Annotated in this window: 61 protein-coding genes, 2 tRNA genes and 2 rRNA genes (1 of these 65 running past the window's edge); 30 read left to right on the forward strand and 35 right to left on the reverse strand. The window is 40.2% G+C overall.

Features of this window, described 5'->3' with window-relative positions:
• The 10 genes from ND6B_RS0119280 to ND6B_RS0119285 all read left to right on the forward strand — a co-directional run.
• Positions 1–265: ribosomal RNA gene (locus ND6B_RS0119280) — 23S ribosomal RNA — on the forward strand; the annotation flags it as partial.
• Positions 266–398: 133 nt separating this feature from the next.
• Positions 399–513: ribosomal RNA gene (gene rrf / locus ND6B_RS08155) — 5S ribosomal RNA — on the forward strand.
• Between the two features lie 558 nt (positions 514–1,071).
• Complete coding sequence (locus ND6B_RS08150; RefSeq protein WP_010392530.1) at positions 1,072–2,004, forward strand: hypothetical protein; 933 nt, start codon at positions 1,072–1,074, stop codon at positions 2,002–2,004.
• 25 nt (positions 2,005–2,029) lie between these two features.
• Positions 2,030–2,929 (forward strand): DUF350 domain-containing protein, encoded by a 900-nt coding sequence (locus ND6B_RS08145; RefSeq protein WP_013463678.1) that lies wholly within the window; start codon positions 2,030–2,032, stop codon positions 2,927–2,929.
• A 4-nt stretch (positions 2,930–2,933) separates the two neighbouring features.
• On the forward strand, positions 2,934–4,655 hold the full coding sequence (locus ND6B_RS08140; protein ID WP_016900245.1) for a polyamine aminopropyltransferase: 1,722 nt from the start codon (positions 2,934–2,936) through the stop codon (positions 4,653–4,655).
• A gap of 80 nt (positions 4,656–4,735) precedes the next feature.
• Positions 4,736–5,149, forward strand: coding sequence for a YjfI family protein (locus ND6B_RS08135; RefSeq protein WP_004335098.1), 414 nt, complete (start codon positions 4,736–4,738; stop codon positions 5,147–5,149).
• A 24-nt stretch (positions 5,150–5,173) separates the two neighbouring features.
• On the forward strand, positions 5,174–5,866 hold the full coding sequence (locus ND6B_RS08130) for a PspA/IM30 family protein (RefSeq protein WP_016900244.1): 693 nt from the start codon (positions 5,174–5,176) through the stop codon (positions 5,864–5,866).
• A 71-nt stretch (positions 5,867–5,937) separates the two neighbouring features.
• Positions 5,938–6,576, forward strand: a complete 639-nt coding sequence (locus tag ND6B_RS08125) for a hypothetical protein (protein ID WP_016900243.1) — start codon at positions 5,938–5,940, stop codon at positions 6,574–6,576.
• A complete protein-coding gene (locus tag ND6B_RS08120) occupies positions 6,573–6,893 on the forward strand; it encodes a hypothetical protein (protein ID WP_008113280.1) in 321 nt (106 codons plus the stop codon). Before ND6B_RS08125 ends, ND6B_RS08120 begins: the two co-directional genes overlap by 4 nt.
• 64 nt (positions 6,894–6,957) lie before the next feature.
• On the forward strand, positions 6,958–7,143 hold the full coding sequence (locus ND6B_RS0119285) for a hypothetical protein (RefSeq protein WP_008113278.1): 186 nt from the start codon (positions 6,958–6,960) through the stop codon (positions 7,141–7,143).
• Positions 7,144–7,158: 15 nt separating this feature from the next.
• Here the strand turns inward: ND6B_RS0119285 and ND6B_RS08115 are convergent, their stop codons facing one another.
• From ND6B_RS08115 to ND6B_RS08100, 4 genes are all read right to left on the reverse strand, one after another.
• A complete protein-coding gene (locus ND6B_RS08115) occupies positions 7,159–7,560 on the reverse strand; it encodes a hypothetical protein (protein ID WP_008113277.1) in 402 nt (133 codons plus the stop codon).
• A 10-nt stretch (positions 7,561–7,570) separates the two neighbouring features.
• On the reverse strand, positions 7,571–8,128 hold the full coding sequence (locus tag ND6B_RS08110) for a hypothetical protein (protein ID WP_016900242.1): 558 nt from the start codon (positions 8,126–8,128) through the stop codon (positions 7,571–7,573).
• A gap of 68 nt (positions 8,129–8,196) precedes the next feature.
• On the reverse strand, positions 8,197–9,576 hold the full coding sequence (locus ND6B_RS08105; RefSeq protein ID WP_016900241.1) for a class II fumarate hydratase: 1,380 nt from the start codon (positions 9,574–9,576) through the stop codon (positions 8,197–8,199).
• A gap of 216 nt (positions 9,577–9,792) precedes the next feature.
• Positions 9,793–9,978, reverse strand: coding sequence for a hypothetical protein (locus tag ND6B_RS08100; protein ID WP_013463685.1), 186 nt, complete (start codon positions 9,976–9,978; stop codon positions 9,793–9,795).
• 193 nt (positions 9,979–10,171) lie between these two features.
• On the opposite strand from ND6B_RS08100, the gene ND6B_RS08095 reads away from it, so the two are divergent.
• Positions 10,172–10,762: a DUF938 domain-containing protein gene (locus ND6B_RS08095; RefSeq protein WP_033103649.1), complete on the forward strand. Its 591-nt coding sequence runs from the start codon at positions 10,172–10,174 to the stop codon at positions 10,760–10,762.
• Here the strand turns inward: ND6B_RS08095 and ND6B_RS08090 are convergent.
• The 3 genes from ND6B_RS08090 to ND6B_RS08080 all read right to left on the reverse strand — a co-directional run bounded on the left by ND6B_RS08090 (position 10,739) and on the right by ND6B_RS08080 (position 15,225).
• Positions 10,739–11,878, reverse strand: coding sequence for a GNAT family N-acetyltransferase (locus ND6B_RS08090; RefSeq protein WP_033103650.1), 1,140 nt, complete (start codon positions 11,876–11,878; stop codon positions 10,739–10,741). The two genes, ND6B_RS08095 and ND6B_RS08090, sit on opposite strands and share 24 nt — an antisense overlap.
• Positions 11,879–11,969: 91 nt before the next feature.
• Positions 11,970–14,696: a CHASE domain-containing protein gene (locus ND6B_RS08085; protein ID WP_033103651.1), complete on the reverse strand. Its 2,727-nt coding sequence runs from the start codon at positions 14,694–14,696 to the stop codon at positions 11,970–11,972.
• Between the two features lie 73 nt (positions 14,697–14,769).
• A complete protein-coding gene (locus tag ND6B_RS08080; protein WP_033103652.1) occupies positions 14,770–15,225 on the reverse strand; it encodes an Lrp/AsnC family transcriptional regulator in 456 nt (151 codons plus the stop codon).
• A gap of 136 nt (positions 15,226–15,361) precedes the next feature.
• Between ND6B_RS08080 and ND6B_RS08075 the strand changes: the two genes are divergently transcribed.
• Positions 15,362–16,531 carry a PrnB family protein gene (locus ND6B_RS08075; protein WP_033103653.1) on the forward strand — a complete coding sequence of 390 codons (1,170 nt, stop codon included), beginning with the start codon at positions 15,362–15,364 and terminating at the stop codon, positions 16,529–16,531.
• Position 16,532: 1 nt separating this feature from the next.
• The gene (locus ND6B_RS08070) at positions 16,533–17,657 is read left to right on the forward strand and encodes an aminotransferase class V-fold PLP-dependent enzyme (RefSeq protein ID WP_033103654.1); all 1,125 of its coding nucleotides are present in this window, start codon (positions 16,533–16,535) and stop codon (positions 17,655–17,657) included.
• Here ND6B_RS08070 and ND6B_RS08065 read toward each other — a convergent pair.
• The 5 genes from ND6B_RS08065 to ND6B_RS08050 form a co-directional block, all read right to left on the reverse strand.
• Positions 17,641–18,129 carry a DUF4124 domain-containing protein gene (locus ND6B_RS08065; RefSeq protein ID WP_013463692.1) on the reverse strand — a complete coding sequence of 163 codons (489 nt, stop codon included), beginning with the start codon at positions 18,127–18,129 and terminating at the stop codon, positions 17,641–17,643. The two genes, ND6B_RS08070 and ND6B_RS08065, sit on opposite strands and share 17 nt — an antisense overlap.
• A 360-nt stretch (positions 18,130–18,489) precedes the next feature.
• Positions 18,490–18,582: transfer RNA gene (locus ND6B_RS08060), tRNA-Ser, on the reverse strand.
• A gap of 53 nt (positions 18,583–18,635) precedes the next feature.
• Positions 18,636–18,726, reverse strand: a tRNA-Ser gene (locus ND6B_RS08055).
• A gap of 226 nt (positions 18,727–18,952) precedes the next feature.
• Positions 18,953–19,093 (reverse strand): hypothetical protein, encoded by a 141-nt coding sequence (locus ND6B_RS20305; RefSeq protein ID WP_008113257.1) that lies wholly within the window; start codon positions 19,091–19,093, stop codon positions 18,953–18,955.
• Between the two features lie 757 nt (positions 19,094–19,850).
• Entirely contained in the window at positions 19,851–20,645 is a 795-nt protein-coding gene (locus ND6B_RS08050; RefSeq protein WP_033103681.1) for a YggN family protein, read from the reverse strand.
• Between the two features lie 387 nt (positions 20,646–21,032).
• Between ND6B_RS08050 and ND6B_RS0119290 the strand changes: the two genes are divergently transcribed.
• Positions 21,033–21,218, forward strand: coding sequence for a PA3496 family putative envelope integrity protein (locus ND6B_RS0119290; protein WP_008108975.1), 186 nt, complete (start codon positions 21,033–21,035; stop codon positions 21,216–21,218).
• 118 nt (positions 21,219–21,336) lie between these two features.
• On the opposite strand, the gene ND6B_RS08045 is transcribed toward ND6B_RS0119290, so the two are convergent.
• The 3 genes from ND6B_RS08045 to ND6B_RS08035 all read right to left on the reverse strand — a co-directional run bounded on the left by ND6B_RS08045 (position 21,337) and on the right by ND6B_RS08035 (position 22,922).
• Positions 21,337–21,828, reverse strand: coding sequence for a glutathione peroxidase (locus ND6B_RS08045; protein ID WP_033103655.1), 492 nt, complete (start codon positions 21,826–21,828; stop codon positions 21,337–21,339).
• Positions 21,829–21,921: 93 nt separating this feature from the next.
• Positions 21,922–22,221, reverse strand: coding sequence for an AzlD domain-containing protein (locus ND6B_RS08040; protein ID WP_016900234.1), 300 nt, complete (start codon positions 22,219–22,221; stop codon positions 21,922–21,924).
• On the reverse strand, positions 22,218–22,922 hold the full coding sequence (locus tag ND6B_RS08035; protein ID WP_028834880.1) for an AzlC family ABC transporter permease: 705 nt from the start codon (positions 22,920–22,922) through the stop codon (positions 22,218–22,220). Before ND6B_RS08035 ends, ND6B_RS08040 begins: the two co-directional genes overlap by 4 nt.
• Positions 22,923–23,027: 105 nt before the next feature.
• On the opposite strand from ND6B_RS08035, the gene ND6B_RS08030 reads away from it, so the two are divergent.
• The gene (locus ND6B_RS08030; RefSeq protein WP_033103656.1) at positions 23,028–23,684 is read left to right on the forward strand and encodes a cytochrome b/b6 domain-containing protein; all 657 of its coding nucleotides are present in this window, start codon (positions 23,028–23,030) and stop codon (positions 23,682–23,684) included.
• A 51-nt stretch (positions 23,685–23,735) separates the two neighbouring features.
• Here ND6B_RS08030 and ND6B_RS08025 read toward each other — a convergent pair whose 3' ends face one another.
• Positions 23,736–24,188: a c-type cytochrome gene (locus tag ND6B_RS08025; protein WP_013463699.1), complete on the reverse strand. Its 453-nt coding sequence runs from the start codon at positions 24,186–24,188 to the stop codon at positions 23,736–23,738.
• Between the two features lie 221 nt (positions 24,189–24,409).
• On the opposite strand from ND6B_RS08025, the gene ND6B_RS08020 reads away from it, so the two are divergent.
• Both ND6B_RS08020 and ND6B_RS08015 read left to right on the forward strand, forming a co-directional pair.
• On the forward strand, positions 24,410–26,743 hold the full coding sequence (locus ND6B_RS08020; protein ID WP_033103657.1) for a S8 family serine peptidase: 2,334 nt from the start codon (positions 24,410–24,412) through the stop codon (positions 26,741–26,743).
• Positions 26,744–26,754: 11 nt separating this feature from the next.
• Entirely contained in the window at positions 26,755–27,288 is a 534-nt protein-coding gene (locus ND6B_RS08015; protein ID WP_013463701.1) for a hypothetical protein, read from the forward strand.
• Between the two features lie 53 nt (positions 27,289–27,341).
• Here ND6B_RS08015 and ND6B_RS08010 read toward each other — a convergent pair whose 3' ends face one another.
• Positions 27,342–27,812: a DUF2721 domain-containing protein gene (locus ND6B_RS08010; RefSeq protein ID WP_013463702.1), complete on the reverse strand. Its 471-nt coding sequence runs from the start codon at positions 27,810–27,812 to the stop codon at positions 27,342–27,344.
• A gap of 190 nt (positions 27,813–28,002) precedes the next feature.
• Here ND6B_RS08010 and ND6B_RS08005 point away from each other — a divergent pair, with 190 nt between their 5' ends.
• The 3 genes from ND6B_RS08005 to ND6B_RS07995 all read left to right on the forward strand — a co-directional run bounded on the left by ND6B_RS08005 (position 28,003) and on the right by ND6B_RS07995 (position 31,231).
• Positions 28,003–30,174 carry a S9 family peptidase gene (locus tag ND6B_RS08005; protein WP_033103658.1) on the forward strand — a complete coding sequence of 724 codons (2,172 nt, stop codon included), beginning with the start codon at positions 28,003–28,005 and terminating at the stop codon, positions 30,172–30,174.
• A gap of 159 nt (positions 30,175–30,333) precedes the next feature.
• Entirely contained in the window at positions 30,334–30,699 is a 366-nt protein-coding gene (locus ND6B_RS08000) for a DUF4870 domain-containing protein (protein ID WP_010392586.1), read from the forward strand.
• Positions 30,700–30,790: 91 nt separating this feature from the next.
• Positions 30,791–31,231 carry a YqaA family protein gene (locus ND6B_RS07995; RefSeq protein ID WP_028834877.1) on the forward strand — a complete coding sequence of 147 codons (441 nt, stop codon included), beginning with the start codon at positions 30,791–30,793 and terminating at the stop codon, positions 31,229–31,231.
• Here ND6B_RS07995 and folX read toward each other — a convergent pair.
• The 7 genes from folX to ycaO form a co-directional block, all read right to left on the reverse strand.
• Positions 31,208–31,564, reverse strand: a complete 357-nt coding sequence (gene folX / locus ND6B_RS07990) for a dihydroneopterin triphosphate 2'-epimerase (protein ID WP_013463705.1) — start codon at positions 31,562–31,564, stop codon at positions 31,208–31,210. The two genes, ND6B_RS07995 and folX, sit on opposite strands and share 24 nt — an antisense overlap.
• Before the next feature lie 3 nt (positions 31,565–31,567).
• Positions 31,568–32,122, reverse strand: coding sequence for a GTP cyclohydrolase I FolE (folE, locus tag ND6B_RS07985; protein WP_008108996.1), 555 nt, complete (start codon positions 32,120–32,122; stop codon positions 31,568–31,570).
• A 23-nt stretch (positions 32,123–32,145) separates the two neighbouring features.
• Positions 32,146–32,865 carry a dihydromonapterin reductase gene (folM, locus tag ND6B_RS07980; RefSeq protein WP_013463706.1) on the reverse strand — a complete coding sequence of 240 codons (720 nt, stop codon included), beginning with the start codon at positions 32,863–32,865 and terminating at the stop codon, positions 32,146–32,148.
• Positions 32,866–32,992: 127 nt separating this feature from the next.
• Positions 32,993–33,829: an ammonia-dependent NAD(+) synthetase gene (nadE, locus tag ND6B_RS07975; RefSeq protein ID WP_013463707.1), complete on the reverse strand. Its 837-nt coding sequence runs from the start codon at positions 33,827–33,829 to the stop codon at positions 32,993–32,995.
• A gap of 72 nt (positions 33,830–33,901) precedes the next feature.
• Entirely contained in the window at positions 33,902–34,534 is a 633-nt protein-coding gene (locus tag ND6B_RS07970; protein WP_200882085.1) for a YceH family protein, read from the reverse strand.
• 47 nt (positions 34,535–34,581) lie between these two features.
• Positions 34,582–37,932 (reverse strand): ATP-binding protein, encoded by a 3,351-nt coding sequence (locus tag ND6B_RS07965; protein WP_033103660.1) that lies wholly within the window; start codon positions 37,930–37,932, stop codon positions 34,582–34,584.
• 118 nt (positions 37,933–38,050) lie between these two features.
• Positions 38,051–39,811, reverse strand: a complete 1,761-nt coding sequence (gene ycaO / locus ND6B_RS07960) for a 30S ribosomal protein S12 methylthiotransferase accessory factor YcaO (RefSeq protein ID WP_013463710.1) — start codon at positions 39,809–39,811, stop codon at positions 38,051–38,053.
• Between the two features lie 156 nt (positions 39,812–39,967).
• On the opposite strand from ycaO, the gene ND6B_RS07955 reads away from it, so the two are divergent.
• From ND6B_RS07955 to ND6B_RS07940, 4 genes are all read left to right on the forward strand, one after another.
• On the forward strand, positions 39,968–42,256 hold the full coding sequence (locus ND6B_RS07955) for a penicillin acylase family protein (RefSeq protein WP_033103661.1): 2,289 nt from the start codon (positions 39,968–39,970) through the stop codon (positions 42,254–42,256).
• Between the two features lie 76 nt (positions 42,257–42,332).
• Positions 42,333–43,181, forward strand: coding sequence for an MBL fold metallo-hydrolase (locus tag ND6B_RS07950; protein ID WP_033103662.1), 849 nt, complete (start codon positions 42,333–42,335; stop codon positions 43,179–43,181).
• A gap of 88 nt (positions 43,182–43,269) precedes the next feature.
• Positions 43,270–44,802 carry a carbon-nitrogen hydrolase family protein gene (locus ND6B_RS07945; RefSeq protein WP_028834873.1) on the forward strand — a complete coding sequence of 511 codons (1,533 nt, stop codon included), beginning with the start codon at positions 43,270–43,272 and terminating at the stop codon, positions 44,800–44,802.
• A complete protein-coding gene (locus tag ND6B_RS07940; protein WP_016900225.1) occupies positions 44,802–45,119 on the forward strand; it encodes a DMT family transporter in 318 nt (105 codons plus the stop codon). The genes ND6B_RS07945 and ND6B_RS07940 overlap by 1 nt, the downstream gene beginning before the upstream one ends.
• A 41-nt stretch (positions 45,120–45,160) precedes the next feature.
• On the opposite strand, the gene ND6B_RS07935 is transcribed toward ND6B_RS07940, so the two are convergent.
• The gene (locus ND6B_RS07935) at positions 45,161–46,042 is read right to left on the reverse strand and encodes a DMT family transporter (RefSeq protein ID WP_013463714.1); all 882 of its coding nucleotides are present in this window, start codon (positions 46,040–46,042) and stop codon (positions 45,161–45,163) included.
• 243 nt (positions 46,043–46,285) lie between these two features.
• Here ND6B_RS07935 and ND6B_RS07930 point away from each other — a divergent pair, with 243 nt between their 5' ends.
• A complete protein-coding gene (locus ND6B_RS07930) occupies positions 46,286–46,669 on the forward strand; it encodes an MAPEG family protein (protein WP_033103663.1) in 384 nt (127 codons plus the stop codon).
• Between the two features lie 74 nt (positions 46,670–46,743).
• Here ND6B_RS07930 and ND6B_RS07925 read toward each other — a convergent pair whose 3' ends face one another.
• The 3 genes from ND6B_RS07925 to ND6B_RS07915 form a co-directional block, all read right to left on the reverse strand.
• Entirely contained in the window at positions 46,744–47,952 is a 1,209-nt protein-coding gene (locus tag ND6B_RS07925; protein ID WP_033103664.1) for a M56 family metallopeptidase, read from the reverse strand.
• 9 nt (positions 47,953–47,961) lie between these two features.
• A complete protein-coding gene (locus ND6B_RS07920) occupies positions 47,962–48,336 on the reverse strand; it encodes a BlaI/MecI/CopY family transcriptional regulator (protein WP_013463718.1) in 375 nt (124 codons plus the stop codon).
• A gap of 109 nt (positions 48,337–48,445) precedes the next feature.
• Positions 48,446–49,138 (reverse strand): pseudouridine synthase, encoded by a 693-nt coding sequence (locus tag ND6B_RS07915; RefSeq protein WP_013463719.1) that lies wholly within the window; start codon positions 49,136–49,138, stop codon positions 48,446–48,448.
• A 91-nt stretch (positions 49,139–49,229) separates the two neighbouring features.
• Between ND6B_RS07915 and ND6B_RS07910 the strand changes: the two genes are divergently transcribed.
• Complete coding sequence (locus ND6B_RS07910; protein WP_013463720.1) at positions 49,230–49,535, forward strand: DUF6482 family protein; 306 nt, start codon at positions 49,230–49,232, stop codon at positions 49,533–49,535.
• A 41-nt stretch (positions 49,536–49,576) separates the two neighbouring features.
• On the forward strand, positions 49,577–49,996 hold the full coding sequence (locus tag ND6B_RS07905) for a GNAT family N-acetyltransferase (RefSeq protein ID WP_033103665.1): 420 nt from the start codon (positions 49,577–49,579) through the stop codon (positions 49,994–49,996).
• Positions 49,997–50,010: 14 nt separating this feature from the next.
• Here ND6B_RS07905 and ND6B_RS07900 read toward each other — a convergent pair whose 3' ends face one another.
• From ND6B_RS07900 to lptM, 7 genes are all read right to left on the reverse strand, one after another.
• Complete coding sequence (locus ND6B_RS07900; protein WP_033103666.1) at positions 50,011–50,370, reverse strand: HopJ type III effector protein; 360 nt, start codon at positions 50,368–50,370, stop codon at positions 50,011–50,013.
• A gap of 97 nt (positions 50,371–50,467) precedes the next feature.
• Positions 50,468–51,178: an HAD-IA family hydrolase gene (locus ND6B_RS07895; RefSeq protein ID WP_013463723.1), complete on the reverse strand. Its 711-nt coding sequence runs from the start codon at positions 51,176–51,178 to the stop codon at positions 50,468–50,470.
• 10 nt (positions 51,179–51,188) lie between these two features.
• Positions 51,189–52,133 carry a tyrosine recombinase XerC gene (locus ND6B_RS07890; protein WP_013463724.1) on the reverse strand — a complete coding sequence of 315 codons (945 nt, stop codon included), beginning with the start codon at positions 52,131–52,133 and terminating at the stop codon, positions 51,189–51,191.
• Complete coding sequence (locus ND6B_RS07885) at positions 52,130–52,741, reverse strand: DUF484 family protein (RefSeq protein WP_033103667.1); 612 nt, start codon at positions 52,739–52,741, stop codon at positions 52,130–52,132. The genes ND6B_RS07890 and ND6B_RS07885 overlap by 4 nt, the downstream gene beginning before the upstream one ends.
• The gene (gene dapF, locus ND6B_RS07880) at positions 52,738–53,568 is read right to left on the reverse strand and encodes a diaminopimelate epimerase (protein ID WP_013463726.1); all 831 of its coding nucleotides are present in this window, start codon (positions 53,566–53,568) and stop codon (positions 52,738–52,740) included. Before dapF ends, ND6B_RS07885 begins: the two co-directional genes overlap by 4 nt.
• A 64-nt stretch (positions 53,569–53,632) precedes the next feature.
• On the reverse strand, positions 53,633–54,886 hold the full coding sequence (gene lysA, locus ND6B_RS07875; protein ID WP_024601982.1) for a diaminopimelate decarboxylase: 1,254 nt from the start codon (positions 54,884–54,886) through the stop codon (positions 53,633–53,635).
• A complete protein-coding gene (lptM, locus tag ND6B_RS07870) occupies positions 54,887–55,066 on the reverse strand; it encodes an LPS translocon maturation chaperone LptM (RefSeq protein ID WP_013463728.1) in 180 nt (59 codons plus the stop codon). It lies immediately after the preceding gene.
• A gap of 148 nt (positions 55,067–55,214) precedes the next feature.
• On the opposite strand from lptM, the gene cyaY reads away from it, so the two are divergent.
• The 3 genes in view from cyaY to ND6B_RS07855 are tightly spaced (at most 23 nt apart) and all read left to right on the forward strand, a layout consistent with a single transcriptional unit that may run on beyond the window.
• Entirely contained in the window at positions 55,215–55,538 is a 324-nt protein-coding gene (gene cyaY / locus ND6B_RS07865; RefSeq protein WP_013463729.1) for an iron donor protein CyaY, read from the forward strand.
• Positions 55,535–56,191, forward strand: a complete 657-nt coding sequence (locus tag ND6B_RS07860; protein ID WP_024601983.1) for an alpha/beta hydrolase — start codon at positions 55,535–55,537, stop codon at positions 56,189–56,191. The genes cyaY and ND6B_RS07860 overlap by 4 nt, the downstream gene beginning before the upstream one ends.
• A gap of 23 nt (positions 56,192–56,214) precedes the next feature.
• On the forward strand, positions 56,215–56,870 hold the 5' portion of the coding sequence (locus ND6B_RS07855; protein WP_033103668.1) for a DUF2914 domain-containing protein. Its footprint extends 250 nt past the window's final position; the window shows 656 of its 906 coding nt (coding positions 1–656); it begins with the start codon at positions 56,215–56,217; the stop codon falls past the right edge of the window.

Raw genomic sequence — 56,870 nt, forward strand, 5'->3', positions numbered from 1 at the left:
GAGGGGTTGCTCCTAGTACGAGAGGACCGGAGTGAACGAACCGCTGGTGTTCGGGTTGTCATGCCAATGGCATTGCCCGGTAGCTACGTTCGGAACTGATAAGCGCTGAAAGCATCTAAGCGCGAAGCAGGCCTCGAGATGAGTTCTCACTAGACTTTTAAAGTCTCTGAAGGGCCGTTGAAGACTACAACGTTGATAGGCAAGATGTGGAAGTGGTGTGAGCCATTAAGCTAACTTGTACTAATTACCCGTGAGGCTTAACCATACAACGCCAAACGCGTTTTATGCGACAGTTTAAGCAAGAAGTTAATAGACTAAAGTAGATTACTTGATTACTCTTTATTATCAGAATTCCAAATTTTAGTAAGCTCGATTAAATCGAACTTGCACCAAATTTGCTTGGTGACAATAGCGTTTTGGACCCACCTGACCCCATGCCGAACTCAGTAGTGAAACGAAACAGCGCCGATGATAGTGTAGCATTTGCTATGTGAAAGTAGGACATTACCAGGCTCCAAATAAGAGAAACCCGTTACAGCGATGTGACGGGTTTTTTTACGTCTGTAGGAAAGTGAAAACGCAGGTGAAAGGTAAAAGGCATCAGGTAAAAGGAATAAATAATACCAATTCGCTTAATTAAGCGGTCTATTTTGAGGCAGGAAAAACGGGTTGATAGCTAGGCAAAAAATTCGCTATTTAGTTGTTCTAAATGAGAATTTTTTAACACAGATAGCGACACGTTTACCCCCGCAAAATGATTGAGTATTATTGCGGATTGGTATAATAGCCAAAAGCCACCTTCATTATGACTCTCCACGCTGTTCTGCCACTACATGCTAATGCGCTGTCGCTGCAAAGTAGTATACGTACTCCAAATCCAAGTCAGTGTTAAGCCTAAAGCCCTCAGTTTTGAAGTATTACCATCAGCATTCTCTCTTTACTGATCTTAGTTATTTTCCTTGCATCTTTAAACTAGTCCCTAAATTATCATCTTGTTGCAATTTCATTGTTGGTTTAATAACTGTCCTGTGTAAAACTATCTAGGATAATTTAGTAAATCAGGTGACATGAATGTCGAATATAAAAGCTTGGAAACTTCTCAGCCTGTTTTGTTTGTTTACAGCACTGATTGGTTGTCAATCTAAAGAAGAACAGCTACAACAAACAATTCAAGAGTCCATTAAAAAGGCCGATGTCGAGCTTACTCAGCTTGGTAAAGCACTTGATAATGGTAGTATACGTAATGCGATTATTCTTAAAGAATACAGTCGTATCCTTAAACAACAGCAACCTGAACTCAGTAAGGTTGTTGATGTAGTTAGCCTTGATGCCACACGCCAGGGAGCCCTTTATAGTGGCTTAACCCAACGCCTTGATGATATTAAGGGTAATTACTTAATTCCTCCTTACGAAGACACTTTATACAATATTGATTTATTGCGTGAGGCAGCAAAGCCAACGTTATTTTCTGATGCCTTAACCGATCCTATTAATATGCTTGCGGATATGTCGAATGGTTCTTTAGCACGAGTTGGTGCTATAAGCCAAAAAGCTGAAGGCGAAGGGGTCGGTAACCAAATGGTAGGTAATCCTAACTATGGTAATTGGCAAACGAATAGTAGTGGTATTAGCTTTTGGCAGTGGTACGGCATGTACCGTATTTTGGGTGATGTATTTGACCGAGTTGAATACGGAAGTTGGAGTAAACGCCGTAAGTATAGTTACTACAATGACTATGGTCGTACTCGTTACTCAAGCCCTAAACAAATAAAAACCCAAAGTGCATTAGAAACACGTACACGACAATCTTACCAACGCCAAGGCAAGCAGTTCACTAGTCCTTATGCGAGTAAAAAAACAGGTGCATCAGGTTTGAGTCGCAGCAGTTATACGCCGCCTAAAAGTCGCAGCAGTTACTCAAGAGCGAGTAGTTATAGCAATAATTCAGGATCGGTTCGTAATAGCAGTAGCAGAACCTCGCGCGGCGTAAGTCGTGGTAAGTAAAGAATAACGTTGGAGTTAGAATAATATGTATGAATTTAATGGAATAACTATGTGGTCTTTGCAAGCACTGTCTGTGGACTTTGCAATTATCATCTTACTGTTTGTGAGCTTAAAGTATATTAAAGGTTGGGTATCTAATTTACACGCCAATGATGAAATTACCGAGCGCGATAACTTTGCATTTGGAATAAGCTTTGCCGCTGGTTTGGTAGCACTTGCGATTGTGTTAACGGGCGTGAGTAGTGGTGCGTTTGCTGCTACGTTACAAAAAGAAGCTCTGTTAATGCTTGGCTATGGTGCATTAGCAATTCTGCTTATAAAGCTGGGTCACTTTTTTCAAGATAAAGTGGCGCTGCGTAAAGTGAGCTTACATAACGAAATAGTCAAAGGTAACGTTACTGCGTCAATTATTGATTTTGGCCATGTAGTAAGTGTTGCCGTGGTTATCCGCTCAGCCCTATTGTGGGTTGCTACTGAAGGTTGGCATGGCATTCCTATTGTTATTGCTGCGTTTGTAATTGGTAGTGTGGTATTGCTGTTAGTAAGCCAATATCGCGTGCAGTTATTTAAGCGCACCAATAAAAGTGGCGACTGCCTACAACAGGCTATTATTGATGGTAATTTAGCAGTAGGTGTTCGTTATGCAGGCTTTTTAATTGGTAGTGCATTAGCCATTACTGCTGCAACAGGCATTGCTCCTTATGCTGCTGACAATATTAATGCGAGTTTACTTTACTGGGCGCTAAGCGCCGTTGTTTGTTTGGTTGCTTTCATTTTACTGCACTTACTGACGATTAAAATCATTCTTGCTGGCTGTAATATTTCAGATGAAGTGAATCGTCAAAAGAATGTGGGTGTTGCCGCTATTTCTGCAGCTGTGTCATTTGCTGTCGGGATCACTATGGCCACACTACTGGGTGCATAATCACGTGTCATCAACTCAAGCTTCCCCAAGTAAATTTAATTTACTTGGGCATGATATTTTACTGATCACTGTTATGGCCGTACTCGCTGGGTGCGGCCTTATTTATGAATACTTACTTTCTCATTATGCTGGCCGAGTACTCGGCTCAGTTGAGAGTGCAATTTACGCCATGATAGGCACTATGATTGTAGCTATGGGGATGGGTGCATTTTTAGCGCGTTGGTTTAAAGATGCCTTTACCGCATTTGCTTGGCTAGAGAGTATTATTGCGCTCATAGGTATGGGCTGTATATTAGCCATTGCCAGCATTATTGCCGTGAGTTATTCACTCCCTCATTTATTCTCAAGTATTTTTAATATTCCACCTGACGTTATTCTTAATGGTTACGTGTTTCAAAAGCTGCAAGAGTGGTCTCGCTTTTTACCTTATGTATTTGGCTTAATATTAGGGCTATTTATTGGTATGGAAATACCGCTTATTGCGCGCATTCGCCAGCATGTTTATGGACGTTTTTTAGAAAATAACGCCGGCACTATATATGGGGCTGACTATATTGGCGCTGGTATTGGCGCGGCAATTTGGGTGAGTATTATGCTCGCAATGCCAATAATGCAAGCCGCCGCTTGGACAGCGCTATTTAACATTATTGCCGGGCTGGCTTTTTTATGGCGTTACCATAGCTATGTACGCTTTGCTAAGTTGCTATTGGTTTGCCATATATTACTGCTGGTATTATTCGCTTTTATTTTGCAGTTTGGTAGTAGCTGGATGGATAACCTAAGTAACGTACTATACAAAGATAAAGTTATTTACTCTCAGGCGACTAAGTATCAACATGTGGTGCTAACAGAGCGTTTAAGTAAAAATCAGCCTCAGCCAATTACTGATCTATATTTAAATGGTCGTTTGCAGTTCTCTAGTGTAGATGAGCAAATATATCACTCAATGCTTGTTTATCCTGCAATGCTCGCATCTAATCGTCATGACCGTGTTTTGATTATTGGTGGCGGTGACGGATTAGCCATGCGTGATGTATTAAAGTGGCCAGTCAAAGAAGTCACACTAATTGATTTAGATGGCCAGCTACTGAATTTATTTGGCCATGAAGACGATAAATTCACACCGCCAGAAGAGATTAAACAGCGGTTGGTAGCACTCAATAATGAATCGATGCATGACCCGCGAGCAAATATTATTGTGGGCGATGCATTTTTAGAAGTTGAAAAGCTACTGGATCAGTCAAAGCAATTCGATACTATTTTAATTGATTTGCCAGACCCTAATCACCCTGATCTTAATAAGATGTACAGCGATTACTTTTATAATCATGTACGCCAATTATTAGCGCCTGATGGTGCTATGGCGGTACAGTCAACATCGCCTTATCATGCGAAAAAGGCATTTTTAAGTATTGCTAAAACGGTGAAAGCCGCAGGTTTTGATTATGTAGAGCAATATCAGCAAAACATTCCTTCGTTTGGTCAATGGGGATGGACTATTGCGACTAAAATGGGGCAATCACCTAGTGCCCGTATTAGCAATATAACTGATATGCCAGTGCCATCTCGGTGGATTAGTAAAAAATATTTATTAGCGAGTTTTGCATTTCCTAATAACTATTTTGAACAAGTGAACGATATTGAAGTCAATAGGTTAGGTTCTGGTCGCTTATATGATTACTACCGAGCAGCTTGGCAAATAGAAAGTGAATTGTATAAAAATTAATAAAACATGGTTGACATAATATGTCGGCCGTGCGAATCTTAACTCAGACATAATATGTCAAACGACGAAAAGGCAGAGACATGGAATTAAATGAACTTTCAATAAAATTAGCGTCTTTTGAAACCGAGGGTGCTAACTTTGAGTCTTTCTTGATTGCCAATCCAGGTGAGCAAGATGTTTTACAAGTCATTGTTGATGGAAATGACGAGCTTCCAATTTTTGTTACTCAAACACAAGAGCAATTACTATGTATTAGCTACTTGTTTGACGAAGATGAAGTAAAAAGTGAATTACGCAACGAGTTAAACGAAACATTACTGCGTTTAAACGTGCCAATTCCACTGAGTGCATTTGCTAAGATCGATAATAAATACGCGATTTTTGGTGCACTGTCGGTAAATTCATCTCTAGATGATGTTACCCACGAACTAGTGACATTAGCTGATAACGCTATAGATGCACTAGAAGCCGTGACCTTATATTTAAACGATTAGTAGCTAGTTAGTGGAGTTAAGATTATGAGTATTTTAAAAAAATTATTTACAGCAGTACGTGGCGGCGCACGTGAAGCAGGCGAAGCAATTGTTGATGCCAATGGTATTCGTATTTTTGAGCAAGAAATTGCTGATGCACAAAATGCGTTACACCGTGCTAAAAAAAGCCTAACAGAAGTAATGGCTAAAGAAATGCAAACTAAGCGTAAAATTAGCGCAGTAGATGCATCAATTGCTGAGCATGAAGCTTATGCAGGTCAAGCCCTTGAAAAAGGTAATGAAGCATTAGCATTAGAAATTGCAGAAAAAATTGGTGACTTTGAAGCTGAGAAAGCTGAGCACGAGCAAGTGTTAGCGGGCTTTAGTAGTCACATAGTGACTTTGAAGCAGCAAGTAAAAGATGCTGAAAAATCAATTAAGGAAAATCAGCGTCAGCTTACTATGGTTAAAACCACAGAAAGCGTTCAGCAAGCGACAATGGCTGTAAACAGCACGCTTAATACTAATAATTCATCAATGACATCGGCGCGTCAGTCGCTTGAGCGTATTAAGCAACGCCAACAAGACCGTACTGATCAATTAGGTGCTGCAAAGTCTCTAGAAGCAGATGTTAATGGCGACGATTTAAAAGCTAAAATGGCTGAAGCAGGTATTGGTGATACGAATCCAAAAAGTGCTGATATTTTAGCGCGCATTAAAGCGAAGCAAAATAGCTAACATTTAGAACCATATCAAAAAGGTAACCGAGTTTCGCTCCGTTACCTTTTTTGCTTACAGAGGCACCTTATATGTTTAATTTTTTCAAATCTAAAAAAAAGCCAGAACGTCAGCTTAATCATGCGAGTGACCTTAAAAAAGGCGACATGTTTACTGTCATTGATTCGTTTGCTTATCCTTCATGGCTTAAAGGTCAAACGTTGCGCGTTATTGATGTGCAAACGTATCAGTACCAACACAGCAGTGATACTGAATTTGTACTTGAAACTAACACTGGCCAAGTGGTGTTTTTACAAATAGAGCAAAATGATGGTGAACAGTGGGCAAACTTCTCTATAAAAATTCAGCGTGATGAAGTTGAAGAGATCTTTGGTCTTGATGAATTTGCGCGTATTTTTGATGAAGAGTCATTAACACATATCACGGTACAAAATACCCCTGAGCGTTTTATGCAATTTTTAGCGAAAAGCTATCAACAAAGTGAATCGCCTTATGTATGTTATTTTCATAATAAAGACTTTCGTGGCCAAACGCTGCCTCGCTATGAGCAAGACGGTGGTGAACCCTGTGAAATGATTTGTTTAGCGTCACCCGATGAAGGGCATAGCGTTAATATAGAGATTTGGGAGGGAGGTGAAACAGAAGTCTCACTGACGTTAACTCGCCCAATTAGCGATATTGTTGATTTGTTTCCTGGAGATGCCCAGTGAGTGATGCTAAAGACAAGTGGTTGCGCCAAGAGCAAGCTGTGCGCGCCACGCAAATGGCATTTGATTTGAGTAGTGAGGTACAAAAGTCGATAAAAAAACAAGCTATCGATCAAGAGCTCACTCCCTCAGATATGATCCGTAAAATTTTAGGTCTTGATGTAAAGTCTAAAAAAACACGGCAACGACTATCGTTTAATTTAAATGATGACGAAATAGCGCAATTGGCTAGCCGGTTTGAAGTGGCAGTAGATGATAAAAGAGCGGTAAAGCAACAGGTAGCAGAGTTACTCATTGAGCATACAAAAAAGACTAAGTAACCCTTTTGCCTTCTTTATGTAAAATACTTACACTGGGGCTATTATTTTCTAAAAAAGTGCCGCTGTGAATATCTTATTGATTGCCTACTTACTTATGTTTGCTTTATTTGGCACGGCGGCAAGCTACTTCGTGCGTTTTATATATGCTTACTGGGTACAGAAAAAAATGCCACTGGAATACATTTTTAAGGCAGGTGTGTGTATTTTCATGGTGGTGGTTATTTCGGTGTTAATACCACTATTAGATTAACACCGAAACGAACTGCTACTGGTAGTTAACTGTTTTACATTGATTATCAATACATAAAGAGTGGACTTCTAGCACTGGTGAACAGTCTTTGAACTCAAGCATTGCATTATCTAGTTGTTCTTGCTCAGTGATTTTTTGCGCTAATTGCTCTGCTTGTTCTTGAGAGTGATTTAATGTTGAGTACACAACATACTTACTCGGCCCCCCACAGACACGCGAGCCAACACCTAACACCTTACATTGATAGCTGGCTGTGCAGCTTTTATTACTTGTAAGCTCATTAAGTTGAGTATTTAAAACAGATTCACTCGCGTTTTGAGCTTTGCTTGATGTTAGTGCACTACTGCAACCGCTAAGTAGCATAGTCATAACAACACAGGTAGCTGATAGCTTAATTACGGATGACAAACAACTCATAATCTAATCCTTAAAATACACTTACCGCAGAGCCTTCAAGTTTAACACATTTATTTTCAACACACTGAGTGCTTGGCGCAGTTAAATGTTGGCAAATACTCATCATGCCTTTTTGCGCATTATAGGTACTTTCCAATTGAGTGATAGTATCGCTTAGGGCTGAAACCTGCTCTTGGGGTGCGCTTTGTGTAGAGTACACAATGTAATCACTTGGTCCACCACAGGCACGGCTACCAACAGCACTGACTTTACACTGTGAACTAGTTGAACATTGTTTATCTGCTATGAGGTTATTTAATTTATTTTTTGCTGTTTTAATATCATCAAGCGACACTTCTTTTGCAGCATCAACCGGTAGTTGCTGTGCTATTTTATTTTGGTTATTCGCTTGTGGTAGTTTTTGTTGTGGTATCGGCGTAGACGTGTTTTCTACCGCATTGGTTTTAGTTTGCTCAGTTTCATTTGAGGTGGTTTCTAAGCAAGCTGTTAAGCAAAGCGGTAGCAGTAGAGCGAGTAATGGAGTACGCATAATCGTTCCTGATAGTGATGAATTATTCATCACTATCATACACGGTGCATCCATTACGGCAATAAAAACTCTACTATCAATATATTAAAGCGCCATTAATGGCGCTTTTACATTAACCCACCTTGGGTTAATTTAGCTGGATTGAGTAATGCCTCTAATTCTGAGCGAGATAGGTCAGTCTCTTGCTCGGCGATATCAATAATTGGCTTTGCTTGCTGGTAAGCTTGTTTGGCAATTTTTGCTGCTTTTTCATAGCCAATAACTGGGTTGAGTGCAGTAACTAAAATAGGATTTTTAGTCAGCGCTTTATCAATCTGTGCTTGATTAACTTTAAAGCTAGTTATGGCTTTATCCGCTAGTGCTTGCGCACTGTTAGCAAGTATCTCTGTACTTTGCAGGATATTATAAGCAATCACGGGTAGCATTACGTTAAGCTCAAAGTTGCCAGTTTGGCCTGCTACGGTAATTGTGGCGTCGTTACCGATTACTTGCGCACTAGCCATTGCAGCGGCTTCTGGGATCACCGGGTTCACTTTGCCAGGCATAATGGATGAACCAGGCTGCAATGCTTCAAGCTCTATTTCACCAAGTCCCGCAAGCGGCCCTGAATTCATCCAACGTAGATCGTTGGCTATTTTCATTTGCGCAACGGCATAGACTTTCAGCTGCCCTGATAAAGCCACAATGGCATCTTGCGAGCCAATATTATAAAAAAAGTTATCACTGGGGATAAAGTTAATCCCTACTTTTTCACTTAGCTGTTTGGCAAATAGCGTAGCAAATTGTGGATCGGCATTAATACCTGTACCTACTGCTGTCCCCCCCTGAGCCAGCTCACAAACACGTATTAGTGCATGCTCAATACCGCTGGCTGCGTGCTTTACCTGCGATTGCCATGCGCTGAGTGTTTGCTCAAAGGTCACTGGCATTGCATCCATTAAATGAGTGCGCCCAGTTTTAACTATATGACCGATGTCTGCTTTTTTCTGCTCTAAGGCGTCGGCTAAGTTTGCTAGTGCTGGCAGTAATTTTTTATCAACACTGATAGCACTGCTTAAGGCGATTGCAGTGGGAATAACGTCATTCGAGCTTTGTCCCATATTCACATCGTCGTTAGGGTGAATAGGTTGATTAGCATGTTTTGAAGCCAAACTTGCAATAACTTCGTTGGCATTCATATTTGAGCTGGTACCTGATCCCGTTTGAAAAATATCAACAGGGAAATGCTCATAATGTTTACCATCAATAATTTCTTGGCAGGCATGCTCGATTGCATTTGCTTTTGTTTTATCTAAATGGCCCAGCTTTAAATTGGTTAATGCTGCGGCTTGTTTTATATACGCTAAAGCAATAATAAATTGCTGTGGCATGGTGAGGTTGCTAATCGTAAAGTTATTAATGGCGCGTTGGGTTTGTGCTTTATAAAGTGCGTCAGCGGGCACGTCGAGTGTCCCCATGCTATCTGATTCTGTTCTAAAGTTACTCATTAGTACTCCTAAAAAAGAGAATATATGACATTAAACTACGCTATATAAAAAGATATGGTGCTGTTATTGCTATTTACAACGGTATAGCTAAAAAGTAGGGGGCGTCAAGGCAAGTTAACAAGTGGGATTAAAACTAAAAAGTCGACTTAAACGGATTTTAAGTCGACTTAAATAATGTATTTATATAAACAGCCAGTTATAAGGCTAAACAGAATTTTAATTGTAGCCAAGAATAAATATTTGGTCTGTTTCATGTTTGTTTTGTGCCTTTTGAGTGTGTTTTACATGAGAAAGTAAGTCGATAACCGTTGCTCTACAATCTGTTTCATGACTCGTTTTATCTAGGCTTTTATCGGTAATTGCCATTACAGCGTCTACGGCGGTATAGGGTGAAATATACATAATGTTATCCTTTTGTCGTTTAGTACTCATTAAGTGAGTAATTTAATAAAAGCATATAGCGTACCAGCTCGGTAAATATAATTTAACGTATTGAAATTAAAGTTATTTTATTATTTTGGTTAATTTACTCACGACAAAATAGCTGAAATTTGTTTTACTATTGTGCATTCATTTGCAATTTAGGTGCATCAGTATGACCAAACCGTTTTCACAAGCCTGCGAAAATAATAAAAATCATATACTTAAGGCTTTGCAGCCTGCATTGCAAAATGCAGGGTCGGTACTTGAGATAGGCTCGGGGACGGGTCAGCATAGCGTTTTCTTTGCCAAAAAATTGCCACATTTACAATGGTATACCAGTGATCGAGAGGTTAATCATCAAGGAATAAAGTTATGGCATGATGAGGTGCAACTGGCAAACTTGCATCCGCCTTTATTACTTGACCTAAACGATCCTTGGCCAGTAAATAAAGTGGATGCGATATATACTGCTAACACTTTTCACATAGTGAGCTGGGAGTTAATTACGCGTTTTTTTGCTGGAGTAAATCAGCACTTAAACCAGCAAGGGGTGGTGTGTGTATATGGCCCTTTCAAATATAAAGGGGAGTTTACCAGCCCCAGTAATGATGAATTTAATAGTTTATTGCAAAGTCGCGACTCGCTTAGTGGTATTCGTGATTTCGAAGCGGTTGAGCAACTTGCAGTGCAATCTGGGCTTAAGTTACTTAGCGATACGGCGATGCCTGCAAATAATCAGTTACTCATTTTTAAACGGCAATAAAGAGCTGCATTGTTGTTTGTAAATGTCGATATGTTGGCATTCGCGTTCTAAGTAATCTGCAATAGCATGATTAAAATCGGGGTGAATAATATGATGAGCAGAATAAGTAGTGATGGGTTGAAAGCCGCGTGCTATTTTATGCTCACCCTGAGCACCGGCATTAAAACAGTGAATATTATGCTTAATCGCATATTCAATGCCTTGGTAGTAACACAGCTCAAAGTGAAGAGAATCAATCTCTTCGCTTGCTCCCCAATAACGCCCATAAAGGGTATTGTCACCAATTAAACTTAATGTGGCGGCAATCACTTTATGGTCTTTTTTGGCTAGCATAATGAGCAATTTTTCAGCCATTAAGGCGTGTAGCAAGCTAAAAAAATCGCTGTTTAAGTAGCCTAAATGGCCTGAACGTTTTAAATAAGTACGTTGATAAAACTCACAAAAAAGCTGCATCACTGTTGTGGTGATTTGCTCACCTTGCAGCCATTCAATGGTGATATTTTGCTGTGTTATTTTAGCGCGTTCTTTTTTTACTGCTTTGCGCTTACGGGCATTAAAGGTTTTTAAAAAATCATCAAAGTCTTTAAATTCATTATTAAACCACTGAAACTGTACCCCGGTTCTCAGCATGGCACCTGCATCATTTAGCTGTGAGGCTTGTGCTTTATCGCAAAAGTTTACATGCCAGCCTGACCAGGCTTGTTTTGCGCAGTGGGTATTAAGTTGCTCTGTTATATACTCATAAACTAACTTTGGGTTACTATGCATAATACGTATTCTTTGGCCCTCAATCGGGCTAAAGGGAATACAGCACAGCCATTTAGGGTAATAATCTAAGCCATTTTTTTCATAAGCTTCAGCCCATGCCCAGTCAAATACATATTCACCGTAGGAGTGCGCTTTTAAGTAGCCAGGGGCAAGGGCAACTAGTTTATCGCCTTCATAAACGGCTAAGTGGTGAGGCTGCCAACCTGTTTTTGCGCTTACACATTGGCTTTGCTCAAGTGCATATAAAAAAGCGTGTTGAGTAAAAGGGTCACTACCAAAAAAATAATGCCATTGTGTTGCGTCAATTTGGTTGATGCTATTAAACCATTGATGTGAAAAGTGGCTCATAATGCTTTGCCTACTATTTTTTAAGTGGGTTGCTGATTAATTTTGGTAATAGTGCGACAGCCATATTTGGTTTTCTGTTTTCGATAAATCTTTATGGTTTATCTGGCGCAATATATTGAGATAGGCACTGTATAAGCTTATCGAGTTCGAGAGGTTTTGCAAGATGTTCGTTAAAACCAATTGCTAAGGCATTGGCTTTATCTTCAGGCATTACATCAGCAGTTAAGGCAATAATTGGTAATTGCTCAGTACTTTTAATTTGACGTATCAAGGCGGTGGCTTGGTAACCGTCCATAATCGGCATTTGGCAATCCATTAATACTAAATCGAAGTCATTTATTTTAACTTGTTCTACTGCTAATTCGCCATTTTCAACCAGTGTTGGGGTAATTCCTAAAGAGCTAAGCATTGCTTTTATGACTAATTGATTGACGCTGTTATCTTCTGCAACCAGTATTTTTAGTTTACTTAAGTCAACATGCTGGTGTATGTGCTTTGCCGTTACTTGTTGCGCTGCACATGTATTTAACTCGACAGACAGAGTAAAAGTAGAGCCCTTACCTGGCTCGCTTTGTACGCTGATATCTCCAGACATTAATAAGCTAAGTTCTTTTGCGATTGCTAAACCAAGCCCTGTGCCACCAAATTTACGTGATGTTGAGCTATCGGCTTGGGTGAACGCATCAAATAACTTACTTTGCTCTGATGGCGCAATACCGATGCCCGAGTCCTTAATAGTCAAGGTGATTTGACGACGTCTATCGGTAATCTCCTTGCTGTATGCGCTAACACTTACTTCACCTTCATAGGTAAACTTAATGGCGTTACTACATAGGTTTAATAAAATTTGCTCAATTCGCATAACATCACCTTCAAACCAAATATCGGTTGGTAATTGGTTATCAACTTTCCAGTGAATGCCTTTTTGTTCTGCGCTTTGCTCGAACATACTACTGATCCGAGCAAGAAGCGCATTCAAATCAAAAGGAGCGACTTCTAAGGTGAGCTTTTGTGATTCAATTTTAGAGATATCGAGTACATCATTGATTAAACTTAACAATGATTTAGACGCTAAATTAATTTTATTTAAATAATTAGAAAGAATTTCAGGGCTATCTTCATTTTTAGCTAGGGTTGAAAAGCCAATCACAGCGTTAAGTGGGGTGCGAATTTCATGGCTCATATTTGCTAAAAATCGGCTTTTAGCCTGATTTGCTAAATCAGATTGCTGTTTAGCTTTAACGAGCGAGCGAGTACGCTCTGCTACCAAGCGTGAGAGTGCAAGGTGTTGGTTATTAAACAGCAGTAATATCAGTAAAATGAGTGAGCTTACAATGACCTGTAAAATAAGTAAAAAGAGGGTCATATGATTGTTTTGATGCGGTAGGAATTCATCATTAATTGTTAAATCAACCAGCCATGTTTGCCCTGCAAAATTAATCGTGATGGTTGTCAGTTTATTGCTTTTGGTCGGTATATTTTCGGCGTTTGAATAAAATGGATTGGTAGTATTAGCTTCATAAATAGCGATATTAAACATCTTATTTTGTGCTTGGGTAATCGACTGAGCAAGTATGTTTTTTACTAAAAATACACCTGTTGCGTAGCCTTTAATTGAGGCAACTTCGTTATTTTGTTGATACACAGGAGCAAATAATAAATACGCAGGTTCAGGTTGTTTTGCTTGAACTAACTGAATTATTTTAGTGCCCACAGGGCGATTTTTAATGCGTGGGTCGAGTAAAGTCTCACGGCGATCTTTACGAGAATTGAGATTAAAACCTATGGCAGATTGGTTTTCTGCAAAAGGAGCAATATAGGTAATAACCACCAATGGATCGTTGTTTGATAATGGCGCCCCTTTAATGCTCGGATCAAAGCTGTATGCAGTATAAACTTCATTGAGCTGTTTGTTAAAGTCACTGACCTGAGCCTGGTTAATTTTGCGGTTCCATGAAAATGCTTTAATAAATGAATGCTCAGCCAATAGTTGAGCACTGTAGCTATCAAACTCTTGCTTGCTTAAAGTCGGTGTTGATTGTATCTGGCTTGCAAGGCTTTGTACGGTTATTTGGCTGAGGTTTAAATTGCTCAGCAAACTGTTTTCAATAATAGATGTTTCGCGCTTAGCTATTTGTATCGCATTTGAATACGTCTCTTGGTTGTATAGCTTAGTGGTTAAAGCTACAGAGATAAATAACACCGAGCACACTGCAATAGTAGGTAACGGGGTAACATCATGGCGTTTAAATTTTGGTTGTAATAACGCCAATAAAAAGGGAGTTGCGATCAGTACGCCAAGAGAGTCACCAAGCCACCAAAAAGTAACATTGTTCCAATGATTATCAATGCTGTAAGCAGGGTTAAACTGACTTAAAGCATAGACGCCAATATTGGCCGATATTAGGCTGACGACAATACCGACGGCAAAAATAAAATAAATAATAGATTGGCGTTGTTTTAAATACAACGGATGGCCTAGCCAGTACTTTAAAAGAGCAGCGCCAATCATGCCTTGTAGCACGGCGCCTAAACCGATTAGCAGTACTTGTTGTAGTGTATTACCAATTAAAACCTGATCAGTGATTGGGTTATCACCGGTACTTAAATTAAAGGCGACAGAGGCAATAAATAATGCCGGGATAAAACGCCACCACCAGATAAAACAGCCAACTAGGGCAATACCTGCAGGGAGCCAGATAGGGATGACTTGTGATTGAAAGGCAAAATTAGTCAATAACTTACCAGTTGCAAAATACGCAACCGCAAACAATATGTAAAAAGCGAAAGATCTGGATGTTGAACGAAAAATATTCACATGCATCCTTGTTAAATATTATTTTTATAATGATATTTTAGTATAGCGAATCGGCACTAAATAGTATTATTTTTTAAAGTGGTAGCTGCTTTTTACTAAATGATTGTTTGAGTACTACCGTTGACTCTATATTGGCGATGCAGCTTAAGCTCCCCAGCTGGTGCTTTACAAACTGCTCATAGCTTTCTAAATCCTGAGAAATAATTTTCAGTAAATAATCGTGGCTACCTGAGATCACAGAGCACTCAAGTACATGGGCTAGCTTTTCTACATGCTGCTCAAATTGCTGTGCCGCACTCACCGAGTTTTGACTTAGTCGCACGAAAGCATAAACCAGCACATTAAGGTTGAGCGACTTAGGGTTAATGGCAGCGTGATAGCCCGTAATTACATGTTCCTGCTCAAGCTTTTTGATACGCCTAAGAGTTGGGGTGTCTGATAGGTTAATGGTATTGGCTAATTCAGAAACTGACATGCGGGCATGCGATTGTAAGGCAATCAGTAACTGCTGATCTTTTTTATCTAACATGACTATGGGATCTTATTAATTATTTTAATGTTGTTAGTGATTATTGCTAACTAAAGGTGTTTTTACTATTTTTTTTGGCGTTTTACCCTCAGGGGTTTTTGTTAGCATTAAAACATAATAATAACAGGGTGTAGTTATGAGTTCTTTTACTGCTAAGTTTGACCGTTGGATAAGATCAGAGTTTGTAAGCTTAAACTCGCAATTAGAACAGCTTTATTGGCAGCAAACCGATAAGGCTAATGTTGAGGGGATTGGTGATAGCTTAAAGCTGGCACTAAAGGAGCAAGGCAATGCGCTGATCAGCGATTTATTGGCCGAAGGCAATACCGACGAAGGATTTGATAGCGCATTCGACTTGCTTGGTAATGTTGGTTTGTTTATGGCTGCTTGTCGCAGGCATGAGATCACAGAGCCGAGCAGAGAAACAACCTCACCATTAGTTGAAGCATCGGCGCTTGCTATGCATATTGGTGCCTCTATAGGTGTAACGCCTCGTTTTGCTACCGCGCATCTAACCACGCATAATAAAGCCATTAATGGCACCTATAAGCGTTTTACAAATCTTGATGATGAAGCCCTTTTTTTAGATTACAACACCCAAGGTATTTTAGCGTATAAGCGCGCAAGCGATGCTTTATTAAAAATATTACCTTTGGGTATTTCTCACCCCGTTACAGCCGAACTACTTGAGGTGGTTAAAAAGGCATTAATGGATGTAATAGCGTCGAATAACGCCTTATACACTCAGCTAGACACCGAACGTTTTTTTAATTGTGTACGTCCATATTACAAGCCTTACAGAGTAGGTAAAGAAGTTTACCGTGGTGCAAATGCAGGAGATTTTGCCGGTATTAATGTTATTGATATGCTGCTAGGGCTTTGCAGTGCCAATGAGCCGAGTTACTCGCAAATGCTGGTGGATAAATTTTTATATATGATGCCAGAGGATCAACAAATACTTCGTGAAGCCATGCGTATGCAAAGCCTAATGGATGATTTTTTAGAGGCCGAACAATATAAAAATACAAAGTGGTTTCAAAAGCAAGGCAAACTATTTATTCAAGTGTGTAAATTACATGGCGACACCGCTATCGGTCATCATAATCAGCTGGTAGAAAAGTTTATTGCTCAGCCATCACAGCACATGCAACAACAGCATATGAGTAAAGTAACCGCCAGTGGACCTCCTCTACCGGTACTGCTCGATTCATTAGCTAAGTTAAGAGATAGGCGTGCCGCGGCAAAGCGTGACGACATAAATACGCGCTTTGATGATTTAAACACGCTAAAACAGTGGATTAATTAATATGGCTAAAAATGATTTTTGTATGCCACAGGGTTGTTATTTATTAAGCCACTCTGTTGGCCGCCCATTAAAAACGAGCTTAGAAAATGCCACTGAACATTTTTTTACTCCTTGGCAAGAAAGTGTAAAAGAGCCATGGCAACAATGGTTACCCGCCATTGAAAGATTTACTGAGGCATTAGGGCAGTTGTTTAATGCGCCTAGTGAGCAATTTTGTCCTCAGGTTAATTTATCCAGTGGTTTAACCAAATTGGTTATGTCACACCCCGTTTTTAATAAACCACAGTGTACGGTATTAATGGCGCAGGCTGATTTTCCCAGTATGGGGTTTGTAATGCAAAAAGCACTGCCTGAATGTGCAAAAATACGCTACATCCCTGAGCATGAAGACTTGAGTGATAGACAGGTATGGCAGCGATATTTAACTTCAGAGATTGATGGGGTCTTTGTTAGCCATGTTTATTCTAATACGGGTGTACAAGCTCCCATAAACGATATTGTGGCGCTGAGTAAAGTCACGAATACACTCTCAATAATTGATGTGGCGCAATCGGCAGGGGTTATCCCTGTCGATCTAACGGCGTTAAATGCTGACTTTATGATTGGTTCAAGTGTGAAGTGGCTATGCGGAGGGCCAGGTGCGGCCTATTTATGGGTAAATCCAAAGCAAATAACGAAATGTGAGCCAAAAGATGTTGGCTGGTTTTCACATCAAAACCCATTCGAGTTTGATATTTCGCATTTTCAATATAACGCTAAAACACTTAGATTTTGGGGCGGTACGCCCTCGGTACTTCCTTATATCATTGCCGCTCATAGTATTGAATATATTGTTGAATTTGGCGTTGAACAAGTGAGATCGCACAACTTGATGTTACTTGAGTTAATTCAGCAGCAATTGGGCGCTTTTTTAATGTCACCTAGCGCTAAAGAGCAATGTAGTGGCACCGCTATTTTGCAGTTTTCTGAGCATCAGCAAAGTGTATTAACGGCATTAGAGGCTGCAAAAATAAGTGTTGATGTGCGTAAACTCGGCATCCGTGTTTCACCTCACATATATAATACAAAGTCAGAGATACAAACATTTATTGATGTTGTGAAGCACATACTTAAGGTTGCTGGCTAAGCTGCTGTTTTTTTTGAGTGAGTGCTTCTATTTGTTGTTGTGCTTGCTTGATTTGTGGGTCAAATCGCTGCTTAAGTGCCGCCGTTTCAGTGGTAATGGCATTCGCAATTGAGCTAGCCCCTAAGCGATTTGCTTTATCTTGGGTCATGTAATCGATTTGCTGTTTTTTTTGTGCGTATTCTTGTTGGTATTGTTTAATCTTAAGCTCAAGCTGCACAATATCACGCTCTATTTGTTGCACCGCTAGATAATCGTCAACAGAAGTATCGGCAACTGGTGTGTTCTCAGATTGTGGCGTATTTGTTTGCATGATGTTGACGTTTCTAAGCGTGATCACTTGAGCGTCTTCAGCGCAAGGAGTTTGACTAAAAGTAGGCACTCCTTTAATGGTACATTTATAAACCGTCACTTCATTTGCCATGCTAGCAGCACAGGCACCCAAACAACATAGTAGTAATATTAGCTTTGCCATGGTTAAACCTAAGCTGGTTTAAAGTACCATTTATAATGCACTAAGTTGTGACACCATACAATTTGTTTAATTTATTAGCATGCGCTCGCGACGGCCTTATACAAAGTGCAAATTAATAGAGGCTATTAAATTTTAGGCATAAAAAAACCACAATTAAGTGGCTTGCAATCAGTAATGCTGGAGAGGGAGGGATAGACTTACTTACATCCCTGTAATTAATCGCTGCGCGACGCTTGCAGCGGCCTAAAATGTTCCAGACATTTTATCGAACCCTGTCGAGGGTGCTCACCCTCCCTATTTCTTAACGGAGTTAAAATTTAGGCACAAAAAAACCACAATTAAGTGGCTTGTAATCAGTAATGGTGGAGAGGGAGGGATTCGAACCCTCGATAGAGCTACAAACTCTATACTCCCTTAGCAGGGGAGCTCCTTCGGCCACTCGGACACCTCTCCGACGCATTATTCAGCGTGTTATCAATCGGAAAAAACCAATTAATATAAATAAATGGTGGAGAGATAGGGATTTGAACCCTAGAGGGGCTATAAACCCCTGCCGGTTTTCAAGACCGGTGCATTCGACCACTCTGCCATCTCTCCACGTCGTGATGCAGGATAATACTTAGGTGAGTTGCCTGTGTAAATAGCAAAAAGATCGTTTGCTTAAAAAGTGAGCGTAAATGCGGTTTTTTTTGTAAATTATGAAAATTAAAGATGATTTTTAGCTATGAGGAGGGGGCTGGCAGCAAACAGATGGAGCTAAAGAAGAAACTTCATTTAGTGGTTGGGTGTTTGCTGCAACAATACAAAAATCATGGTTGGGTGATTATTTGTATTGAATTGCACCGCCAAGTGCTAATTTTTTTCCGTAACGGTTAAGTTTAGCTAACATTCTCGCTTTGCGATTAGTTGGTTTAACTGCAACGTGAGTTGTGGCTGTTTGGTTTAATGTATTAATTGGGTTCATTGTATTCGCTCCAAGGTTGTGTCTGTTGAAAACGTGTGCATTTTGCCCGTAGATTGGTTAAAAATAAAGCGATAAAAATTGCTGGTGAAGTATTAGTTTTTTTAATCTGAAAGTGTTTTTTTGATTTGCTATTTAATGGCGTTTTTTTGATTTTGTATATTTATTCATTATAGTCGTGTGCTATATCACTTTTATACGGGGTTTTTTCAGTTTTTTTAATTTTAATATGTTTATAAATAGATTATTTTGAATAGTTATTCAGATTAAATTATTTTGTATTAATGGGGTGGGTTTTACTTCGTTAAAAGATTTAACATGCTATTTATAGGTGGTTAATTATTTATCAGAGAAGAGCATTAAAGAAACGATAAAAAAGAGTGTTGCTAGGCTTTTAAATTATAAAAAAAGTGCCTAGGTTACTAGGCACTTTGGAGTTAGTTGCGTTTTAAAACGCGTCTAACTGGGGATCGCACCGCCTCAAGAATTTAAAACTTAAAAAGAGGTGGTTTTAATATGTTGCAATTTGGGCTTACAATCATCAGCTCGGACGGCATTCTAAGTGATCTAGAGCGAAGTGAAGATTATACTTTGGTTTGTATTTTACTATGAAGCCACAAAATGCCTCTGCACGGCAAGAGCAGATCCGCTCAACAGTCTATTATTTGAGTTAAATGGGACTGGTGGGGTAAAAAACGCAAAATGCGGCATAGCTTAAAAGCAAATGCCGCAAAGGGAGATTAATTAAAATGCTGAGCAGTTAGTGCTGTTTTATAGTAAATAACTCATAGCCTTTTAATGCAGGCACTTGCGCAGCAAGTTGAGTTTCTTGTTGTGCGATTTCAACAAAGTCACCACACAGTGTATTTGCACGCTGTTCAAGTTTTTTTGCATGGAGCTCTACTTTTTCTTCTATTTGTGCGCCCATATTTTCCATGCGCTCTTCAAAGGCTTGCATGTCGCCACCTGAACCCATTAGCTCAGAGCCTAATGCTACTAAAATACTGCCCATTGATTGCATTACGGCCGACTCAACGGCAGTTTCTATTTGTTGTTCAAACTGCTGTTCAAAGTTTTCACCAAACTGAGAGAAGCTTTGCTGGCCCATGACAAATGTACCTTGTTGGTAAAAGGTACCCTCTACTTTTTGTTGAATATCGTCCATTAAGGTAGCAATGTTATCGAGGCCATCAATATTAAATGCATTGGCGACTTCTTCTAATGCAACGCCCGCAATTTTAACGCCATCAAGTGCAATGTTGGCTACTTCAGGTAATTGCGCGCGTAAATTATCTGTGTAGTTGGTCAGTGCTTGGCGCTGAGCGCTATTTAATGCTACTTGCTCGCCATTGATCGACAACTCACCTTGAGTGGTAAAAGTCATACGTTGATTGTTGGCTTTAAAAATTTCTAATTCACTTGGCTTTATACGTACATCGTTTTTAAACTCAACTTTACATTCGTCGTTACTAAATGAAATTGAAGAGCTGTTATCGTTATGAGCCATGGCGACGGGGGCGCACATAATTGCGCTAACTAATAATAATTCTTTCATGTTTATTCTCTGTTTTTTGCTGATGATAATTAACTTATAACAAGTTTGGTGCCAATAGTTTTTAGTGTTTAAAAACAGTGATTTGTGATTTTTAAGGTGCTTTGAAGCTGAAAGTAAAGTCATTGAAAAAGCTAAAATTTGGTCAAAATAACCAATAATCAAATGCTAATAAATAAAATTTATCGATACGATAAAAAACTCTCACTTTCCACAATTCAAATTTAGCGCTATTTATTCACAATACTGACACAGAGACTATTTAGGATAGCGATGTGGCTTTATTTTGACGTAAATTTGTACAATGAATTTGCGTTGAACATTTTAATTTCACCAATTATCGCGATACAAGAATCCGTAATTGGTCTCAAACACTTTATGGAGTGGGTTGTGGGTAAGACATTTAGTTACGATGCGCTAGATGATGATTTTGTTGAAGACGAATACGAAATGGTCGGGCGTAATCAACACGACAAGAAAAAGCAAAAGGTGAAAAGAAAGTTAGAGGATTACCTTGAGCAAAAACGCTTGCGTAAAAACCTAGGTGAAGATGACTTAAACGATTATATTGATTAGGTTGTCGCTAGTACAAATCAGTGCCGACATATTAGCTTTTAACTGCTACTTAGGTAGTATTTAAAGCTCTGTGGGTTGGTAATAAAGAGGCTTTATGCCTCTTTATAATTTTTAAGCCTCAAACTTTAGCTGCGAGCAATGCTTTTTCAATTACTTTTTCTAGTTTTTCAGGTTTAGTAAAGGGCGCGTAGCGCTTAATGGGTGAGCCATCTGCATTAATCAAAAACTTTGTGAAGTTCCACTTAATTTTTCGTGTTAACAACCCCGGTAATACAGATTTTAAATAGCGAAAAACCGAATGTGTATGCTGACCATTAACGTTCACTTTTTCTGCGATTAAAAAACTAACTCCGTAATTGATTAAACAACCTTGCGCTATTTGATTCGCGTCTCCGGGTTCTTGCTGGCCAAATTGGTTACACGGGAAACCTATAATGACTAAACCTTGGCTGGCATACTTTTCGTGTAATGCTTGCAATGACTCGTATTGATAGGTGAATCCACACTCACTTGCGGTATTTACTATTAACACAACTTTACCTACAAACTCTTTAAAATCGATAGGTTGGCCTTGCAGGCTAGTAGCACTTAGTTGATGAAATGGGTGCATATTATTAAGCTATTATTTGTTTATTTGGCATAGTCTAACCTTTGCTTGGTGATTAACAAAGTCGAAATAGTGAACACTGCTATGGCGTTACTGTTAATTTAAAATCAAAAATAACCCCATACCAGCAAGTGTGGTTAGGTAAATATTATGTGTTTTGTAAGCAACTATAATGGCTACAATCGCTGCGCTTAAATAAGGGTTTTGCCAATTTAGATTAATGCCACCATCATTTATAAATACAATCGGCACCCAAATCGCTGTTAGAACCGCAGGTGCACTGAAGCTCAAAAACTGCTGCATTTTAGGCCCTACTTTAAATGGTAGCGCGCGGTGTAAGAATAAATAACGGGTAAAAAAGGTAATACATGCCATAAGTAAAATAGTCGTCATCATGATTTAGCGTCCTTATTTTTTACTATTCTAGTTACAGCGTAACCTGCACTCATTGCTAATAGTGCTGAGCATACTAACCACAGCTCAAAGCCTGTGCTTTTTAATAAAGTAGCACAGATCCCTGCAACAATGACCGTGACAAGAGTGGCTAAATTTTTAACTCCTGGGATAACCAAAGCAATAAAGGTTGCAGCAATCGCAAAGTCGAGTCCTAAATTGGTTAGATCAGGGAGCATAGTGCCGGCTACAATACCGATAAGTGTCCAAATATTCCAAGCAATGTAAAAGCTAAAGCCTGCGCTGAGCGCGTAAATTAGGCGCGTTTGAGTCTGGTAGGCGCGAGGGTGATGCGAAAAAGCAAATAGTTCATCGGTTAATACAAAGCTGACTGGAAGGCGCCAACGCATGGGTTGCTCAATCACTTTGTGACGAACCGCCAAGCCATATAAAAAATGACGAGAGCTAATAATAAATGTGGTAAATAAAATGGTTAATAGAGGGGTATTACCAGCAATGAGCTCAATTGCAACCAGCTGCGCCGAGCCTGCAAATACCAGTAGCGACATGGCTTGAGTTTCAAAAGGGGTAAAGCCATTTTGTATTGCCAACGAGCCACATAAAATCCCCCAAGGAATAACGGCTAAACATAATGGCAGCATATCTAAAAAGCCTTTTAGTATCGGTTTTTTAATGGACTGCATGTGTTTTACTCTGCGCACTGGTAGAAAGACTCATTAGGATACCTTAATATTAAGATGCTAAAATAGTTAGCGTTTTAGATGATACTGTTTTTTAGGGAAGGTGCAATGTTCAAGGTAAAAGTGTGGGATGGCTTTTTAAGAAGCTTTCATTGGTTATTAGTATTGAGTATTGCTGCGCTTTATTTTAGTGCTGAAGAGGGCATGATAGAGCTACATTTTGTGGTTGGCTTTTTTACTTTAGCGCTTATCTCAACGCGGATTATATGGGGTCTTATAGGCAGTAAAACGGCAAGAATATCGGCATTACTGCATTCTCCTAAGTCGGTGCTTGCTTCTTTTAGTGGCAAAAAAATAAATGATGTGGGCCATTCTGCACCAGGTAGTTATATGGTGTTATTATTTTTTATACTGATTATTACGCAACTGGTTAGTGGTTTAATGAGCAGTGATGGCATTTTAACTGATGGCCCGTTAGCGCAGTATGTATCGAGTGATACGATTGATTTTGCCAACTGGCTGCACCATATCAATTTTGATATTTTATTTTATGCGATTATTTTGCATGTTGTGGCTATTATTGCTTACAAAATTAAAGGCAAGCCTTTAGTAAAAGCAATGATCACCGGCAATAAAGCACTGCCAACACAAAGCTTAGAGCCTGAGACAAAGTCACCATGGATTGCATGGGTTTTATTTTTACTATTACTGGTTTTATTAATGAGTACTTGGGGAAGTGAGCCTTTAAGTTATCTGCTTAGTTAAAAAAATGGCGCTAATACAGCGCCATTTTTATTGTTTAATACACAGAATTTATTAGTCTTTGAATTGCTTATGGCAATCTTTACAGCCTTTAGCCCATGCACCAAATGCTTTACCAATGACCGCTTTGTCACCTGTTTGAGCTGCTACAGCAAGTTCATCAGCATATTGCTGAAACGCTGTCGCTTTTTTCATAAAAGTATCGTTTTCAGACCATACCGCAGGAAGTGCTGATGTATCGCCTTTTTCAGTGCCTGCGTAAAAGGCCTCCCAAGGCATTTTAGATAATGCCGCTGCGTTATTTGCACGCTGCTTAAATTGCTCTGCATCAAAAGGAATTTTACCCTTCAGCATGGCACCCATATCGCCTATTTGAACTGAAATCATAGAAAATGCAGCTTGGCGATACTCAATTGCATCACTCGGCTCTTTAAATGCAGAATTTGCAGATACACTAAGTGCGCATGTAGATAGTAATGCCCCGATAAATACTTGCTTCAATTTCACTTTACTCTACTCCTTTAAGGGTTCTTGAATTATCTTTGTATATTAGCTTAGGCTTTAGTTCAAGGGAAAGCATAGATTATTACTTTGATATTATTAACGGGATTTTAATCGGGCTGATATTATTTTACGGTTTATTGTGAATGTTTGTAAATGCAGTGTTGCTGCTTGTTGTTTGATTGTGTACATTCAGATGTCATAAAAATAACCAATGAAGAGCATTTATGAAAAATAATATTTTTAAGCTGTCAGCGTTGTCTGCAGCGATAGTAATTTCGCTATCAGGGTGTGGTGGAAGCGATAATGATAATAACAATACAGTTCCAGTTGTTACTGATGTAGCACCAAAAGCGAGTGATGTTGTCGTTACTGATTTAAAACAATGGGTTCCAGTTACTGCAGACTTTAAAGCAAGTGATAATGATGGTGACGCACTTACTTTTAGTTTTACTGAAAATGGCGAGGCAATTACCGCGCAAGATGGTGTCTTTAAGTTTAGCCATGGTATGTTAACAGTAGAGGGTACTTCGTTTACATATGTGCCTGTTTCTGGTGAAGATGCGGTTATTGATTACACAGTAACTGCAAACGGTAAAACGGCCTCTGCGAAAATTAATATCTCAGGAATTATTGGAGATCCTCTTGCAAATCAGCAGTGGCACCTAAACAATACAGGTCAGAAAGCTTACTCGCTTAGTGATGAGATGAAACAAGGCTTAATTGATTTGTACGTTAGTTTATTTGGCGATACAGAAGAAGAAGCACAAGCCAATGTCAACGCTAGCTTTGCTCAATCAGAGGCGACAGAGCTTGTAGCTGGTGAAGATATGAATGTTGTTGATGCTTATGCTCAAGGTGTTACTGGGGCAGGTGCAACGGCAGTTGTGATCGATTCGGGTATGGAAATCCGCCATGAAGATTTAATCGATAATGTATTACCAAACCGCTCTTTAAACCTAAATGCTGATGCGACTGACCGTACAGATCCTACTAGTATGTCAAACAGTGGTGATCACGGTACAAGTGTTGCTGGTTTGATTGCTGCAAAAGGTTGGAATGGTAAAGGTGGCCGTGGCGTTGCTCCTGATGCTGGTTTAATTGGTATGAATTATCTTGGTGGTGCTAAAATCCCACAAACTGAGTTAATGGTGCATGGTTTCCCTGGAAGCGGCATTAGCACAACAGAAAATATTTCTGCGTTTAACCGTAGTTATGGCATAACTTTCCCAACATTTATTGCATATTCAGAATTAGATGAAGCTATTGAGTCATACCCAAACCTAAACCTGCGAGATGGTAAGGGTGCACTTAATATGAAATCGAGTGGTAACTCTTTTGTTGATGGCGGTGATGAAGGCTCACTATGTGAAGATAATGGAGCTAATGACTTAGGTTTAACGTGTTATAACGGTGCGTTTGAGCCAAGCCAAGGCCATCCTTACTATCTAAGTGTTGCTGCTGTAAATGCAAATGGTAAGCACACTAGCTACTCAACAGCAGGTGCTAACTTAATGGTTTCAGCGCCAGCTGGTGAATATGGTCGTTGGGCACCTGCAATGGTAACAACGGATCAGATGACATGTATCAACGGTTACTCAGGCTTTAATAGTGGTGCTGTTGCAAGCTTTACTCAGAGATATGGAGAAGAGTTTGCCATAAGCCAGTTCCCATTTAACTATCCTGGCAATGAAGATAACGCAAGTTGTAACTATACATCTACATTTAACGGTACATCGTCTGCTGCGCCAAATGCATCAGGTGTAGTATCACTTATTCTTTCGGCTAATCCTGAACTAACTTGGCGTGATGTGCGTCATATATTAGCGTCAACAAGTACATTAATTGACGCTGAAAATGCCCCTGTAAAATTAACTACCGCAGATGGTGAGTTTGTTGCGCATGATGGTTGGGTTGAAAATGCCGCTGGTTATAGCTTTAATAACTTATATGGCTTTGGGCGTGTAGATGCAGGTGCAGCGGTTGCAATGGCTAAGTCTTATGACGCTTCACTAGGTGAGCAAGTAATCACGGATTGGAATGGTGTTGGTTCAGCCGTTTCTGAAAGTGCACTAGCATTAGAAATTCCTGATAACAGTGCTACAGGTTTAACGCAAGAAATTGTAGTTACAGAAGAATTAAACATTGAGGCAATGCAATTTAAATTTGATGTAAGCAACCCTGAAATGGGCTTCGGCCTAGGTGATGGTACTCAAACATCTGCTGGTAATGATTTAGCTATTGAGGTTACTTCGCCAGCGGGTACTCGAAGTGTATTACTTTCATCTAAACAAGCTTTGTTTTACCCTGCATATAGCTTCACGAATAGCTGGAGTGTAGGTTATGTACTTAAAGACGCTGTGATGCTTTCAAATGCTTTCTACGGAGAGTCTACGAAAGGTACTTGGACTGTTCGTTTGTTAGATACAAGCGCAGACAGCTTTGCATTTAGTCGAGGCTCAAATAATTCTCTAGGTGTTACTGGTATTAGTAATAATAACTCAGCAAGTGTACTTGAAGGTGTATCTCTTCGTGCATTTGGTCACGCAGGTCAAGAGTAAGGATTATAAAGATGAAAATTAAACAATTAATCGTATTGGGTGCTGCTGCGTGTATTTCGTTTGGGGCAACAGCAAACACTAGCTCAGATAAAGAGCTTCAGCTTCCTAAAAAACAAGTAGCTAAATTAAAGTTTGATAAAGCGGATTTTGGTTCTTACAAAATTGAAAAGAACTTACGTTTAGTGCCTTCGAGTGTTGCTTCAGAAGAGCATGTCGTTATGCAAAAAGGTGAGATGACAGTAGTCAGCGTAGATAAATCGTCTGATGTGGTCACAAAAGGAACATTAGTTCGTAATATTTTTACTAATAACCTAACGTCACTATCAGGTAATATTACTATTCTTTTAAAAGATGGTATGAGTGCAAGCGATGTTGCTTCGGCTGCAGGTTTGAAGGTCGTATCTTTATTCCCAGGCACTAAAATTGCTGTTTTAGCTGTAAATGATGGTCAAGATATTTTAGTTGCATCAAAGCAGCTAAAAGAATCTGGTTTGATTAAAGAAGCTAAAATAGAAGTGTTAGAAACTATTTACACTGCACAGTAATCTGTTTTAAATAAGTAAAACCCCGAGTAGCACGATTGACTCGGGGTTTTTTATTATTCGTTTATATCTATATCTGCGAAAATCATCCCTCGACGCATACTGCGCGTTGCCAAGAACACCTCACCGAGTAATGACATAAATGCACATATCAGTAATGCCATTGCACCAACAAAACAGCTGCCAATAGTGACACCTAAATTAATCGACTGTATGTGAGATAAAAATAACAGCATAACCACGGCGCAAACTAATAGTGCACTTAATACACTTAAACTAAATGCAATGTGTATGCAGCGAGAGCGCTTAAGGAGTGCTCTAAGCTCTGTAGTCAGAGACAAGTTAAATTCTTCATCGGTGCTAACTTTTAATTTTCGCTCTAACTGTCTGGCTCTGTCTGTAATTCGCGCCAAGCGATTAGATAAAACCCCGAGCGTTGCTGCAATACCAGTAATTAAAAAAACGGGTGCAACCGCTGTTTGAATGACCTTAGCCATTGTTAAAATGTTAATTACATCGTTATTCATTATTGTCCTTATTGATTAGCAGCAGGAAGAGACTATTTAATGCTACTTCGTTACTGTTAGGATAACTGAAGTCTTAACTATATAAAAAGAATTTCTCGGCTCCCTTTTTACATAGCTTCACAAACTAAATTTCTGTCGTGTTTAATATTAGGTATATTTAATATAATAAAAACAACAGGGATTTAAATTAATGAAACACACTTCGTTTACGCTTGCCGTAATATCGTTAGCTATTTTAGGTGGTTGTAATAAAGCACCTGAAGTTAAACAAAACACGCCTACTGAACAGTCTGTATCTCAAATCGCAGTAATGCCGCCGGTTGCTAAAAAAGTACCATATGAAATGACAATCCATGGCGACACTCGTATCGATGATTATTACTGGATGCGTGATGATGAGCGAAAAGATCCTGAGGTACTTAGTTACCTTGAGGCTGAAAATGCTTACACAGATGAAATGCTTGCGCATACAAAAACGTTACAAACTTCGTTATTTGAAGAGCTAAAAGGGCGAATTCAAAAAGACGATGATTCAGTGCCAGTTAAAAACGGTGACTATTATTATTCATCGCAAACTCGCGGTGATAACGAATACGCAACTTATGTACGTAGTAGTGATTTTGCAGGCACTGACCAGCAGGTTATTTTAGATGTAAACGAGCTATCTAAGGAACATGATTATTATGCCGTAAGTGGTTTAGATGTAAGTCCAAACGGCAATTTAATGGCATATGGTGAAGATACCGTAAGTCGTCGTATTTATAATATAAAAATAAAAGACTTAAGCACTGGTAAATTACTCGAAGATACGCTTAAAGGTACGAATGGCAGTGTTGTTTGGGCAAACGACAACAAAACGCTTTATTACATAAAAAAAGATTTACAAACTTTACTAGGTTACCAAGTTTATCGTCATACGCTCGGTACCCCACAGGCTGAAGATGAACTCGTTTATGAAGAAACAGATACCAGTTATTACATGGGTATTAGCAAAAGCAAAGACGATTCAGAAATTTATATCTGGCACAGCAGTACAACTGCGTCAGGTGTATCGGTTTTAAGTGCTGATGATGTTAAGGCTATGCCAAAACGCTTGATTGAACGTGAAGCGGATCTGGAGTATGGAATTTCTAAGCTGGGTAATACTTACTACATTGTCACTAATTTAAACGCAGTCAACTTTCAGTTAATGAAAGTAGATATTGATAAAGCAGGCGATAAAGCTAATTGGCAAACAGTGATCCCCGCTCGCGATAATATAAAATTAGAAGGCATCGACTTATTTAACGACTACTTAGTGTATCAGCAGCGTGAAATGGGTCAGTCGACTATTATTGCTCGTAACTTAACCACGGGTAAAGAGATACCGCTTAGTTTTAACGACAGTGCTTATACAATTAGCACCTACGGTAACAATGATTTAAATAGCGATACATTACGTGTGTATTATACCAGTATGACAACACCCGCTTCATCGTATGATGTTAATTTAGCTACTGGCAATAAAACATTACTTAAACAACAAAAAGTACTCGGTGATTTTAGTGCAGATAACTACGCATCAGAGCGAATTTTTGTCACTGCACGAGATGGTATTAAAGTACCGGTAAGCCTAGTCTATCGCAAAGACATGTTTAGAAAAGAGGGGACTAATCCGCTGCTACAATATGGTTATGGCTCGTATGGCGCGACCATGGATCCTACCTTTTCTAGCGCTCGCTTAAGTTTGCTCGATCGGGGTTTTGTATTTGCCATTGCGCATATTCGCGGTTCACAAATGCTAGGTCGCCCTTGGTATGAGGACGGTAAACTACTGACTAAAAAGAACACCTTTAACGACTTTGTAGATGTTACCAAGGCATTGGTTGAGCAAAAGTATGGTGCAAAAGATAAAATATTTGCTCAAGGTGGCAGTGCGGGTGGCTTATTAATGGGGGCAGTGGCAAACCAAGCTCCTGAGTTGTATAAAGGTATGGTGGCTGCGGTTCCATTTGTTGATGTAGTGACTACGATGCTTGATGCAAGTATTCCACTTACAACCAACGAATACGGTGAGTGGGGTAACCCTAACGAGAAAGAATACTATGAGTATATGTTATCGTATTCACCTTATGATCAGGTCAGTAAGCAAGATTACCCAAATATGTTAGTTACTACTGGCTTACATGATTCACAGGTACAATATTTTGAGCCTGCAAAGTGGGTGGCTAAGCTGCGAGATTACAAAACAGATGATAACAAGCTACTGTTTAAAATTGATATGGAAGCAGGGCACGGAGGTGCATCAGGTCGTTTTAAGCGTTTGGAAGACACGGCACTTAACTATGCTTTTATGCTTGATTTAGCGGGTGTGAATAAGTAACTGGTCTGGCAATATCAATAAGCGCAGCTATTTGCTGCGCTTTTTTATTTTTAAATATACACAAATGCTTTGCATTGGATAAATAAGCATTTACATTAAGGTGGCTAATGAGTGTGAATATTATTTTAGCGCAAAATAAAAACGAGAAGGGAGAGTGTAATGGAACAAAATCAAGAGATTAAAGTCGTCAATAAAGATGACCGCACATGGGCAATGCTATGTCATTTAAGTGCATTAGCGGGGTTTATTGTGCCATTTGGGTCGGTACTCGGCCCTCTTATTATCTGGTTAATTAAAAAAGATGAAATGCCAATTGTTGATATACATGGAAAAAAAGCCCTTAATTTTCAAATTACTATGGCTATAGCTTATTTTGTTTGTTTTTTACTAATTTTTGCAGCGGTTGGTTTACTACTGTTACCTATGGTGGCTATTTTTTCATTTGTGATGGTGGTTATCGCAAGCGTGAAAGCCAACGATGGCAAAGAGTTTAATTATCCCCTTAGCTTAAATTTGATAAAATAACTGTTTTTATTATTCGGTGAATTGGTTTTAAGTTAAAAAGTCGTTCAAACCCAGCTAATTGCTGGGTTTAGTTTTTAGTCATAAGGAAAAAATGCTTTATATAACATTATTTTTTACAGCATTTATATCTGCCACGTTATTACCTAGCTCGTCTGAAGTATTGATGGGTGGCATGATCATGCAAGGCAATACTAACTTATGGCTGATTTGGTTTGCAGCAACCTTGGGTAATGTACTGGGCAGTTGTGTTAACTATTGGTTAGGGACGCAGGCATTGCGTTTTAAAGATAAAAAATGGTTTCCAGTGTCTGAAAAAGGGCTTAAAAAAGCACAAAAGCAGTTTAATAAATATGGTGTTTATAGCCTGTTGTTTGCTTGGCTGCCCATCGTTGGCGACCCACTAACCGTTATTGGCGGCGTGTTTAAAGTTCGCTTTACTACGTTTTTAGTGCTGGTAACGCTCGGCAAGGGGTTACGTTATTTAGCGGTAATAGCCCTTGCCGTTGGATTATTTGTGCCAGTCGAGGGTTAAAGAAACCGAATCGGCAAAGCGCAACGCATGAGGTTTATCTACTCGAGCCTTAGCATAATTAACGCTTGGGTGTGAGTGGCAAACAGCAAGGATTTCAGCAACTAGTTTTTCTAACAATAAAAAGTGTCCTTGCTCCACTAAGCTAATTACCTCTTTAGTAATCACTTTGTAGTTAAGTGCTTGGTCTACTTCATCTGTTTCACAAGCTTGATCAGCAGGGTAGTGAATTTCAAGGTTAATGACCACATCTTGTTTTTTTTCACGCTCATCAGGATTAAAACCAATAAATGTGCGTAGCCGTAAGTTAGTTACATTAATAATTGCGTTTGCCATACATTATCCTTTGATCAGCTGTAAAAACTCATTACGTGTTTTCGGATCGGCTCTAAAGTTTCCTAGCATTACCGAGGTACGCATGCTTGAGTTCTGCTTTTCTACACCACGCATCATCATACACATGTGTTTTGCTTCAACAATTACACCCACACCTTTTGCACCGGTTACTTCCTCAACCGCTTTTGCAATTTGATGGGTAAGCTGTTCTTGAATTTGAAAACGACGCGAAAACATATCAACAATACGCGCAAACTTAGATAAGCCTAATACTTTGCCATCAGGAATATAAGCAATATGACAGCGGCCAATAAAAGGGAGTAAATGATGTTCACACATAGAGTAAAGCTCGATGTCTTGTATCAATACCATGTCGTCAGCGTCAGAGGTGAATACCGCATTGTTAGTGATTTCGTTAAGCGTTTGACGATATCCTTGAGTAAGGTACTCCATCGCTTTTGCAGCGCGTTTTGGGGTATCAAGTAACCCTTCACGTTCAGCGTCTTCACCTACAGCAGTTATAATTTTTTGATAGCTTTCTTTTAATTCGTTATGCATAAGTTTCTCAGTTTTATTAGGACTTACTTAAGATGGCGACCACCATCAACAGGTAAAGCACGCCCTGTGATGTAATGGCTGTTCAGTAGTAGGTCTATACTATTGATAATTTCTTGGCATCCAGGTTCGATACCCATTAATGATTTTTTTAAAGTTTTAGCGCGATACTGCTCATCATCATGTTGGTTAAAAATAATTAATGATGGTGCGACTGAATTTACTTTTATGTTAGGTGCATATTTAGCACTAAATGATTTAGTTAAGTTATCCAGTGCGGCTTTACTGGCCGCATAAGCAAGATGTTTTGGGCTGCCTGTTTCCACTACATAATCAGTCAAATGAATAATATCAGCGGGTTTAGCATGCGACGCCTGATAATTTAATAGTAAATCTGCGCAATGTAGGTTTACCAAGTACGGTGTTTTTGCATGAATGCGCATCATATTGTCAAACAGCTGCTCAAAGTGAGGGTTGTTAGCTTCACAGTCCCAGCTTGATGCATTATGAATAACCGCCCTGAGTGAGTCAGTGTGTGATTTAAGCAACGTAATAAAAGTATTAATGCCCTCATCAGTACTAAAGTCAGCATAAAGACAGGTAACCCCTTGTTGTTCCAACGAATCAACAGCCTCATGACGGGTCCGATAAGTAATAATGACCGCTTGCCCTTGGGCTATAAAGTGCTTTGCCAGCGCAAGCCCTATACGTTGTGCTGCACCAGTAATCAAAATAGGGGGTGTCATAAAATATAAAACTCTCTGTTGGCAAGCGTTAAGGTTAACTTTTAAAAATTTAAGCCACTTATTTTCACGTCATGTTTACGTAAAATACAAGCGGCTCGATCAGTTAAATCACGCTTATAATATTGATTTAAAAAGCATCGTATATTGTTGGAATAGGCTGGCGCTTATGTTGCGTGCGCTGGTAAATTGCAATTAGCGTTTCTTCTACATGACTTGAAACTGCTTTACCTTCTAAAAAGTCATCAATTTCTTCATAACTTAAGCCAAGTGCTTCTTCGTCTGTTAGTCCTGGTCTATCACTTTCTAAATCCGCTGTTGGTGCTTTCTCAACTAAAAGCGCAGGCGCACCCAATGTGGTTGCTAATGCGCGAACTTGGCGTTTTGATAGGCCAAATAAAGGAGCCAAATCGCATGCACCATCACCAAATTTAGTGTAAAAACCAGTAATATTTTCAGCACTATGATCGGTACCGACCACTAAGCCTTGGCAAAAGCCGGCTATTTCATATTGCGCGATCATGCGTTGGCGAGCTTTGACATTACCTTTAATAAAATCGATTTTATCTTGCGAAGGGAGTGTTTGTTCGGTACCCGCGAGAGTTGCCATTGTCTGCTCATGCAGTGCATCGGTTGCGGGTTTAATGTTTACCGTCATGCGGGTGCTCGGCTTAATGAAATCAACCGCCATTTGCGCTTCACTTTCATCAGCTTGAACGCCATAAGGTAGGCGTACAGCAATAAATTGATAATGAGTGTCAGGGTGTTCTTGGTTTAGCTCATCAATAGCAAGTTGACACAAACGGCCACAGGTCGATGAATCTACACCACCACTGATCCCTAGTACAAGTGAGGTTGAATATGCCGCTTTTAAACGTGCTTTAATAAAATCCACTCGGCGTTTAATTTCAGCGTTTACATCAATCGAAGGCTGAACTTTCATTTCAGCCATAATCTCGGCGCGCATGGCCCGCTCCTTTAGTTAAATAATTTTTACGCTCTACATAGAGCAACTATTATGTGATTTCATATTTATGAATTAAAGCCCTAAGTGAGCTTTTATTTGTTTAAGCTGGACTTTTAGCTCATCAATTTCTGCAAGTAAGTCATTTAGCTCAGTGTTTTTTATATCATCAGTGTGTGTTTGTGCCTCAAGTGAAGCATCGTTCACAGATGATTGATCTGCAAATAAATGAATATATCGACAATCCCGTTTACCTGATTCGCGCGGCAGCTTTTTAACATGATTGCTTTGAATTAGTTGTTCAAGTGACTTTTCAACATCATCAATACGAGCAAAGTCGGCAAGGCGGCTACTGCGTGTTTTTAATTCGCCAGGTGTTTGTGCGCCTCGCAATAATAATAAACAAATAATCGCCCTTTGCTGTTGATCAAATTGCAGGTGACTAAACTCAGTATTACAAAAACGATGATCGTATTTATTAACTCGCCCAGACAGCCCTTCATTTACAGTGACTAATCGCAGACTGATTAATTCATCAACGGTTGTTTGAACTTGCTCTTCTGTATAATTAACAACTGGCGCGCGATTCGATTTTTGATTACAGGCATTTGTTAATGCATTTAACGATAAAGGGTAGTGCTCAGGTGTTGTGCTTTGTTTTTCTAATAAACAACCAATAACGCGTTGTTGCTCCATTGATAATTGCAATTGCATACCTTATCTCACCTAATAAATTCTATTTTTAGCTTACACTGTTATTTGCTTGTAAGCCATTGCTGGAGCTTAGAATGAAGAGTTGTGGCATTGAGGGGTTTAGTTAAATAGTCATCCATACCAGTGGCCAAACATTTGTCTTTATCACCCTGCATTGCGTTTGCGGTAAGCGCTATTATTGTTATGTTTTTATTTACCTTGCCTGCTTTGCCTTCTCTGATGGCAATAGTTGCTTGATAGCCATCCATCGTAGGCATTTGGCAATCCATTAATATTAATTGATAAGTGTTAGCTGGGTTTTGATTCAACGTTTCAACTGCCTCAGCACCATTTTCAGCAATCTCAAATGTCACGTTCAACTGTTTTAAAAAAGCAGCGGTAACAACTTGGTTAATTTTATTATCTTCTACTAATAAAACATGCGCCGCGAGTGTATCTGTCATAACCTCAGTGGCAGCAAGCGACTTTAGTTGTGTATCAACGTGTGTTTGCTCGATAGTGCTTTTTGCAGTCAGCGCATTTTGTAAATCAAAAGGGGTGAGTGGTTTAAATACGAGGGTTTCTTCGGTTAATAATGTGGCACTTTTATTTGTATAACTCATGGGAGTCATAATAATTAAATGGCTATTACTTTTTGTTAAAAACTGCTTAAGTGCGAGTGCTTGAGCTTCGTATAATGGTTCAAATAAAGCACTGTCAACGAGCACAATGTTTGGTGGGGTATCTTCATGGCTATTAATGTAGGCACTTATAGACAGGTAATCGCAGATCGTGCTGACCTTAGCCCCCCAGCGAGTTAATTGTTTTTTGGCAATAGTGGTATTGAGTAAGCAATCATCAATAACCCAAATACGCTTATTTTTAATTGCTTGATATGCTTCGTGCTCTTGAACTAATTGAGGGATTATCTTTATAAAAAAGGAAAATGTACTGCCTTTATTTGGTGTACTGCTCACATTCACTTCGCCACCCATGAGCTCACAAAGCTGCTTTACAATAGCAAGACCCAGGCCTGTGCCACCATATTGGCGTGTGGTTGATGTGTCTGCTTGAGTAAATGAGTCAAATAAATGGGGCTGTTTCTCTGCGCTGATTCCTATACCTGAGTCAGCGATTGCACATTCTAAAACTGTGGCGTCAAGTGTGTGGGCAATTTTAGCGGTTATCAATATTTCACCGTTTTGGGTGAATTTAACGGCATTACCAATTAAGTTACTTAAAATTTGACGTAATCTATTCGGATCGCTAATAAATTCACTGCTGGTGATATGTGTTGCATCCAAAATTAACGTGGTGTTATTTTGCTCGGCTTTTAATGCAAATGACTCAACCACTTCACCCAGTAAGCGAGGTAAATTAAATTGAATATTTTCAATGTCTAACTTGCCAGCCTCTATTTTAGAAAAGTCTAAAATATCATTAATAATTCCTAACAATGACTCTGCAGATGATTGTGCAAGTTTAATATGATGCTTTTGTTGTTGATCTAATTGGGTTGCTTTAACAATATTAAGCATTCCCAACACCCCATTCATGGGTGTGCGAATTTCATGGCTCATACTGGCTAAAAACTCACTTTTTGCAATCACAGCTTGTTCTGCGGCTTCTTTTGCCTTGACTAGTTGTGCCTCTGTTTCTATACGTTGTTGGCTAGAGTAAAGGCTGCCAATTAAAGCCCCTACAGCAATTAAAAAGCTTTCTTCATTATGGCTCCATGTTCTAACTATATCTTGCTCAGCACAAACTATTCCAATAGAGCCACTGCTTGCAGGAATAAGAACACACAGCATCGCCTTGACTGAAAACGGTTGAAGGTAGCTTTCTTTGATGGGGGCTAAGTAGGGATGTTGTTGAGCATTATCAACATAAAATATCGCTTTTCGTTCTATTGCGGTAAAAAAGTCAGGAATAGTTTCTTGCAGCCACGGAATATTATTTTCGCTACCTGAACGATTAAAACTCGCAAATTGAATTAGCTGGGTTCTTTGTTGATTAAACAATTTTATACTGGCGCAGTTTACCTCAAGGGCTTGGCAAATAGACTGCGTGATTAATTCTTTAGATTGGCTTAGTTTGCCATTTAATATTTCATCACTCACCGTTAAGGAGGCCAAGGTTTCGTTAAAACGAGCAATTTTGCGATTTTCTAATTCTACTTTTTTACGGGCATCAATATTTTGTAATGAACCAAATATTCTTACACAACGGCCATTTTTATGTTCAGCTTCACCGTGAACAAGTGCCCATACAGGCTGACCATTTGCATTGATCACTTCAAGCTCAGTTTCGTAACTTTCACCATGCTTAATTGCTCTTTCAACCAGTTTAGCGATTTTTTCTCTACTTTCACCTTCTTTAAAATAATTTAAATTTTCTGACCATTTTGGTTGCTCATCTAATGGGTATTCAAATATTTTTTTAGTCATATCTGACCAAAACACGTGTTTTTTTTCTAAGTTAAACGACCATGCACCGACTTGTGCTAAATTACTCATCACCTCAAGCATTCTTTCGCTTTCTTGTTCACGGTTGAGTATTTTTAGATAAAACAAAAAGGCAGAAATGAGCAAGCCTAACACGGTTAAAATAATGAACCGTAAAGGCCAGATCGAAGAACTCACTGGTTGCCAGCCTTGCTTGGGTATAACATAAAGCTGCCAAACACCTCCTTGAAAGTTTAAAGTAAATTCTAGAGGGTCTTGAACAGTAATAGAGGGGTCACCGAAAAAAAACTCACCTTGCTTACCTAATCCATTACGTCCTTGTATTGCTATATTATAATTTTGCTGTAGTTCAATAATCCCCGAGTTTTCATAAACTTTTTCTATATCGAGTACCACTGAGAGCAATCCCCAAAAGGCGTTATTTTCTGGCAAGTATACTGGTACGCGCGCAATCAAGGCTTCGCTGCCTTGGACAAGCTGAAGTGGACCTGCCATCACGATCGTATTCGTGTCTCTTGCTTTAATGGCATCTTTGCGCTGTGCTTTATTTTCCAAAAAATTAAGACCTATCGCTTTTTCGTTACCTTTAAGCGGATGGGTCATTTTTATTACCATGTCTGGCGCCGCGCCAATGTTACGTAGCTCATTTGAGGTTTCAAAAAGTGGGGCTGCAATTTGTTCAAAGCGAGTTTGATCTAAGTTTGGCTCAGCGGCAACAGCAATAGCTAAGCCACGAATGAGTTGAATATTAGACACTAATACAGCTTCAAGTTGTGCTCTATAGGTACTTACCTGCGACAGAGTGCGTAATCGATAAGCATCTTTCTCACGGTGATAATTGACGTGATCAAGCACCAAGCTGATAGTGATTATCAACACCAGCGATAATAAAAAAGTCAGCTTAGCGTTATTAATTCGGGTGCGTTTGTTTTTGCGCTGCGGGGACATAGAATGTAATTAAGTTGTTAATCAAGACAGGCTAACTATAGTCAATTTATCGAAGAAATAAAAATGGCGCAGTTAAAAATGCGCCATTTTATTTTTATAATTAGTAGTTTAGGTGTGGTTATGAGTCGCTAACTTCGCGCGCCCAATGCTGTTGCTTTGCAACGTGTAATTTGCGGTAACCATCAAGAAGTGCTGCATGCTTTTTAAAGCCCTCAAGCGATAAGCCTGGGAAAGTTAAGCCGTTAAATAATTTACGACCTTCAGCAATTTCAATAGCAAGCGTGACATTGTCGCTACCAAACATTAAACCTAATGCATCTTGATAACTTGCATATTCGCGCTCGTCATCATATTTAATTTCAAGGATTGCTTTTAAGCAACGAAAGTGACGCATCGCTTCGTCGTTTACTTGGCCGGTATGCAAAATCCAATCAACCCAGTCAATAGCTTCTTCATTACCCGCCGCTAAGCATAAATGTGCTTTAAGCTCACCAATGCGTAGTGTGTGCCAAGGTGTATCGGCGTCGGTTGCTAAGCCAATGAATTCAGCTGCGCGAATAATATCGCTGTGGCCTGCTTCTTCGAGGTTGTCGTAAATTTCCATCCATTGTTCGCTATCGTACTGATCAAGCGATAAGAAGTCTTCACGGAATTTAGCGCCTTCATTATTGTTGCGCCAAATTAACTCATCTACTGGATAAATGTCTGACATACCAGGAACTAAAATACGGCATGCATACACGTTTAAGTGGGTGTAATCCATAATATAGATATCGTGACCCATGCTATGAATTAAATCAGTACAGAAGTTGTATTCTTGCTCAGTTGAACCACTAAAGTCCCAATGTACAAATTCAAAATCTGCTTCAGAGCGGAAAAAGTCATGTGAAATTAAACCGCTTGAATCAATAAAGTGCAGTTCAATGTTCTCAGGAGTAGCGACTTCGTCGTTATCAAATGTAGCAGGTTGGAATACGTCTAGTTGATCTAGGCGACGACCTTGCAGTAATTCAGTAACGGTACGCTCTAGCGCTACTTCAAATGAAGGGTGGGCACCAAAAGAAGCAAATACTGACCCATCAACAGGGTTTATAAGCGTGACACTCATTACTGGGTATTTACCGCCTAGTGATGCATCCGCAATGCGTAAATGGAAGCCATGGCTACGCAGCTCTTCACAAGCTTCATGAATTTTAGGGTATTGTTTTACCACCTCTTCAGGCACGATTGGCAAGCTGATACCTTCGGCAATAATGCGGTTTTTAATAGCGCGCTCAAATACTTCAGATAATCCCTGAACACGGGCTTCAAATTTAGTATTACCGGCACTCATACCATTAGAAACAAAAATATTACCAATCACATTCACCGGAATGTAAATGTCTTGGTTGTCGCGCTGACGAGTGTACGGTACAGAACAAATACCACGTTCGAAATTGCCAGAGTTAAAGTCATAAAGGTGTGATGCGGTTAATTCACGCTCTGGGTCAAAATAATCCCATAAGCTTTCATCCATAATACCCTGCGGTATTTCATCGTTTTCAACTTTAAACCATTTCTCGTTTGGATAATGAGTAAAGTCATCATTGGCGAACTCTTCGCCTAAGTAAAAATCAGCAAAAAAGTAGTTACAGCTTAAACGCTCAAAATATTCACCTAGCGCAGAGGCAATAGAGGCTTTATCAGTGGCACCTTTACCATTAGTAAACATCACACCGCAGTCGCTATCTTTTATATGAACTGAATAACAGTTTGCTACAGGGTTAAGCCACAGCGCTTCTTCAATATTAATATTTAGCGCTTTTAGCTTGTTTTGCATGGTAGAGATAGACGATTCTAAATCGCGGTCTTTACCTTTAATAAATGTTTTTTCAGTCATTTTGATCTCAACTAGGTCTGCACAATACATGAACTGTGTATTATCGTGGATTTTGATGTTTATTTCACCCTTTACCCGCTTTTCGTAGCGTTTTTAATAGAACGATTATGAATATATGCTAATAATAGTTTATTGAAATAGTTAAAGGGTATGTTTATGTTTAAAGTAATCAAACGGTTGCTATTGGTTGTTGTGGTTTTAGCACTCGCCAGTACTGCAATTGTTTACGGCGTTTTGACCTTAAGTTTGCCAGCCCTTGATGGTAAAGGCCGAAGCGATGCGGTAACACAGCCCGTTAAAGTCGCTCGTGATACGCTTGGCCAAGCCGTTATTACTGCAACTACTCGTCATGACGCTGCCTATGGCTTAGGGTATGCGCATGGGCAAGACCGCTTTTTTCAAATGGATTTATTACGTCGTAATGCGGCCGGTGAGCTAAGCGAACTATTTGGTGAAGCCGCGCTTGGGCTTGATAAAAAAATGCGTTTTCACCAATTACGTAAACGCAGCCAAGCTATTTTAAAAACCCTCCCGAAGGCCGACAAACAGCTGCTACGCAGTTATGCCCAAGGTGTAAATGAAGGCCTTGCACAAGTAGGGTACCCAAGTTTTGAATATTTAATCACAGGGGCTGAGCAAAAGCCTTGGCAAAGTGAAGACAGTTTATTAGTTATTTTTAGCATGTACCTTGATTTACAGTCATCTACATTTGAGCGCGACCAAGCTTTAATTCAAATAGAGCAGCAGTACGGGGCTGAAATGGTAAGTTTTTTAACTCAGCCTAGCCAATATCAAGCCGCATTGGATGGCAGTCAGCTCGCTCTTTTGAATAACCCAATCCCCGAGCTTTTATCGCAACCAATCACCGCGATTAAACCCATTACCGCTAACTTAGAAGTGGGCAGTAATAATTGGGCGGTCACCTCAAATTTAACCAACACTCAGGCTGCGATGCTCTCTGATGATATGCATTTATCAATGGCTGTGCCGGTTATTTGGTATCGAGCCCAATTAAACTATTCATTAAATAATAAACCCATGCAGGTAACGGGTGTCTCGCTTCCGGGAGCGCCGGCGATTGTAGTAGGCACAAATAACAACGTTGCATGGGGGTTTACCAACGGGTATTTAGATACCGCCGATTGGATTGCGCTTAATAGCGATAGCAAAATGTGGCAAGTAGATGAGCCTATTGCATTACCCAGTGGCAAAGTAGAAAGTTACTCTCTTACGCTCAGTGAATACGGTCCGGTAAAATACATTAATGAAAAGCCTTATGCACTGAGCTGGGCTGCACATCAACCATACGCCGTTAATATGCAGCTATTACAGCTTGAGCAAGCACAGAGTGTTGATGATGCGCTTGATATTGCAAGTGACGTAGGCATTCCTGTGCAAAACCTGCTGGTGGTCGATGACCAAGGAAATGCAGCATGGAAAAATATGGGCGGCATACCTGCGCGAACAACACCTAGTGAATTAGCCGTAAAAGAAGAAGATTACTCCGCGCTTTGGCAGCAAAACGAAATCGATCGACCTTTTATTAAAAATCCTGAAAACGGGCGATTGTGGACAGGTAATTCTCGAGTGGTATCTGCTGATGATAACGTCCGTTTTGGTAATGGCGGCTATGCGCTTGGAGCCCGTGCAACGCAAATTCGCGATAGGTTATTTGAAAAACAACGCTTTAATGAAAGTGATTTTTATCAGTTGCAGTTAGATAACCAAGCACGATTTTTAATGCCTTGGCATGCCTTATTGCTTGAGCAGTTAAAAAAGCAGCCCACGCGCTATAAAGATCATATAAATGCCCTCGAAAACTGGCAGCAATGCGCTTGCCCGCAATCAATAGGGTATACCTTAGTAAAGACGTATCGTGATGAACTGATTAATATTTTATTTAGCAGTATTGAGACAACACTTAACCAGCAGGATGGCACATTAAAATATGTGAAACGTGATTTAGAGCCTGCTGTTTGGCAGTTAATAAAGGCTCAGCCAACAAGTTGGGTTAATCCGCAGTTTACTAATTGGGAGCAGCAATTACAGGGCGCATTTGAGCAAACACTCACGCAGTTAACATCAAGGTTTGGTAGTAACATACAAAACTGGCAGTGGGGAAAAGTAAACGAATTAGCGATTGAGCACCCGTTTGCTAAACAAATGCCCATACTAAGTAAGTTACTTAACATGCCAACAGCGCCCGGGTTTGGTGACAGTTATATGCCAGCGGTGCAAAAACGTAGTTTTGGCGCATCACAGCGTTTTATTGTTCAGCCTGGGCACTTAAAGAATGCTATTTTAACGATTCCGGGTGGGCAATCAGGCCACCCACTTTCTGAGTTTTATCGAGCTGGCTTTGATGAATATGTAAAAGGTAAGCACACGCCATTATTACCGCAAGCATTAATGCATCAAATTGAAATTGCACCAATGAACGACTAGCCTTGGATGCAAAGTGAGCTAAATAAGTAGTAATAACGTTTTATAACCCAGATAAAGCAATTATAGGAAAACAAAAATGAAAAAATTACTACCGGCATTAATCACCAGTTTACTGTTAAGCAATCATGCATTTGCGGATGAAAACCCTGTTACGGCTACACAATTAAGTGAACATGTTTACGTGTTATTTGGTCAAGGCGGTAACATTGCCGCAAGCGTGGGGGATGATGGCATTTATATTATTGACGATCAGTTTGCCAAGCTTTCCGACGATATAAAAAAAACCATTAGCGACTTAAAGCCAGGCAGTGCCGAGTTTGTAATTAATACCCATCATCATGGCGACCATACTGGGGGTAACGAGAACTTTGCCAAAGCGGGCGCACATGTGATTGCTCACGACAATGTACACAAACGCTTAAAAGAAAAACATGGTGAGGGTTCTGATTACTTACCGCGTATTAGTTTTGGCCATGATTTAAAACTGCACTTTAACAATGAGCATGCGCATGTTGTGCACTACTCAAATGCACACACAGATGGCGACTCGGTTATCTTTTTTAGTAACGACAACATAGTGCACATGGGCGATATATATTTTAACTTTGGAAGCTTACCTTTTGTTGATGTAGATAGTGGCGGTAGTGTTGATGGTGTTTTAGCAGCGGTTGATGATGTGATCAAACAAATTGATGAAAAAACAACCGTTATTCCAGGGCATGGCCCGATAAGCGACCGTTCAGGGCTAATGACGTATCGTAAGCTGGTACAAAAAGCGAAAGATGTTATGCTTAATGCTATGCAAAACGATGCCAGTTTAGAGCAAGTCCTCAAAGCCGATCCATTATCAGAACTTGGCCTTGAATATGCAAACTGGTTACCAAAAGAGCGTGTAACCACCCTTTTTTATCGCAGTTTAAAGTAGCGCCTAGCGCGAACCATAACGCATAAACCTAATTAAGCTGAGCATTTGTTCAGCTTTTTTGATTTTTACGTGCCTAAAGGAGTTGTATATGTCGGCAGAAAAAACTCATCTTGAAATTTGTAATTTAAGCAGAGAACAATACCCACAAATTAAAATCTTGATGGACGAAGCGTACCCTGATTTAGGCGGCGCATGGCCAAGCCATACAATTTTTAGACTTATAGATCAGTTCCCTGAAGGGCAAATTGGTATTGTTGATGATGGCGTGCTGGTGGGTTTAGCGCTGAGTGTACAAGTGGATTATGCACGTTTTTCAAACCCGCACACCTATGAAGATATTGCTGATGGCCATGACCGTGTATTTAGTGATACCACAGGTGACGCGCTATATGGTTTAGATGTTGCTATTAGTGAGCAGTACCGAGGCATGCGTTTAGGGCGTCGTCTTTATGATGCCCGTAAAGAATTATGTCGCCAATATAACTTACGCGCTATTTTAGCGGGTGGCCGCATTCCGCGTTATTACAATCACAGCGACGATATGACGCCAATGGAATACATTGCCAAGGTGGATCAAAAAGAGATATACGATCCTATATTGAGCTTTCAATTAGCTAACGATTTTCAGGTAAAGCGTTTACTTAAAAAGTACCTTCCAGAGGATCAAGAATCAGTAGGTTATGCCACGTTACTTGAGTGGAATAACATTATGTTTGAGCCAACCGATACCGTTATTGAGTCGACTAAATCAATCGTACGTGTTGGGGCTGTGCAGTGGCAAATGCGCTGTGTTGAGTCGGTTGAAGAAATGCTTAAGCAAGTTGAATACTTTGTTGATACGGTGTCTGATTATAAAAGCGACTTTATTTTATTTCCGGAGTTCTTTAACGCGCCATTGATGGGGTTAACTGAGCAAAGTAATCAAACCGAAGCCATTCGTTATTTAGCTGAATACACTGAGACTTTTAAAAACGCGATGTCGCGGATGGCAATTGAGTACAACGCGAATATTATCACCGGCTCTATGCCGCTTGCCGAGGGGGATAAAATCTATAACGTGAGTTACCTGTGCCACCGCAGTGGCAAAATAGATGAGCAACGTAAAATTCATATCACCCCGCATGAGCATAATGATTGGGTGATTCAAGGCGGTGATAAAATAGCGGTATTTGAAACCGATGCCGGTCGCGTAGGGATTCAAATTTGTTACGATGTAGAGTTTCCAGAGTTGTCGCGTATTTTAGCAACCCAAGGGCTTGATATTTTATTTGTGCCATTTTGGACCGACACCAAAAATAGTTATTTACGTGTTCGCCACTGTGCACAAGCGCGCGCTATTGAAAACGAATGTTATGTGGTTATCGCAGGTTCGGTGGGTAATTTACCCGAAGTAGAAAGTTTAGATGTGCAGTATTCGCAATCTGCTGTTCTTACACCGTCTGACTTTTCATTTCCACACGATGCCACACTAAATGAGGCCACCACCAATACCGAAATGCTATTATTTAGCGACTTAGATATGGACAAGTTAAAAATACTTCACAGTGAAGGTACCGTGCGTAACTTAAAAGACCGCCGCAGTGATTTATATGAAGTGATATTGAAAAAGAGAGATGTTTAATGGCGTGGATGTACTTAATAATTGCAGGGTTACTTGAAATTGGTTGGCCAATAGGCCTAAAAATTTCACAAAACCCAGATACCCGTTGGCAAGGCATTGCAATTGCAATCGCGTTTATGGTCGCAAGTGGCTTTATGCTTTGGTTAGCGCAAAAGCAAATCTCTATGGGGACTTCTTATGCGGTATGGACGGGGATTGGCGCAGCAGGTACGTTTTTAGTTGGCATATTATTTTATGGTGATGCAGCCACTTTTGGCCGTATTGCTGGTGTATTAATGATTATTTGTGGTGTCATCACCTTAAAAATTAGTCATTAATTGTTAGATTAAACAAGCGCAGGTTTATACCTGCGCTTGTTTTAACTACTTGGCAGCATAACCAATATGGCAGCCACTGCAATCAGCACTAGCCCCGCACTGTCTTGGCGCTTTAGCGGCTGCTTTAGCCATAAAATAGAGATTAACATGGTAAAAAATACTTCTATTTGACCGAGCGTTTTTACATAGGCGACATGCTGTAAGCTCATGGCACTAAACCAGCCTACGGAACCTAAGCAGCTAAATACACTCACTGCACTTGTCATTTTCTTATATTGATACATCATTTTAAAGGTATGGCGCTCTTTTAAAGCAATGTATATACATAACATCAGTGTTTGCAAGCTAATAATCAGTAACAAAACCCACGCTGGTGCATAAGGAAAAGCTATACCCGAGCTTAAACTCGCTTCGCGGATCCATGACGATGACAACGCAAACGAAGTACCGCAAGCAAGCCCTGTTAAGGCGGTTTTTAAGCTAAAATGTTTCACATTCGCAATGCCGCTTAATAGCAATACAGCGAGTGCGCCAATAAATACACCAATCCAACCTAAAAATGAAAGCGCCGAACCAAAAAATAGTAACCCTAATATCGCCGCCATTAGCGCTTCGCTTTTAGCAAGGCCGGCGCCTACTGCAAAATTGTTCATTTTAAACAACTTCACCATGAGCCCTGTGGCAATAATTTGCACTATGCTGGCTCCAATAATATAGCTAATAAATAAAGGATTAAATGAAGGGAGAGGCGCATCTTGGTAATAATAAAGCGCATATAAATACAGCCCTGCAATAGGGCTTGCGACAATAAAGCGGGCTAGAGTAACGCCAGCAACGCTGACATGAGCGCTTAATTTGCTTTGCAGCGCATTACGCCATGACTGCATAAATGCGGCAAAAATAGTGAGTAAAATCCAAATCATCTTAAATAACATACAAAAAAGTGGAGAGCTAATTTAGCAGTACTCTGGCATTAAAGCGACCATCAAAAAGGCATAATGAATATTCATCACCTGCGACAATTTGCCACAGTGACGCACTGCTTAAATCGGCTATAGTGTGAGGGATGTTACTGCTAGCCGCCAGAGCTCAGGTTATTTATATTTGGCGGCTTTTTTCTATTTGCTGTGTTATTTTGGGTCATAAATAATAACTCGAGAATTATAATGACGATTTTATTGGTTTGCGCCTTAATTGCAGTGATCATGCCTTATGTTGCGAGAATCCCAGCTATTATAGAAATGAATAAGCTCGGTGGTTACGATAATAAACATCCGCGGCAACAACAAACACAACTTACAGGACTCGGAGCACGGGCGCTGGCTGCTCATCAAAACTGTTTTGAATCGTTAGCGGTTTTTGCCGTTGCTTTGGCTGCTGTATTAGGCACAAACAATGTTAATGCCGTAACCGAAACTTTAGCGATGACGCATATTGTAGCGCGTATTTTATTTTGTACTTTTTATTATTTAAACCTCGATATTATTCGCTCGATCACTTGGCTGGTAGGCATGGGAGCCGCTATTGGCATGATCGCCGTCAGTTTATAACGAGAATAAGCAAAAACCACAAAGCAAGCAGCCTAAAAGGGTGCTTGCTTTATAGTCTTAAACACCTATTCCCATTAATGCGATATGTTAACTCGCTCTATTAAATCACTTTTTGTAACTGTACTGTTGAGTGCAAAATCAAGTTGTATTAGTACGTTTTGTTGTCCCATTGATGAAGGTGTATATTGCCATTGCATCAGTGCTCTTTTTGCTTCTTTGTTAAAGACTGCTTCTGGTTCAGCTTTTACAACAGTAATGTTAGCTGTTTTACCTGCTGGAGTTATGTCGTATCTCAAAACCACTGAACCGCTGATGCCTTGCTCCGCCGCTTGTTTTGGGTAAAGCGGTTCGATTCGCATTACGGGAGCGATAGATGTTTCTTTTTTAGCTGATGCTTCAGGTTGCTTTGCTACTGCTAAGCCACTGAGCAAGCTCGCAGCGATAAGTAACGCGCTTCCTTTTGCTAGGCGCGAATGTGTGCCGTTATGTTTGATATTAGTAAGTCGTTGTAACATGGTTTTTTTATCTCCGTAGTGTGAATAAGCCATCAGACCCGCTGGCGCATTGGCAGCGCAGTTTATTAAGGCTTTGCTGTATAAAATTTGTTGCTGTGTGGTTTTATTGCTTAGTACCCGTTCATCACAAGTCAGCTCCTGCAAACGTCTACAGCTTGCGTAAGCCATCCAAGCCAGAGGGTTAAACCACAATAAAATTGTAGCCAGTAATAGCACCGCATTTATAAGGTTGTCTTTGCGCTTTATATGCACGTTTTCGTGCTCTAGAATAAGCGCCAGAGTAGTATTATCAAACTGAGTATTATAATTGTGCGGCAATACCAGTTTGCTATTAAAAACACCAATGACCATGGGCGTAGCCACCTGAGCGCTGGTATAAGTTTGTACTCCTATTGTTAATTGCTTAAAATGCGCTAACTCAGTGAGCTGTAGGCCTTTAACAAATCGGGTATGGGTAACAACAGCGGCAATTAATAGGACCGTGGTAATAATGACATACAGTAGCGCCCAACTAACACTTAAACCGTTTGTAAGTGATTGATTAGGCGTAATTAAATGGTAACTAATGCCGCTATTTTGCAGTGGCTTAATTGCACTAGGTAAATTAGCCAACAGAACTGATACAGGTATTAACCAAGCTAATTTATACACAAAGCGTGAACCAAGGGTTTTTAAGCCAAAGCGCTCCAGTAAAACAAACCCTGCAAACAACAGACTTAATAATAGCTGCTGCTCAATGAGCCAATTAAATCCTATTTGAATCGCCATGCTAACTCCTTACTTTTGATTCTTTTCCCAGTCATCAATGACTTTTTTAAGCTCGTTTATATCTTGCTGAGAGAGTTGCTCCGATTTAGCGAAGCCACTTACCAAAGGGGCAATACGACCACTAAAAAAGCGCTCTATGAAGTTCTTACTCTCTTTTAAAGTATAATCAGCACGCTTTATACAGGGGGTGTAAATATATTGGCGGCCGTCTTTTTCAAAGCTAAGCGCGCCTTTTTTTACTAAACGACCCAATAAGGTTTTAATGGTTTTTTCGTGCCATTGTTTATCGTCACTTAAACGCTCAATAATTTGGCTGGCTGTGGCGGGGTAGTTAATCCAGAGTGCATCCAGCACTTCAAATTCTGCTTTTGATAATTCGATCATTTTATTGCCTACAAGTGTAATCTTTTATTTAAGACTACACCTGTAATCTATTTTTGCAAGTTTATTTTTTGTTTTTTAATCACGCTAAAGGGAGGGGATTAGTGTGAGCTTATTGGCTTAAAATATCGTTTTTGTTAATTTTTATAAAGTGGTTTTCTGGGAGGTTTAAATTATCTAATAGTAATTCACTGATCTGTACGCGGTATAAATCAATGACTGTGTAGCCACAGTAATGCGCCATTTTACGTATTTGCCTGTTGAGCCCTTGTTTTAAAACAATACTAAATTGATTACTCGCTATTTTAACTACTTCACAAGGTCGTGTTATTTGCTTATCAACGGGGACGCCTGCCGCCATTTTTTCACAAAAATGCGCGTCTAATGGTTTATTCACAGTGACTAAATAGCGTTTAGGTTGATGAAAGTCTGGATGAATCAGTTGATTACAAAAGTCTCCGTCGTTGGTCAAGATAATTAAACCACGAGAATCTTTATCAAGGCGGCCAATAGGGTAAACACGGGTAAGTTGAGGCAGGTGATGGATAAGGCTGCTGGGGTCGTGATGATTGAGTTTACAGTCAATCCCTACCGGTTTGTGATAGGCAAAGTACACTAAATCGGCTGGGCCTTTAATGGCGTGACCATTAACGATAACACGGTCGTTTTCGTCCACATGATCAATATGATTAGCGGGGCGATTATTAACGATGACAACGCCTTCATCAATCAAGCGCGACGCTTGTTTTCGTGAGCAAATACCGGCATGAGCAATGTATTTAGCGAGTCGAATTTTTGTATCCATAATGCCGTGTAATTAAAAAATATTGATCGCGATTATAGCAAAGCTGCGTATTGATTACTTGGACAGTTAATTTAACAGTAGGTAGGTTACTATGGGTATTCAATTTTCAGAACTAAAAAAGCATCAGCCATTACAAAAAGTGGTTGTTCATTCACTGGAAATGGCCTTGTACCAAGTGTCTGTTGTCATTAATAATGTTGAATACTATGTACAAGAAAGTAATGGTGAATTTGTGAAGGCACTAAGCCCATTACATATTCAAAAACGCTTTGAAGATATCGCCTATGCACAAATGATGCTAAGGCACACCAGTGCTTATGATGAAATGTGTGGTCAACCAGAAAAAATTTCCAGTAATATGCTCGAAGTGCCCTTTGGGCAAAACAACCTGTTTTAATATCAGGTATTTGCTAATATAGGTCTATTTGGAATCATCCAATGTACCTATTACATCCCGATAATTCTGAGCAATTAAATCAAGCACTGCGCGCGCACATGCTTGAGTTTAATGCTCAGCACTTCGACGCACAGCGTCAACCTCTTGGCTTTAAATATCTCGATAAACAAGGTGAGTTAGTTGCAGGCATAAGCGGTCATGTGTTTGGTAACTGGTTGCTAATAAGCTGGTTATGGTGCGATGAATCTGCACGAGGCAATGGCTTGGCTGATTCGTTATTAACATCACTTGAAAATGCAGCAATTGAAATGGGTGCCGTTCAGGCTCAGCTTGACACCTTAGACTTTCAAGCCAAGCCTTTTTATGAAAAACGGGGTTACCAAGTTAAATATCAACTTGATAATTACCCACTTAATGGCACTCGTTACTTTATGGAAAAACCGCTAATAGTGGCTAAATAACGCTGATTGGAGCGTTATTTTTTTGCTGTTAATGGCGTACCATCAAAGGTAATACCTAAAAATGGGGTGGCTTCAGGCGCTAACATAAAGGTGCGAATATTCATGTGATCGTCTGCATCTGGGTTGTTTAGTACGTCTTCGCGATAAAATGCCCCAAAACAATCTAATGTATTTTGCTTACTAAGACCATTGAGCTTAGCAAACGCAAAAATTTTGCATGAACCGTTATTTTCACTCGCAGAGCTCAATAACCCATGGTTACTAAAACTGCACGCTGTAAAAGTATAATGCTCATCAATAACGGCCATAGTATCAGCAAAACCAATGCTTTTAGGCTCATTCGCGAGCGTTGTTAAGTAGTTTGTGAGCGTCATACGCTGTCCTTGTTATTATAAGATATTGTTAAGTAATTACCCCTAACCTATCTTATGATTGATTTATATTCAATTGAGCCAATAAAACAAGCATAGTTTATTTACCAATTAAATGGGTTAACGCATGAATGTTGGTTATTTCAATATCAGCAAGTCCTTTGTAGGCATAGGCTTGTGCTTGATTATTTAACCACACAGACTGGCAGCCAGCGTTATTAGCACCTTGCACATCGCTATCAAGGCTGTCACCTATGTGTAAAATTTCACTGTTGTTAATACGCAAATGTGTTGCAGCTTGATCAAATAAGGTCGTATGTGGTTTAGCTTTACCGTGCAGGCCAGCTTGCAGCACCAGTTCAAACTTATCTTTTAAATTAAAACGCTCAACCTCTACATTACCGTTAGTAATGGCAATTAATTTGTAGTGCTGGCTTAGTTTATCGAGCAATGTTAGTACGTCTTCGCTCACTTCAATATTACTGCGCGCATCAGCAAATGCTTGATAAGCACTGTGTGCATGATGCTCTACTTCATCGTCTTTAAAACCAAGCTCAGACAAAACTAAGCGTAGGGTATGTTTACGCCACTGAGTGACGTTATCAATGAGTTCAGGTTGGTGTTGAACAACTCGCTCACGGCATTGTTGCCAAAACTGTGGCCCCTGTTTTTTATAGCCTGGCAGCGCATTTAAATAATCAATTTGCGCCTGAACGGCTGCGGTTATGATTGGGCGGTTGTCGTATAAGGTGTCGTCTAAGTCAAAGCTTAGTACAGAAAAAGGAGAAATTGCGCGATTAAATCGGATCATGGTTATTACCCTAATCGGTTCGTTTTTTAGCTCGTGGATGGGTGTTGTCGTACACCTTAGCCAAGTGCTGAAAATCTAAATGAGTATAAACTTGGGTTGCAGATAAACTACTGTGGCCTAATAGCTCCTGTACTGCTCGTAAATCGCCAGACGATTCTAAAATATGCGACGCAAATGAGTGGCGTAATTTATGCGGATGCACTTGTGAGCTTATACCTTGTTTAATGCCCCATTCTTGCATTCGCAAACGGACTTGGCGCACAGAGATACGGTTTTTTTTACTACTTAAAAATACCGCGTGTTCGTCTGCGCCCATAAATAGCGGCCGAACCGCGAGCCATTTCTTTAATGCCTCAAGGGCCTTAGAGCCAACCGGTATTAGCCGTTCTTTTGCACCTTTACCACGTACCAGTATTTCACCATTACGGGCGTTTATATCCTGCATGTTAGCACCAACTAACTCGCTAATGCGCAGACCTGATGAATACATGAGTTCCATCATGGCTTTATCTCGAATGGCAAGTGGATCGTCATCGGGGATTTCGAGTAAACGTGCCATTTGGTCAACATCAAGATTTTTAGGTAAAGGCTTGGCAAATTTAGGGCCTTTTATCCCTTGCGCGGGGTTATGGTAATGCGGTTGCTCAGTAATATTTTTTGCTTTTAAAAACTTATATAAACTTCGAATGCAGCTTAACTTTAAGCTGATTGTTCTGCCGCTCAGTTGCTTAGCGCGCAGCGCCATGCTGTAACGGCGAATGTGCTCACTTTGTACGGCAAACCAATTGTCGCATAGCTTATTAAAATACAAGGCGGCAAAACCTAATTGGCTAACATATTGATTGACGGTGTGCGCTGAATACTGGCGTTCAAATTTTAAGTAATCACTAAATAATGTAATGGGTGTACGCCAGCTATCGCTTAAGTCGCTAATATTTGGCGTGTCGTCGCTCATGCCAGTTCCAGTAACCGTATTTGTAATGAGCGTACAAAATCTAACACAAATAAGTTATCTTGTGAGGGCTCAAAGTGGTTCTCATCGTGGCTGCCAAAAGCCAAAATAGCATAAGGGTTAGTGGGTTCACCAATTAAATACAGGGCAGTCGATTGGGTATCATCATTAAAGAGTAAGTCGCGCTCTTGCTGATTTACCCGCCCTAAATAATGATTACTATCTGACAATCTATGCTTTACTAAGCCCTCAAACGTGCTGTCGTATCTTACGAGTTTGCACTCATTAATAGTCGGGCTCATGCAAATAATGTTGCGTAAGTTACTTGCCAAAGTATTAAAGTCATAATTGCTCCAAAGCTGACGATGGCATTGACTGAACAAGCGGTACACGAGTTCATTTTGCGTGGCATACTTGGTCATCGTCTCGATTTGATGTTTTAACTGAGTATTATGTTCACGTAGTTGACGTTGCTGAATATGTACTAACGAAGTCGCCCCCTGAACTTGCTGTTGTAACTCAAGTTGCGCTAATAGCGCAGGTTGATTTATTAAAAAATCAGGGTGCTGTTGTAAGTAATCTATTACTTGCTGTTTAGTTAATTCACTCATAGTGCAACTTGCCCATCAAATACATGTTCAGCGGGGCCTGTCATACGCACTGGGTGGCCTTCGCCACTCCAGCGAACTTGTAAGCTACCGCCTGGTAAATCAACTTGCACTGTGCTGGTGAGCTTGTTTTGAATAAAGCCAATCACCATAGCGGCACACGCACCGGTACCACAAGCAAGTGTTTCGCTTACACCACGTTCCCACACTCTGAGTTTAATGTGTTCTTGAGAAATAACCTGCATAAAGCCAATATTTGCGCGCTGTGGAAAACGTTCATGATTTTCAAGCAACGGGCCAAGGGTACTCACTTGTGCCGTTTCAATGTCGTCTACTTCCATGACGCAATGCGGGTTACCCATAGAAACAGCACCACTAAAAACGGTATGTTCTTCTGCACGAATAATATAAGTCAGCTCACGTTTGGTTGCTTTAAGCGGGATTTTACTTGGCTCAAAATTAGGGTGTCCCATGTTAACCGTTACTTGGCCGTCTTTTTCAATATACAGGGTGAGGTTACCAGATTTAGTTGAAACGCTAATTTTATGTTTATTGGTTAAGCCTTTCATGCGCACAAAGCGGGCAAAGCAACGGGCGCCGTTACCACATTGTTCTACTTCGTGGCCGTCGGCATTAAAAATCCGATAGTGAAAATCGAGATCGGGTGAGTAAGGGGCTTCAACCATCAGTAATTGGTCAAACCCAATGCCGAAATGGCGATCGGCCAGCTTTTTGATTTGATCACGGGATAAAAAAACGTTTTGTGTAATATTATCAATCACAACAAAGTCGTTACCTAAGCCGTGCATTTTGGAAAAATTAACTAACATAGCGCTCTAATTCGGTTTTGCTCTGCGCTAATCATGCCACAGAGCAGCTAGGTAACAAAAACGTTTATGGTAAAATTTTCTCACCTTGGTACAGGCTCTCGATGGTTTCGCGTTCGCGAATAAGATGATGTTGCTCACCATCTACCATTATTTCGGCAACCCGTGGGCGTGAGTTATAATTTGAACTCATTGTAAAGCCGTATGCTCCAGCGCTTCGCTGCACTAATAAGTCACCTTGTTTGAGTGCTAGAGGGCGGTCTTTACCTAAAAAGTCACCGGTTTCACACACCGGCCCAACCACATCATAGTTGTGGGTAGGTGTTTCGTCATCACGCACCGAGACAGGAATAATTTTTTGCCACGCTTGATAAAGTGATGGGCGCAACATGTCATTCATACCCGCATCAACAATCGCAAAGTACTTGTCTTGATTTTGCTTAATAAACTCAACCTGAGTCACTAAAATCCCAGCGTTGGCGGCAATAGCTCGCCCTGGTTCAAAAATCAGTTCAAGGTGGCGATAATTAGTAAGGCGCTGTGTTACTTGTGCTGCATACTCACTCGGGTGGGGAGGCTGTTCGTCGTCGTAGGTTACTCCAAGGCCTCCACCAATATCTAAATGGCTTAACTCAATACCTGCATTTTTTAACTCATCAATTAATGCCAGTAGTTTATCAAGCGCCTCTAAAAACGGTTTGGTTTGTGTCAGCTGTGAGCCAATGTGACAATCAACCCCAACAATATTTAAGCCAGGTAACGACGCTGCATGTTGATACACACTTAACGCGGTTTCGATACCAATACCAAATTTGTTTTCTTTTAGGCCAGTAGAAATATACGGGTGTGTTTTAGCATCAATATCAGGATTAACACGAATAGAAATTGGCGCGTCTAGATTAAGCTCACAGGCCACTTCTGAAATGCGCTCAAGCTCTGAGATTGATTCAACATTAAAGCATTTAATACCTAACTCTAACGCATAAGCAATTTCGTCAGCGGTTTTAGCAACCCCAGAAAACACCACTTTATTAGCAGCGCCTCCCGCTTTAATGACCCGCGCGAGCTCGCCTTTTGAAACAATGTCAAAACCCGCACCAAGTCGCGCCAGTATATTTAATACTGCAATATTTGAATTTGCTTTAACGGCGTAGCACACTAGGCTTTTATGATCTTGAGCTGCATTGGCAAACGCTAAATAATGGCGTTCAAACGTCGCTCTTGAATACACATAACACGGTGTACCATAGTGCTGTGCAATCGTTGCTACGCTGACATCTTCAGCAAATAGTTGGTTGTTTTTATAATTAAAAAAATCCATTTACTGCTCCTGTTTTTGCTCAATAGGTGTTTGCTTGTTGGGGGTGTCTGTTGGCTGATTTTGTTCAGTAGGCTGCTCTGGTAAGTACAGCGGGCCGCTTTGACCACAGCCAGCTAACGCACACAACAAAACGGTGCTGATTAATAGTTGTTTTAATTGTAAGGTATATGTCGCTTTCATTAGATTAATACGGTTGCTGGCTTTATAATCGCAGAGTAACAGAATATCTAAAAAATGCAGCTATTCGCGGATGATTTTATTCCTGTTACACTAGCTGTACAAACATGCACCCATTATTTAGGCGTCTTGCCTGCAAAGGAAATTAACGATGACTGATCACGAATATCACCAGTTAGCAGAAGCTCTTATGTTCACAATTGAAGAACAAGTTGATGATTGTGAAGCAGATTTAGATTATGAATCGGCTCAAGGTATTTTAGAAATTATTTTTCCAGATCGCAGTAAAATTGTGATTAATAAGCAAGCACCTTTGCATCAAGTGTGGGTGGCAACAAAATTTAACGGTCACCATTTTGAAATGCGTGATGGTCAATGGATTGATAACCGCTCAGGCGCAGAGTTTTGGAGTTTCATCAATGAAGCGTCAACACGTCAAGCGGGTCAAGAAATTAAGTGGCAATCATCGCTATGAGTTTAGAGTTTGTTCAATACCCAGCTCAGGGAACGCATAAAGCCACGGTTATTTGGCTACATGGTTTGGGTGATTCTGGTGACGGTTTTGCCCCAGTAGCGCCACAGCTCGATTTACCCAGTGAACTAGGTGTGCGTTTTGTATTTCCGCATGCGCCTATGCAGGCCGTTACTATTAACGGCGGTATGCAGATGCGCTCATGGTATGACATTAAATCGATGGATTTAGACAAACGTGCAGATGAACAAGGGGTTAGGGAGTCTGCAGCAAAAGTTGAGCAATTAATAACGCAAGAAATGGCTAACGGCATACCGGCGAACAAAATTATTTTAGCGGGATTTTCACAAGGTGGCGTCATATCGCTACATTTAGCCCCGCGTTTAGAGCAAAAGCTTGCTGGCGTTATGGCACTATCAACCTATATGTGTGTGCCACATAAATTGGCTGATGAAGCAAAGCAAACACAGCTAAATATATTTATGGCTCATGGGAGCCAAGATGACGTTGTACCGCATAGCGCGGGTAGAAGTGCGTTTGAAGTATTATCAACGCATAACATGGATGTGAGTTGGCAAGAATACCCTATGGGGCATCAGGTTTGTACACAAGAGTTACAAGCTGTGCGCCAATGGTTAATTTCTCGCTTAAGTTAGTTTAGGAGCCGCTGAGGGTCAAAATGAGTCAAAAAATAGTAATAACAGCAAATGTAAAACGTGAACCACAGGTTAGCGAACCCAGCGTGAGCTATGAGTGGCATTGGCGTCGGATTGTGAGTATTTCTATGTTGGTGATTATGACCTCTGCAGCGGTTATTTACGGCCTGTCTAGCGCTGTGAATGCTGATCAAGGGGCGCAGCATCCTAATGAGCAGTTCGATTCTACTGAGCAACAAACAGCAATTGTGTCGTTAAGCGATGATACTGCAGCATCAGCAGAGAGTGAAAACGCAACAGATGCTGATGAGGAGCTGCTGAGCAGTGTCGCAATTGCAGCACCTAAAATCCTTTCCCCAGATGAGCAAAAACCAGCTCCTATTACCGAACAAGTAACATCAGAGCCTGAAGTTCAACAAAGTATTATTGAGCAAGAAGTAGAGCCAACGATCACTGCTGAGCCTGAAGAAGCAGCCATGGCTGCAACAGATAACCAAACGCCTGAAACCGAAACGGCCAGTGAAAAACAGGCTGAGCAAAAAGTATTTGCTGAATCAGCACAAGTTGCGAGTGTGGCCATTGGTGCCAAAATAGATACAGCTACTATTAGCCGAGCCGTATTGACGCGCAGTGTGAGTAATCGTGAACCAACCAATGTATTTGCCGCCGATGTGCGTTT

Origin of the sequence: Pseudoalteromonas sp. ND6B (genome assembly GCF_000764215.1) — a bacterium.
Taxonomy (GTDB): Bacteria; Pseudomonadota; Gammaproteobacteria; order Enterobacterales; family Alteromonadaceae; genus Pseudoalteromonas; species Pseudoalteromonas tetraodonis.

Excerpts from the sequence above, each read along its gene's own strand:
- ND6B_RS08150 (WP_010392530.1), top strand. The coding sequence starts at position 1,072 with ATGTCGAATATAAAAGCTTGGAAACTTCTCAGCCTGTTTTGTTTGTTT.
- ND6B_RS08145 (WP_013463678.1), top strand. The coding sequence starts at position 2,030 with ATGTATGAATTTAATGGAATAACTATGTGGTCTTTGCAAGCACTGTCT.
- ND6B_RS08135 (WP_004335098.1), top strand. The coding sequence starts at position 4,736 with ATGGAATTAAATGAACTTTCAATAAAATTAGCGTCTTTTGAAACCGAG.
- ND6B_RS08130 (WP_016900244.1), top strand. The coding sequence starts at position 5,174 with ATGAGTATTTTAAAAAAATTATTTACAGCAGTACGTGGCGGCGCACGT.
- ND6B_RS08125 (WP_016900243.1), top strand. The coding sequence starts at position 5,938 with ATGTTTAATTTTTTCAAATCTAAAAAAAAGCCAGAACGTCAGCTTAAT.
- ND6B_RS08115 (WP_008113277.1), bottom strand. The coding sequence starts at position 7,560 with ATGAGTTGTTTGTCATCCGTAATTAAGCTATCAGCTACCTGTGTTGTT.
- ND6B_RS08110 (WP_016900242.1), bottom strand. The coding sequence starts at position 8,128 with ATGATAGTGATGAATAATTCATCACTATCAGGAACGATTATGCGTACT.
- ND6B_RS08105 (WP_016900241.1), bottom strand. The coding sequence starts at position 9,576 with ATGAGTAACTTTAGAACAGAATCAGATAGCATGGGGACACTCGACGTG.
- ND6B_RS08100 (WP_013463685.1), bottom strand. The coding sequence starts at position 9,978 with ATGTATATTTCACCCTATACCGCCGTAGACGCTGTAATGGCAATTACC.
- ND6B_RS08095 (WP_033103649.1), top strand. The coding sequence starts at position 10,172 with ATGACCAAACCGTTTTCACAAGCCTGCGAAAATAATAAAAATCATATA.
- ND6B_RS08090 (WP_033103650.1), bottom strand. The coding sequence starts at position 11,878 with ATGAGCCACTTTTCACATCAATGGTTTAATAGCATCAACCAAATTGAC.
- ND6B_RS08080 (WP_033103652.1), bottom strand. The coding sequence starts at position 15,225 with ATGTTAGATAAAAAAGATCAGCAGTTACTGATTGCCTTACAATCGCAT.
- ND6B_RS08075 (WP_033103653.1), top strand. The coding sequence starts at position 15,362 with ATGAGTTCTTTTACTGCTAAGTTTGACCGTTGGATAAGATCAGAGTTT.
- ND6B_RS08070 (WP_033103654.1), top strand. The coding sequence starts at position 16,533 with ATGGCTAAAAATGATTTTTGTATGCCACAGGGTTGTTATTTATTAAGC.
- ND6B_RS08065 (WP_013463692.1), bottom strand. The coding sequence starts at position 18,129 with ATGGCAAAGCTAATATTACTACTATGTTGTTTGGGTGCCTGTGCTGCT.
- ND6B_RS20305 (WP_008113257.1), bottom strand. The coding sequence starts at position 19,093 with ATGAACCCAATTAATACATTAAACCAAACAGCCACAACTCACGTTGCA.
- ND6B_RS08050 (WP_033103681.1), bottom strand. The coding sequence starts at position 20,645 with ATGAAAGAATTATTATTAGTTAGCGCAATTATGTGCGCCCCCGTCGCC.
- ND6B_RS08045 (WP_033103655.1), bottom strand. The coding sequence starts at position 21,828 with ATGCACCCATTTCATCAACTAAGTGCTACTAGCCTGCAAGGCCAACCT.
- ND6B_RS08040 (WP_016900234.1), bottom strand. The coding sequence starts at position 22,221 with ATGATGACGACTATTTTACTTATGGCATGTATTACCTTTTTTACCCGT.
- ND6B_RS08035 (WP_028834880.1), bottom strand. The coding sequence starts at position 22,922 with ATGCAGTCCATTAAAAAACCGATACTAAAAGGCTTTTTAGATATGCTG.
- ND6B_RS08030 (WP_033103656.1), top strand. The coding sequence starts at position 23,028 with ATGTTCAAGGTAAAAGTGTGGGATGGCTTTTTAAGAAGCTTTCATTGG.
- ND6B_RS08020 (WP_033103657.1), top strand. The coding sequence starts at position 24,410 with ATGAAAAATAATATTTTTAAGCTGTCAGCGTTGTCTGCAGCGATAGTA.
- ND6B_RS08015 (WP_013463701.1), top strand. The coding sequence starts at position 26,755 with ATGAAAATTAAACAATTAATCGTATTGGGTGCTGCTGCGTGTATTTCG.
- ND6B_RS08010 (WP_013463702.1), bottom strand. The coding sequence starts at position 27,812 with ATGAATAACGATGTAATTAACATTTTAACAATGGCTAAGGTCATTCAA.
- ND6B_RS08005 (WP_033103658.1), top strand. The coding sequence starts at position 28,003 with ATGAAACACACTTCGTTTACGCTTGCCGTAATATCGTTAGCTATTTTA.
- ND6B_RS08000 (WP_010392586.1), top strand. The coding sequence starts at position 30,334 with ATGGAACAAAATCAAGAGATTAAAGTCGTCAATAAAGATGACCGCACA.
- ND6B_RS07995 (WP_028834877.1), top strand. The coding sequence starts at position 30,791 with ATGCTTTATATAACATTATTTTTTACAGCATTTATATCTGCCACGTTA.
- folX (WP_013463705.1), bottom strand. The coding sequence starts at position 31,564 with ATGGCAAACGCAATTATTAATGTAACTAACTTACGGCTACGCACATTT.
- folE (WP_008108996.1), bottom strand. The coding sequence starts at position 32,122 with ATGCATAACGAATTAAAAGAAAGCTATCAAAAAATTATAACTGCTGTA.
- folM (WP_013463706.1), bottom strand. The coding sequence starts at position 32,865 with ATGACACCCCCTATTTTGATTACTGGTGCAGCACAACGTATAGGGCTT.
- nadE (WP_013463707.1), bottom strand. The coding sequence starts at position 33,829 with ATGCGCGCCGAGATTATGGCTGAAATGAAAGTTCAGCCTTCGATTGAT.
- ND6B_RS07965 (WP_033103660.1), bottom strand. The coding sequence starts at position 37,932 with ATGTCCCCGCAGCGCAAAAACAAACGCACCCGAATTAATAACGCTAAG.
- ycaO (WP_013463710.1), bottom strand. The coding sequence starts at position 39,811 with ATGACTGAAAAAACATTTATTAAAGGTAAAGACCGCGATTTAGAATCG.
- ND6B_RS07955 (WP_033103661.1), top strand. The coding sequence starts at position 39,968 with ATGTTTAAAGTAATCAAACGGTTGCTATTGGTTGTTGTGGTTTTAGCA.
- ND6B_RS07950 (WP_033103662.1), top strand. The coding sequence starts at position 42,333 with ATGAAAAAATTACTACCGGCATTAATCACCAGTTTACTGTTAAGCAAT.
- ND6B_RS07945 (WP_028834873.1), top strand. The coding sequence starts at position 43,270 with ATGTCGGCAGAAAAAACTCATCTTGAAATTTGTAATTTAAGCAGAGAA.
- ND6B_RS07940 (WP_016900225.1), top strand. The coding sequence starts at position 44,802 with ATGGCGTGGATGTACTTAATAATTGCAGGGTTACTTGAAATTGGTTGG.
- ND6B_RS07935 (WP_013463714.1), bottom strand. The coding sequence starts at position 46,042 with ATGATTTGGATTTTACTCACTATTTTTGCCGCATTTATGCAGTCATGG.
- ND6B_RS07930 (WP_033103663.1), top strand. The coding sequence starts at position 46,286 with ATGACGATTTTATTGGTTTGCGCCTTAATTGCAGTGATCATGCCTTAT.
- ND6B_RS07925 (WP_033103664.1), bottom strand. The coding sequence starts at position 47,952 with ATGGCGATTCAAATAGGATTTAATTGGCTCATTGAGCAGCAGCTATTA.
- ND6B_RS07920 (WP_013463718.1), bottom strand. The coding sequence starts at position 48,336 with ATGATCGAATTATCAAAAGCAGAATTTGAAGTGCTGGATGCACTCTGG.
- ND6B_RS07915 (WP_013463719.1), bottom strand. The coding sequence starts at position 49,138 with ATGGATACAAAAATTCGACTCGCTAAATACATTGCTCATGCCGGTATT.
- ND6B_RS07910 (WP_013463720.1), top strand. The coding sequence starts at position 49,230 with ATGGGTATTCAATTTTCAGAACTAAAAAAGCATCAGCCATTACAAAAA.
- ND6B_RS07905 (WP_033103665.1), top strand. The coding sequence starts at position 49,577 with ATGTACCTATTACATCCCGATAATTCTGAGCAATTAAATCAAGCACTG.
- ND6B_RS07900 (WP_033103666.1), bottom strand. The coding sequence starts at position 50,370 with ATGACGCTCACAAACTACTTAACAACGCTCGCGAATGAGCCTAAAAGC.
- ND6B_RS07895 (WP_013463723.1), bottom strand. The coding sequence starts at position 51,178 with ATGATCCGATTTAATCGCGCAATTTCTCCTTTTTCTGTACTAAGCTTT.
- ND6B_RS07890 (WP_013463724.1), bottom strand. The coding sequence starts at position 52,133 with ATGAGCGACGACACGCCAAATATTAGCGACTTAAGCGATAGCTGGCGT.
- ND6B_RS07885 (WP_033103667.1), bottom strand. The coding sequence starts at position 52,741 with ATGAGTGAATTAACTAAACAGCAAGTAATAGATTACTTACAACAGCAC.
- dapF (WP_013463726.1), bottom strand. The coding sequence starts at position 53,568 with ATGTTAGTTAATTTTTCCAAAATGCACGGCTTAGGTAACGACTTTGTT.
- lysA (WP_024601982.1), bottom strand. The coding sequence starts at position 54,886 with ATGGATTTTTTTAATTATAAAAACAACCAACTATTTGCTGAAGATGTC.
- lptM (WP_013463728.1), bottom strand. The coding sequence starts at position 55,066 with ATGAAAGCGACATATACCTTACAATTAAAACAACTATTAATCAGCACC.
- cyaY (WP_013463729.1), top strand. The coding sequence starts at position 55,215 with ATGACTGATCACGAATATCACCAGTTAGCAGAAGCTCTTATGTTCACA.
- ND6B_RS07860 (WP_024601983.1), top strand. The coding sequence starts at position 55,535 with ATGAGTTTAGAGTTTGTTCAATACCCAGCTCAGGGAACGCATAAAGCC.